A 56,630-nucleotide genomic window follows, 5' to 3' on the forward strand; every position below is an offset into this window, starting at 1 on the left:
CGCGCGCCAACTGACCCTTCGGCAAGACCAATGATGGTCCACTCTACGTCACCTGGCGCAATCCAAGCGGTAACGAATTCGCGCCTTTCAACTCCCTCGTTATCGAATGAAAATTCAAGCTCAAGCCGCCCGCTGATCATCGTCGGAGCAAGCTCAATCCGGGCAACGCCATCAGAACCTTCGATGACCCAGCGCGCGTCCAGATTGCTCGATCTGGTCAATTGCTGAAGCTGCTGCGTATCGACCAGCGCCGCGCTTTGATACGGCTGATTGATGATCAATCGCCCTGACACACCTTCGCGCACGGGCCTGCCTTGTCGATCGGTGATGCGCACCGCGACGACGGGCTTGGTCTGCCCATCGGCAATCAGGGAAGATTGTGCCTCGTCCAGCTCCACTTTGGCTGGCTGCGAGGTGAAAAACACCTCTCTTTCAATGGTCTGATTGAGCCCGCCAAAGCTATTGTAAACTTGCGCGCTCAGCTTTGTGCGTTCATCCAGCAAGGGGATACCGCGCCACAGGCTGACTGCGTAATTGCCATCGCTTGCTTCAAGCGTTCCGTCGAAAGCGACCGGGCTTACTTCCTCACCTTCCGCGAACAGGCGCACTGTCTGCCCCTTGCGATGGCGGATGGCCACTTTAACAACCGGAGCGCGCGGGTTTTCATCGAGCGCGGGAGCCAGCCATCCATCCGGCCCATCGCCGAGCGCTAGCCAGTCGGCGGGCTCGGTAATGGGCGGGGCCGAAACTTCGATTTGGTCAAGCGGTTTCTCTGGAAGGGGTTCAGCCACCTCCAGCACATTGCCATATCCAATTCTTGGAAAGCGATCTGTGGCTTCGGCAGTGTGAGCACCGGACGCACTTTCTACGAAGAAATCTGCTCGCACAAGGCTTCCCCCCTGCCCTTCGATCACCTTCCGGTCTGCCTTGCCCAGCGTTCGCACGGAGCGTTCGCAATCTGCAAAGTGGGTTCCTTGCGGTAACGTGCTGCTTATGGGCCTGACGATATGCGAGCCGGGGACGACGCCTTCGAAGTGATAGCGCCCGTCTGCATCGGTGATCGCGTAAGAGCCATCTTCCAGCATCACGCGTACGCCGGCAACGCCCTCGCGCTCACCATCTGCCGAGCACGGCCCTTGCGTGATCCGGCCAATGATCGTCATGCGTCCGGCGAGATTGTCGCGCTCAATCCTGAGTGTGGCAGAGGCGGTGCCGAGAAGTCCGCTCGCGTCAGAAGCATCCACCGTGTTGACCGCCTGCCCGGCGCGGGCATCAGGCCTTACGCTCATGGCATAGACGATGCGGCGGCTTTCGTCCGGGGCAAGATCACCGAGCGCGAGTTGGAAGCCAGAGCCGTCTGAAGCGTAAGTAACCGCGTCCGGGTCCGGCTCTTCACGGTCTATTCGCAAACTTCCCCTGCGATAACGCAGTGCAGAATGGGCGCTGTCTTCGAGTTTCAATCCGCGCACTGTCCGCGAGGGATCAGTATTGCGCAGATCAATCGCGTAAAAGACATTATCGCCCGCAAGAGCGCTCTGTTTGACTGATGATTTGCTGATTTGAATTGCAATCGGGGCTGCATCGACCGGAATATCGATCTCAACCGGAGTTTGGTTGACGAGGCTCAGGATACCACCAAAAGAACTGTCCGATATTTCAAACGCTTGCCCATCGCCTCTTCTCAACGACGCAAGCTCAGCCGGCGTTGCGGTGGAAGGCGCCGAGTAAGGCGTCGGAGGCTCGACCACCAAACGATAATCACCCAGCGGTGCGAGAGGGAACCAGTATTCGCCCGGCTGCATCGGATAGCTTTTGCCCGCAGCATCCGTGATTGTCTGACCACTGATAACGCTAGAGGGCCAACGCGTCTCGCCGTCCTCTGCAAAGATGTCGGCAGGGGCACCAGTAGAGCCATCAACCATGGTGATACGCGCACCCGACACTGGCTCGCCCGTCCGGCTGTCAAAAACGATCCCGAACGGATCCGCAAGAACTGTCACAGAGGCAAGGCCAAGCGGCGCCGAGGCATCGCCCAGCGCAATGCGTATCTGATCACCGGGTGCCGCCTCGATCCTGCAGTCATTAGGCACGGGCACGCCCGGATACCTGTTAATTGCAATATCCCCTCGGAAAATGCCCGTATCTGCTCCCGTCTCTTGAACGCGGATTTGCTCGCTGTCACCCGAAGTGCCCGCCAGAGCGACCGCTATTTCATCAATCGCAAAAGCTTGCTGATTGAGGCTCGCATCTTCGAATTGAACAATCAGCGTCTGTCCAAGCCGCACGCTTTGACTTTCAATGGCCTGTGTCGAGATAGTCAGATCGCCATTGCCACTGACAGACTCGCCTTGCGAATTGAGGCAGCGGGCAGGTTGAAAACTGATTGTCTCGCCTGCACCTGGCGCAGCCACCCAAGTCGCGATCGCAACCGCTGGACGCAGCACAGCGGTTTGGACAGTGTTGGATGAAAGCGAACCTGTTCGCCCATTTTGCTCCCAACTGGCGGTAGCGACGTTTTCAATCGTTTGAGAGTTCGCGCTTACGCCCCAAAAGAAAGTCGCAAAAATGAGCGCGCACAAGGCGCTCACTTTGGCTATTATGGGGCGGGCTTCATCCACTTTTCCAGCTTTTCGGGAAGGTCTTTGCAGGGCATGGCTGCAAGGTCAGTTGATGGTAACGCGGAAGTAGACCGTCCGGGTTGTTGAGGCGGGAATGTCGCTCAATGGCGCGGTAACGGTGCCGGTCGCAAAACTGCCGCCGGACGATCCATCGGCGTTGCAGCTGCTATTGCCGCTGTCATAAGTGCCGTTCACAAAGATGCCGAAACCAGCGTCATAGGTGACATCGGCTGGCAGTGTATCGGTCACCACAACCGATTGAGCGGTCGCCGCATCGGCTGCGTTCTCAACCGCGATACAATATTGCACCGTCGCGCCGGGGATGGCCTTGGGATTGGTCGTGGAATTGACCGGATCGCTGATCACGACACTGGATTTAAGAACAGTGAGCGAGGCTGCACTCACTTCATAGCTGTCGAGCGCGGAAAAATCGCCTTGGGCAGCGCTGTCGGTTTCGCCCGCTCCATCGGCGAGGACCGTATCCACGCCAGCAGTATCGCCGCCAGATGACGCGGTGATTTCTGCGCCAAGGGTGCCGATCCCGCCCGCCTCATGCGCGTCCGCTGTCAGAATGACGTCAGCCGTCTGTCCATCGGTTTGCGCCACATTGACATCGCCAACCACGAAAACCGTGACCGTCTCATCCTCGGCTATTTCGTCGAGAAAAGTGATTTGCGTATCGCTGCCATCGAAAACGCCTGGCGTTGCCCCATCATCGAGGAAGATACGCACATTGCTAAGGTCAAAGTCGTCGGTTGCCGATTGAGCCACGCCAAGATCAAAATCGACCGCCGCGTTGGAGACATTGGTCACGGTGAATGTCACCACTGCATCGCTTTCGCCCGGAGTTACGCTCGTTGCAGTTGTATCGAGCCGCGCGACTGTCACGTTGATTTTCCGGTCGACGGTGAAGCTTCCCGTCCCGATTTCCTGCGTCTGGCTGATACCGTTGATCTGATAATCGACCGTGGCGGTGTTGGTGATGGTGGTGCCAGCGCTGGTGCCATCGGCAAGCGCAGGCGAGGCTCCGGCAGCCAGAATGGCAATCGTCGCAGTGGTGGCAATTGCTCTTGCTAAATGGGTCACGGGCGCTTCTCGTTCTAAAGACGGATTGGTTCAAAGGACGGCATGGGCACTGAAATCTTCAGCGCACGGATGCGATGTATTCGAGGCGACCCGCCTCGTTCGGCGCGATATTCGCGATAACCCAGCGCAAGTGAGTGACATCGGAAGGTGTCGCCGGGCGGGCCGAGCCCGCGCCATCTGGCACCGACAGCTCACGAAGGACGCCCAGTTTGAGCCCCCATCGACAGAAACGATCAGTTCGGGATCGGCATCAGGGGTGAGCTGCACCGAGGCAGGGAGAGGGTTGGTGACGACAAAGTTGGTCACCGCGCTTGCGCTGACGTTCCGGTATTCGGTCGCAAACAAAATGCGGTCGCCGGGCACCACGACGTCGGGTTGGGTAAGCTTGGTAACTGCCTGACCCTTATCGTCGATCTCGCGCTTCATAAGATAGGCCGCGCCTTCAAGCGTCACGGGCTGCTGCGCGGATACGGCGACCCCGGAGGCCGCAAAAAAGATGGCAATCACAAAGGTGATGATCTTGATGGGAGTACGCATAATGGTGGGCCTCACTCGTCTATTCGCACGTCGAATTGGATGGTGTTGGAAGTCCCCGCAGCGACAGTTCCCAAAGCAACAGACACGCCCGAAGCGGTGACTTCACCTGCATCATCACCCGACGCATCGGACAATGCCGCCGCATTGAGTGTGAGGGTTGCGGGCAAATATGTTGTTCCGGGCGGGATTGGATCGGTAACGGTCAGATTGTCGACACTGCCGCTGCCGCTCACCGAAACCTCAATCGAATAGGAAATTGTCGCTCCGGGGACCGCGCTTGATCCTCCGAAGGGGTCAAGGACAGTTGCCGTTTTGACAAGCGAGACTGACTGAGAGGCGAAGATGACTTCGCCTTCGCTGATAGCCTGCGCGCCATTGACACCGACAATCGCGTCGGTTCCGTCAGTGCCAGCGCCGCTGATCGTTGTGCCCGCCGCGCCCGACCCTGTAGCCGCGCTGGCCTGCAATTCGACCTTGCTTCGCTCTCCATCGGCGGTTCCGTTTGGAACGGTGGCCAGAACAAAGACCGTCAAAGCGCCATCGGCAGCAATTTCTGGCGTTACTTCTGGTGTGCTCAGCAGCAGGTCGACGCCGTCATCATAAATGCCATTGCCATTGGTATCGATGGCAATCCCGTCGATCTGGAGGTCAAAGTCATTACCCGCAACCGCGGGCTCAGCGTTCAATGTGAAGGCTTCCGGGCCGTTGCCAGTGTTGGTCACGCTAAAACTGAGAGCGACGCTGGTGGTTGCAGTGGTGATGGGTCCGCTATCAAGGGATGCAAGCGCGACATCGAGGATTTCATCCACGCGCACGGTGACGGTGTTTGACTGGGTTATCTGACTGCCCTGAGGCGTCTCGAATGTCGCCTCGGCACGGTTTTCGATAAGTGTCCCTGCATCAACGCCCGCTGCCAGGAGAGGCGCGCACGGCAAGACAATCAGCGCCGCTGCTGCGAGGCTGATACCGTTTTTGATGAAGGCTGACTGCCGAGACATGGCGCTTATATGCGCCGGGCGAATCTAGTTAAAGGAAACCCGGCAATACGCTTCATCGCGCATGAGGCGGTTAGAAAAAAGAAACCAAGGCTATTGGACAACGCGGAATAGTGAGCAGACGGCTAAGGTTATTTCTTTCGTAATTGCTGATGCTTATCGGGCAATTGACCGTTCGGGTTCGCCATCGCTTCGATGGCCCGACAAGGGAAAACTCTACGCATAATCTCGCAAAGAGCGAGCAGCCTTGTCTTAGCCGCGTGCTGGTAAAGCAGCGCCATGATGGCTGAGATCGGCGGGCTTCGCGTTAACCCTGGCTTGCGCCTTGTGCGGGCGTTTGCGGCGCTCGCCTTCTGTTTGATCGCAATCGTCTCATGGACACAGCGTGCCCATGCGCAAACCATCACCGTCGATCCTGCCACCGCATTCGAAGCGGCTGGGTCGTCCTTCACTGCGAACCACACCGTTAGCAGCGGCTCCAATCGGTATATTCTCGTCTCTGTCGCGATTGAACGCAATGATGCAACGGTCGCCTCAGTCACCTACGCCGGGCAGGCGCTGAACTTTCTGGGCCGCCTGACTGATGGCGGTGGAGGAGCGACGCTCGACCTGTGGGGGCGCACCGCCCCCGCCAGCGGCACCAACCAGTTGGTCGTCTCCCTTTCCAACAGCGCAGCCGTCGTGGTCGGGGCAAAATCCTTTGCCAATGTGGATCAAACCAACCCGCTCTCGGGAACCATCTTCAGCGGCAACGGCACCGTTGCATCGGGCAGCATCACGACCTCGACAAACCAGCTTATGGTGGCGACCCTCGCGGTCAATGACGAAGCCGATGCCGTCACGGCGGGTGCGGGACAGACGAGCCTTTACAATGTGATCAACGCTGCCGACGTCATCGGGGCGGCAAGCACAAAGCCTGCGTCGGCGAGCAGCACCAGCATGAGCTACTCGTTTGTCAGAACAGGAAGATGGGTACTGGCTGTCATCGCATTACAGCCGGCGAACCCGTTTCTTGTGACAAACACAAATGACAGCGGCGGCGGTTCGCTGCGCGAGGCGATAAACGCGGCCAATGCAAGTCCGGCTGCCGACACCATTTCCTTTGAAATCCCCGGTGCAGGCCCGCATACCATCACTCTTTCCTCGCTATTGCCAGCAATGAGCGGCGCGAACGACGCCATCGACGGGACAACGCAAACCGGCTCATCATGCGGCGACCTTTGGGCTGGCACGCCGCCAACGTTACAAATTCATCTGACTGGCGCGCTCTCAACGGCGCTACAGATTGCAGCGGCCAATCAAACGGTGAGAGGCCTTTCCATCACCGGCTTTGACAGCAAGATTTACGTCGCGCCCACCGGCAGCGATGCCATCATCCGGTGCAACTATTTCGGCCTTTTGCCCAGCGGCACGCGCGGGACAGGCGATTCTCCAGGGGTGGTGGTGCAAGGGCCCGGCACAGTTGTCGGAGGCCTTGCAGCGGGCGAAGGCAATGTCATTTCCGGCAATACCATCGGCGTTTTTACTCTCGATGGCGCAACCGATACCGCCGTCCGGGGCAATTTCATCGGCACCGATCCGACCGGGACGAGCGCCATTGCGAACGTTCAGGGCATCAACCACTTCACCGGCTCAGGCAGTTGGCGCGACATCACCTACAACCTCATCTCCGGCAACAGCGCGCGGGGGATCGGGCTTGAAACGGACGACACCATCACCGCCTCGACTGACACCATCCGCATCCAACGCAACGTAATCGGGTTCAATCGGACATTATCGGCGCTCCTGCCCAACAGCGATGACGGCATCTTCTTTGATTCAGGCAGTATCTCCAATGTTCTAATCGGCGGCGACGCTGCAAGCGAAGGAAATGACATAAGCGGAGGCAATGACGCAATCGACTTGAGGGCGGTCAGCAACATCAACATTCGCGGGAATACGATTGCGCGCGCCGGGTCGCGTGGGGTCTGGCTCGAAGGGGCGAGCAATATCGCCATCGGCTCTGCCACGGCGGGGGAAGGCAATGCGATTGGTGGCAATGGCGCTGAAGGCATCTTCATTGGCGGCGCTGCAACGGGCGTGACGATACTTGGCAACGAAATACTGCCACTTACTATCGCGGGCTCAACCACCGGAAATGCCGGGAATGGCATCGGGATCAATGGCGCCACCAACATCACCATCGGCGATGGCACATCCTTGGGTCGCAATGTGATCGCAGGAAACGGTGGCCTTGCCATCGGGCTTGCCTCCACCAACACAGGCATAACCATCAATGGCAATTACATCGGCGTGGATGCGAGCGGCAATCTGGCCCTTGCAAATGGTCAAAACCGCGACGCATTGTCACGAGATGCGATTGAGTTCGGACAAGGCAGCACCAATAATACAGTAGTGATCGCGAATAATGTGATTGGCGGCTACACGGCGGCGCTGATCGAATTCTACAACAGCACCACGACCGATGTGACCGTTCAGGGCAATTCATTGGGCGTGGGTGCCGACGGGTCGACGCCTATCGTCTCTGGCAATAGCGAGGCGCTGATCAGTTCGGGCGGTGGCACGATTTCGTCCAGTCTCCTGATCGGCGGCAATGGCGCGGGACTTGGCAATACGCTGGCCTTTTCGTCCCAATCGGCCATCCGGCTCGATGCGACAGGTTCGGGCATTCAGGTGATCGGCAACACCATTCGCGACAATATCCGCAATGGCATCGAAGTGCTCGGCACCACCAATGCTGCGATCCTAGCCAATAGCATCTACGACAACGGTCTTTTGGGCATTGATCTTGGCAATGACGGTGTAACGGAAAATGATGCAGGCGACGCTGATGCCGGGGCAAACGCGCTGCTGAATTTCCCGGTCATCAATGCGATTGCTGCAAACGGTACGAGCGAAATCATATACGATTTCAACCTTGATGCCCCGGCAAACACAGACGGCTATCGGGTGGAGTTCTTCCGCAATTCATCCCCTGATACATCGGGCAATGGTGAGGGCGAGGAATTCATCGGCTCGCTCGACATCAGTCACGCAGGCGGCGACCTCAATTTCAACGGAGTGATGAGTGCAAACACCACGATAAGCGCGAACGATCAGATCAGCGCGACGGCATCGCGCAATACGGGAAGCGGTTTTGATATCACGTCCGAATTTGCAGACACCATTGCGGCTCTCACCAGAGGAGCGCTAACAGTGACGATCTCATCCCAGGTGTACGATCCTGGGCTCGCTGGCCTCTATTCCGTCCCTCAGAACGACCGTCTGACTACTGCAACGGTAACCAATGAAGTCGGCACAAGCACCACCAATGACAGCATTTTTCTGATCATCGACGTGCCTGCCGACACCGAATTCTATAATGGGGATGTCGACGGAACTGGCCCGGAAACCAACGCGGTAGCCTTCGATGGCAGCAATGCGCCGGGGCTTACTTTCACCTATGCGACAGATGTCCGCTTTTCGGATGCAGGAACGCGGCCGGATTTCGCAAGCTGCACCTACACGCCTGCGGCGGGTTACGATCCCAACGTGCGCTTCATCTGCATCAACCCGAAAGGCACAATGCCCCAAGGCGACCCGCCGCCGTCATTCGTGGCGCAGTTCCGGCAAAGGATCAAATAGAGCGGTTCTGGGGGAAGCCTTAAGAAAGGTGGCGGAGACGGTGGGATTCGAACCCACGATACGGGGTTACCGTATACACACTTTCCAGGCGTGCGCCTTCGACCACTCGGCCACGTCTCCGTTGGGAGGCTCCCCTAAACGGGACGGGCTTGAGGTGCAAGCGCTGTGATGTCATGAAACCTGCCATGAAACACATTTGCCTTGCAGCCGCCGCTTCGATTGCCCTTGCCACGCCGAGTTTGGCTGAGGATGAGGCGCCGGTGGAGGAGCAGGCAGCACCCTCTCCCAATGAAATTGTGAACGCTGCGCCGAGCAAGGATTGGGTGCAGATTGCGGCGGAAGATCTGCTAGTGATGACGCTTGCGCCAACCCACGATGGGAAGCGCCGTGAGGTCGTGATCCAATTGATGCCAGCGCCATTCAGCCAAGGGTGGGTGGAGAACATCCGCACCCTCGCCCGCGCCAAGTGGTACGACGGGATTTCCGTCAACCGTGTGCAGGACAATTACGTTGTCCAATGGGGCGATCCGGGGCACGACAACCCCGAGGGCGAAGGGATTGAGACTAAGCCTTTGCCCGAAGGACTGAATGTGATGGTGGAGGATGACTACACCTCTCGAACCAAAGGCGAGGACTATTTCTCAAAGTTGAGGTTGTCCGACGCGTATGCTGGCTGGGCGGCCTTTCTTGATGGATGGCCTGTTGGTACATTTTACGAGACTGTTCATTCGTTGGATTTCGAAGCTTGGCCCGTCCACTGCTACGGCATGGTGGGCGTTGGCCGTAACTACTCCCCCGACACCGGCTCTGGTGCAGAGCTCTACACCGTCATCGGCCATGCGCCTCGCCACCTCGATCGCAATATCGCACTCGCTGGCCGCATTATCAGTGGGATGGAGCATCTCTCCTCCCTTCCCCGTGGTTCAGGCGTTTTGGGCTTCTACACCGAGGAAGAGGCGAACCTTCGCACCCCGATCCTCTCGATCCGGGTTGCCTCTGACCTTCCGGAAAGCCAGCGCCCCCAATTCGAATATCTTTCGACCGAAAGCGAGACCTTCGCCGCTTACGCCGAGGCGCGCGCCAATCGCCGCGATCCGTTTTTCATCGTGCCAGCAGGCGGCGCGGATATCTGCAATATCCCTGTGCCTATCCGCGAGGTGGCGGGTGCTGAATAACGCCTGTGAGCTCCCGCGCAGGCGGGAGCCTCCTGCACTGAAGCGCCAAGCCGATGGAGGTCCCCGCCTTCGCGGGGACACACGCTGATGGAAACGGTCACCGCCACCCTCCCCTTGCGTCGTTGGCAAGGGGAGAAGGCAACTTACCACCTCGTAAGGTTCACAGGCGACGAGGCAGAAACGCTTGCCGCCCATGCTCTGATGCAAAGGCTGGAAATGGGTCGAGGGCGCGGCTTTGGCTCGGTCAAAGTCATGGCGCGCATCGGTGAAACGACATGGAAAACCAGCGTTTTCCCTCAAGACAAACAATCAACATGGATCCTGCTCGTCAGCAAAAAGGTGATGAAGGCCGAAAACCTCGCCCCCGGCGACGAGATCAGCGTCAGCGCGACCCCGCTTTAACGAAGCGCGCTAAATCTGCGCATCTGCCCAAAGCTTACCACTCGACAAATCGACATTGTCGCCCGCCTCAAGCTCACGCGCGGAACGGCGCACATCGGCGATAAACCGGCTTGCTTTTTCGCGCAGGTCATCGGCGTGCTTGCCAAGCGCGTTGGCGCTTTCGACCACATCGCCCGCAGCCGTTCCCGTCTCTTCGCTCGCCTCGCGCAAAGCGACAAGAAGCTCGCTAACCTGGCGCGAACCTTCGGCGACGGTATCGATATTGCGGGCAAGCTCTTCGCCGGACACTGATTGCTGATCGACAGCCGTAGCGATGGCGACGGCCACTTTTTCAAGCTCGCCGATCTGGTCATAGATTGAGCCCAAGTCCCCTGCGCTTGCGCGGGTCGATTCCTGCATCGCGCTGATCTTTTCGGCGACCGAACTGGTCGCAGCGCTGGTCTGCGTGGCCAATTCCTTGACCTCGCTTGCAACAACCGCAAAGCCGCGCCCCGCCTCGCCCCCGCGCGCCGCTTCGATCGAGGCGTTGAGGGCAAGCAGATTGGTGCGCTGGGCAATTGTGTGAATAAGCTCGGCAATCTCGCCGACTTCTTCAGCTGCGCTCGACAGATCGTCCATGCGTGTATTGGCGCTGGCAACAAGATTGGTCGCATCACGCGCAAGCGTTGCAGAGGCGGCGGCTTGCTGACTGATCTCATTGATCGAGAGCGCAAACTCGTCTGTCGCCGCCGCCGCTGCGGTGACATTGCGTGAGGTGTTAGACATGGCGCTGCTGGCGCTATCGGCCTGATCGCTCGACCCTTCGGCGACACCCACCATTTGCGCAGAGGTGTCCTTAAGCTGTTCAGATGCGGCAGACACCGAGGTAATAAGCTCGCCGACCGAAAACTCGAAACCTTTGGCAAGGTCTTCGAGCAGATGAATTTTTTCCAGCTTCAACTTGTGCATTTCGCGCGCGGATTCCTGCTGGCGGGCAAGCTGCTCTTCGATCTCTTCCGCACGGCGCTGGGTCAATTCGCTCAGCTCCAGCGATGAATGACGGAATACTTCCAGCGAGCGCGCCATTTCGCCAATTTCATCGGTGCGCGATGCGCCGGGGATCGTCGTATGGACCTCCCCCTTCGCAATCCGTTGCATCGCCTGCGTTATACAGGCGATGCCTCTCACGATATTGCGGTTGACGGTTCGCGAGAACATCACGCCGACTACGACAGCGATAAGGGCCATGATCGCCATAAACATGACACTCATATCCAGCCCGTTGAACAGGTCGCGCGCCGCCGGTGCAAGTGTGCCTCTCAATTCGCGGGCGAAGTCTGCGATATTGCCGCGCACATCGGCAAGATCACTTTCAAATGCCGCAATTTCGCTTGGGCCGGGGTTGGCCGCGATGCGGTTCCAGTCGCGCTGAAGTCCCTCGACCTGAGACACGAATTCGGCAACGCGCGCATGGGTTTCAGGCGGCATCTGATCAGTGATCCACCCTTGGGTATAAAGGATATTCTCCTGCGCCAGATCAAGGCCCGGCTGCACAGCTTCGAGCGCGCTTGTATCATTGCGGTCGCGAAAATTGCGGATGGCTATATGCGCGTCATCAAGTTCCATGACCGTGTGGGTGGTGCGCACTTCGAGTCCGGCGACATCGGCGACATAGCGACCAGCAGAAGAGAAATAGGCAGCGGTTGCGACCACGGTGAAGGCAACAAACAAAAGGATCAGCGCCGAGCTGTAGATCGATGCGTCAAGCTTTTTCGCCAGAGAAAACCGGTCGAGCCAATGCGCCGATTGCTCCTCGCCCGAAATTGGCGCTGTTTGGGGCGCGACGCTGGGTGCATTCTCATCCGCCGCGACAATGTTGAAATCCTGTGCCGTCACCTTAGCCCTGCTCCAATTGTGCGCCTTTTCAAAAGGCAATCAGCGTTTGTGGCGCTGCTTCAATGGTGGAGATAGCCGGGCGGTGTTAATGTGTGGTAAACGCGAAATTAACCAGCGTAACCGGGCATTTCAGGCGGTTTGGGTGCGGTGTACTCCCACTCTCACTGCCGCAAATTGTCCACTCAAGGGAAACAATCGCGACGCGCGCCATCAGATGCGATCAGCCTGCGCCACTGCGTCACTTGCGCGTAGAGCTGAGAGGATGCGGTTAAGGTGAGCCACATCATTGACCTCTGCATCAATCTCATAGGTTGCAAATGGATGGTCCAGATGGGTCTGGATCAGCTGGTTCACATTGACCTTGTTCTGTGCAAATACGCCCGCCATCTCAGCCAGCGTTCCAGGTCGGTCATAGATCGTGATCGCGAAACGGCCAATCGCCCCGTGCGAACGCTTGTCCCAATTAAGGTCGAGCCAATCGCTATCCACGCCGGAAGCAAGCTCAAGACAATCGATGGTGTGGACGATCACTCGCTCACCCTTGCGCCTTAGGCCAACAATCCGGTCGCCGGGCACCGGGTGACAGCATTCAGCAAGTTCAAACCCAACTCCCGGTGTCAGCCCGCGGATAGAGATTTGGCGTTCATGGCGCGCCCAATCCTCGGCATCGTCAAACTCCGAGGTGCATCCCGGAACCAATGCCTCCATCACCTCGCGGTTGCTGATCTTGCCAGCGCCGATTGCGAACATCAGATCATCGGGCTCGTCCATATTGAGGCGTTTGACAGCCTCCTTGACCGCCTTTTTGCCAATTTTGGCCGGGACTTTTGCTGAAATCTCGTCAAAAAGTTTGGAGCCAATCTCGGCGACCTCGTCGCGTTCCTTGAGGCGCACAGCGCGCCGGATCGCCGCGCGCGCTTTACCAGTGACAACAAAGCCAAGCCACGACATTTGTGGCTCAGCCTCACCGCCCTTGATGATCTCGACTACATCGCCATTTGCAAGCTGCGTTCTGAGCGGCATATGCCGCCCGTTGATCTTGGCCCCCACCGTAGCAAGCCCCAGATCGCTGTGCACCGCAAAGGCAAAATCGACTGCAGTTGCACCTTTGGGAAGCTGAAACAGCGCGCCTTTGGGAGTAAAGGCAAAGATGCGGTCCTGATAGATCGCAAGCCTTGTGTGCTCCAGCAACTCTTCGGCATCATGGCTTGCATCAACAATTTCGATAAGGTCGCGCAACCAGCCGACCTGGCCATCAGCCTTATCGTGTTGCTTGTAAGCCCAATGCGCGGCAAGCCCGAATTCATTGCGATGATGCATTTCGCGAGTGCGTATCTGCACCTCGACCCGCATCGAATTTTCATACATCAAGCTGGTATGAAGCGAGCGATAGCCATTGGTTTTGGGCGTTGAGATATAGTCTTTGAACTTGCCCGGTAGAAACTGCCACGTAGTGTGCAGCACGCCCATCGCGGCATAGCAATCCGCATTCGTTTCGGTGATAACCCGAAAGGCCATGATATCAGTGACCTGTTCAAAGCTGACGTGACGCTCGGACATCTTGGTCCAGATGGAATAAGGATGCTTTTCGCGCCCTGTCACCTCAACTGATAGGCCCGCTTCTGCCAGCACCTGCTTGATTTTGAGCGCAATCGCATCGACCTCGCCGCTATCGGCACCGCGCAATTTCTCTAGCCGCTCGGTGATCGTCTTGTAGGCTTCGGGTTCCAATTGCGCGAAGGCGAGCGCCTGCATCTCGCGCATATATTCATACATTCCCACACGCTCGGCCAGAGGCGCGTAAATATCCATCGTCTCGCGTGCAATTCGCTGGCGCTTTTCGGGTTTCTTGATGAAATGAAGCGTGCGCATATTGTGCAAGCGGTCGGCCAGCTTGACCAGCAGCACGCGAATATCTTCCGACATGGCGAGCAGGAATTTGCGCAGGTTTTCCGCTGCCCGCTCATTTTCCGGCATGGCTTCGATTTTGGAGAGCTTGGTCACCCCATCAACCAGCCGCGCAACCTCTGGTCCGAAATTGGCCTCGATGTCGTCAATCGTAGCGAGCGTGTCTTCGACCGTATCGTGCAAAAGCGCGGTGATGATCGTTTCCTGATCGAGTTGAAGGTCAGTCATTAACCCTGCAACTTCAACCGGATGCGAGAAATAGGGATCGCCGCTCGCGCGCTTTTGGCTGCCGTGCTTTTGCACTGTGTAAACATAGGCGCGGTTTAGCGCTGCCTCATCGGCATCAGGGTCATATTCAAGGACCCGTTCCACAAGTTCATATTGGCGCAGCATTGACACAAATATGAGGGGCACAGCGCCCTTGGGCAAGCGTTTTGCTATGCCAAAATTGTCCGCAAGCATATGGACCCGCCCAGCCTTGTTTGTTAACGTTCTCAAATGGTCGAGAAGGGAACAGCTTTGATGGCGACAAAATGCTTTGGGATTCTGGGGACGCTGGCATTGCTGGCAGGGTGCATGGCTGGTGCAATAACCGGCTCAGTTGCTGCTGCTCAAAATGACAGCGCCACGGGTCAGTCGCGGGCCATTGTCTTTTCCGACGAATTCAACGAAGCATCTCTCGACCGCGATAAATGGAACGTTGTCGGCATGGATTTCTGGGTCAATGATGAACAGCAAGCCTACGTCGACAGCCCTGATACGATCCAGTTCGCGGCAAATATAGAAGGCGCTGACGGTGGCGCGCTGGTCCTTCGTCCGGTCTATCGCCCCGGTATCGACACAAGGGCAGACCGGAATGCGGATTTCATTTCCGGTCGGATCAATTCCAAAGGCAAGGCCGATTTCACCTATGGCCGCATCGAGGCTCGCATCAAAATGCCCGATGCCGAAGGCGTATGGCCTGCGTTCTGGATGCTGGGCAATGGGACGTGGCCGCAAACCGGCGAGATCGACATTATGGAATATGTCGGCGAGCCGGACTGGACTGGCGTCGCGCTCCATGGTCCGGGCTATTCGGGCGAAACGCCGATAGTGAACAAGTTCTTCTTTGACGAAGGCACCGATGCAACCGATTGGCACGTCTATTCGATCGAATGGACCAGGGACGCAATCTTGTTCATGGTCGATGATCGCCTGACCTATCGCGTCACCCGTCCGATGGTTGAACGCTATGGAAAATGGCGCTTTGACACCCCAAAGCATCTGATCCTCAATTTTGCGCTGGGCGGTGCATATCCTTTCAAGACCAGTATGATAGACGAGCCTTACTACGGCCTTCCCCAATCGAGCGTTGATCAGATCAAGGCAGGTAAGGTCGCCATGTATGTCGATTGGGTGCGCGTGTACGAGCCGATCGACGCTGATTAGCCCGGCAAAAGAAATGGCCGGAGCAGCAAGGGTAAACCGCTCCGGCCAAAGTGTAAGCTCTAGCAGGGATAAGCGCTGAGCCATTGTCGCTCTGATGGGATTCGCATCCAACGCATGAGACGAATCGTGAGAAAAGAGCTGCAATCTTGATATTGCGACTGAATTGCATTTGCAAGCCGTAATATTTGACAATCTTCAGCTTTACCGGCCCACCTGCGAGGCTCGCTTAACTCCAGGTGGCCCTTGGCGGCAGGCTCATCAAAATCGCGTCGATATTGCCGCCCGTCTTGAGGCCAAAGATTGTGCCCCGGTCATAAACGAGATTGAACTCAGCATAACGCCCGCGATATTCTAGCTGTTGGGCAACATCCGCATCACTAAATTCGCTATTCATCCGCTTGCGCACAAGCTTGGGATAAATGTCGAGAAACGCCTTGCCGACATCCTGTGTGAAAGCAAAATTGCGATCAAAGCTCGCATCATCCTCGCATTCGAGGTGATCATAGAAAATCCCGCCAACGCCGCGATGCACCTCGCGGTGGGGGATGTAAAAATAATCGTCCGCCCATTTCTTGTACCGCTCATAATAGGTCGGATTATGCGCGGCGCAGGCTGCACGCATCGAGGCGTGAAATTCCTCGGTATCCTCTTCGTAAGGGATCGGCGGATTAAGGTCTGCCCCACCCCCGAACCAGGCAGTCTGCGTGGTCAGGAAGCGCGTGTTCATATGCACCGCTGGCACATGGGGGTTGTGCATATGCGCCACCAGGCTGATGCCGGTCGCGGTAAAGCCGGGGTGCTCCTTGCTTGCCCCATTCACCTGATCGGCAAATGCTTCCGAAAAGCTTCCGCGCACGGTAGAGACGTTGACACCGACCTTTTCGAACACCTTGCCTTTCATCAGGCCCTGAACACCGCCGCCGGGGTCTTCATTGCCCTCTTCCTCTCGGGTCCATGGGGTGTATTGAAAGCTCGCATCCGAGCCGGCCTCACGCTCAATGCTTTCAAACGCGGCGCAAATCTGGTCCCGCAGGCTTTCAAACCAAGCCTTTGCTTTTCCGGTATGACCCGCCCAGTCGCTCATAGTGATCCCTCGTCCTTTTTCATCTTCACCCCTGCCCTATGACACGCAAAGTGTCCACCTGTTTTGACACTTGCCAAACAGCGTCTTGCTGGCCAAAAGACAGCATGGTTCCCGTTTCGTTCTCAGATGATTCTGCACCCCTTGCCTTTGCGGGTGAGGAGATGGTGCTGACCAGGTCAAACGCACTTTATTGGCCGCGTGAGCGTACACTTCTGGTCGCAGACCTGCACCTTGAGAAGGGCAGCTGGTACGCGCAGACCGGGCAAATGCTCCCGCCTTACGACAGCCGCGCAACGCTGGAGCGGTTGGCCGATACGATCAAGGCGACGGGCGCGCGGCGGGTCATCACGCTGGGCGACAATTTCCACGATGATGCGGGCACCAATCGGTTAGAGCCCTATGCGAGCGGTATGCTCGAGGGGCTCATCCGTGCCCACGATTGGGTGTGGGTGACGGGCAATCACGATGAAGAAATGCCAAGGAAATTTGGCGCGCAAAGCTTTAGCGAGCTTGAAGTTTCCGGCGTGATCCTGCGCCACGAAGCACGCCCCGGCGAAACCCGGCCAGAGCTCTCGGGCCACTACCACCCCAAGATGCGGCTACGGGTGAGAAACCGCCATATCGCAAGGCCCTGCGCCGTGGTGAGCCGCTCAGCGACCAGCGCAGACCGCATGATCGCGCCCGCTTTCGGCGCCTACACCGGCGGCATGGATGCAGGCGCTCCCGCAATCCTGAAAGCGCTGAGCCCAGCGCGCGAAATCGACGCCGTGCTGCCCGCAAAGGGCAAATTGGTCACATTCCCGCTTTATCGCGAGGCGGCTTGAGCGACTTCCTCCCTCTGCACTGGGTGATCGAAACGCTGACAGTTTGGCACTATGTCGCATGGGCAAGCTTCTTTGGCCTTTCCCTTTGGCGCGGACCGAAGAACAAGGAACCTATGCCGCTTCTTCTCCGTGTCTGGGGCGGGATCGTGATGCTACCAATGTTCTATGCAATGACATCGCTAGTGGTTGGTCAATTGTTCGGAGATCATTATTCTTGGTCGCAAGTCTGGCCTTCTGGATTGATGCTCGGGGCACTTGTCTCATCCAATTTCGCATTGTGGATTGCTCGGGCAATCTGGCAGGCAAAGAACAAACGCTTGCAGCTTCTTGCCCTTGGCAGCTTTGTCGTTCCGCTCGCAGCGGGCTTTTTTGGATTGTTCTTCTCGGTTGCGTGGTGGCTCTTGCCGCGCGTTGTCGGCTTGGGGCTGATCGACTTCCCAAAACTCTCGTGGGGCGTCCAAGTCTAGGCGCTTTCGCACCCCCAAAGGGCAAATTGGTCACATTTTCGCTTTATCGCGAGGCGGCTTGACGCTTGCGCCTAGAAACTTAAGGGCTTTGCGCCTATATCGAAGACTCGAAACAAGGCTACAACAGGAGAACCCACATAGCCCGTCCACCTCGGCGTCAGATGGCCCCGCCAACGAAAAGCGGCCCTCGTTATGATCAGTTTATTCAAGTGCCCAAGGTGCGCGTCATCGATGATGAAGGCGAAAACCTGGGTGTGATGTTCACGCGCGAAGCGATGGAGCAGGCCAATGACAAGGGCCTGAACCTTGTTGAAGTGTCCCCCAATGCGGACCCGCCCGTGTGCAAATTCCTCGATGTCGGCAAATATCGCTATGAGGCCCAGAAAAAGGCCAATGCGGCACGTAAGACTCAGAAAACGCAAGACATCAAAGAAGTCAAAATGCGTCCCAACATCGACACGCATGACTATGACGTGAAGATGAAGAACGTGAACAAGTTCATCAACCACGGCGACAAGGTGAAGGTCACCCTGCGCTTCCGCGGTCGCGAAATGGCGCACCAGCATCTGGGCATGGATTTATTGAAGCGCGTGCAGGAAGACGTTGAAGAAATCGCCAAGGTCGAAGCATTCCCGCGCCTCGAAGGCCGGCAAATGCTGATGGTGCTTGCGCCGAAATGAGCGGCGCGAGAGCCAATCCTCGCAAGTTCAAACCGCCTTTTTTGAAAGGCGCGAAGAAGTCGGTTTCCTATTGGAAAGACAGGTTTGGCAAATGGGCGGCGGATCAAAAACGTCGCCCCAATGCTCCAAAGCCTGAGCAGAAAGACGGGCCAGGAAACGGCCATGACCCGGACACCGGCGGGCTCGCCGCAGAGCTCCCACGCAAACCCAAAGACCCAAACCTTTCGGGCGGAGCAGCGGCGCGGCTTGAATTTGGAAGCGACTGAAGCAGTCGATCAGGGCGCGGGGTGGATCATGGTCCAGAATTTGGGCCCACCACCCGGCACCTCCCATTCCTCCAAAATCTCAAAACCCAATCGCGTGTATATCGCGACGTTATCCGGCGTTGCTGTCTCCAACAGCACGCCTTGCCCTTTTGAAGCAGCACGTTTGATGCCCGCGCGCACAATCGCCCCGCCCCATCCCTTGCCCTGCGCCTTCGGGGCGACGCCTACATATCTAAGGTAGGAGTAAGGTTGAGGGCTCGGATGGCGCTTGTACATTTCTTCGGCCACCTTGAGCCCGCGCGGCAGATCGATGCGAAAGCCTGCGAGCAGCCGCAAATTGTCGTAAGTCGTCGCAAAGAATCCATCGCTCACTTTGCCGGGCGGATACCAGAGACTTACAGCGCCCTCATCCGGTGAGGCCAAAATCTCCCCATGCCGGCGCGATTGCTCGGCCATGACCTTGAAAAAGCCGGGAAGCATTGCCTCACGCCGTTTTGCATCAGGCACAATCCACGAGAGCGCCGGGTCATTCTGAAACGCTGCACCAAGTGTGCGAGCGAGCGGCTCGAGCTTTGCAGTGTCCGGAACGGTTTCAATCGGGCGATCATCACGCATAGGAGATGAAAACTAGCCGCTTTGCAGCCTCGTGCCAATCGTTCCACAACCAATGCTGATGCACAGCTTTGCGCTTGGCGGACAAGCTGGCACTCTAGGCATAAACGCGTAAGGGAGGAGCGCGAGCGCCATGAGTGCCCAAAAAATCGGCTTGTATCTTGGCCCGCTAGCCTTTGCCATCACCGCCTTCGCTCCCGCGCCGTCTGGAATGAGCGGCGACGCGTGGCTCGTCGCGGGGCTGGTTGCGTGGATGGCCGCCTGGTGGATGACCGAGGCTGTGCCGCTTTCGGTAACAGCGCTTTTGCCTTTCGTGAGCCTGCCCCTATTCGGTGTCATGACAGCACGCGAGACGGCAAGCGCGTACTACGCGCCGATCCTCTTCCTTCTGCTTGGCGGGGCGTTCATTGCGCTAGCGATTGAGCGCACAGGGCTGCACCGGCGGCTCAGCCTTGCGATCCTCAAAGCGATTGGCAGCGAAGGCGGTCAGGTGCGCCTGCTCCTCGCCTTTATGATCAGCGCGGCGATCCTGTCGGGACTGATCTCCAACACCTCCACCACGCTCATCATGATGCCGATGGCCCTGGCGGTGCTTGCTGGCGGAGCGTCTATGCAAGCCCCGGATGGTCCCACCGAAACCAGTGGCATTTACGGCGCGCTTCCTATGGGGATTGCGTTTGCCGCAACCATTGGCGGGCTTGGCACGATTGTTGGCTCTCCCACCAATGGCATTGCGGTGCAATTGCTTGATGACATGATCGGGCTACGCATCAGCTTTGCCGACTGGATGGTGCTGGGAATGCCTGTGGTTTTGATCGGCGTGCCGCTTGCGTGCTTTATCATTGCGAGGGTTCAAAGGGTTGATGCCCACCCCTTCGATGTCGCCGCAGCGCGCAACGCGATTGACGACCACGCCCCCTGGTCGCCTGCTGAAAAGCGTCTTGTCCCAATTATCGCGATCACTTTTCTTTTGTGGATGAGCCAGCGTTGGGTCGCGCCCTTCCTGCCGCCGAACAGTTGGACCGATGGAACAATTGCAGTCCTTGCAGCCCTTACCTTGTTCATCTTGCCTGACGGGACGCAAGAGGGTGGCAAGAGACGGCCTCTGCTCAGCTGGAGCGAAGCAAACCGCGCACCCTGGGGTGTGATCTTAATGTTTGGCGGAGGGCTGGCACTTGCCGCCGGGATGCAGGCCTCAGGGCTTGCCGATTGGCTGGGCCAATCGCTTTTGCCGCTTGAGGCGATGCCTTTGTTCATCATTGCCTTGGCAGTGGTTGCGATGGTTGTCCTCGTCACCGAATTTGCCAGCAATGTCGCCACCGCAAGCGCGATCATCCCGGTCATTGCCAGCCTTGCCGCCGGGCTTGGCCTGGGAAGTGATGGCGCCGAAGCGGCGATCCTCATCGCCATGCCAGCAGCGCTCGCGGCGAGCTGGGGCTTTATCCTGCCAGCGGGAACAGGGCCCAATGCGATTGCCTGGAGCACGGGCCGCCTCAAGATTGAGAAGCTTGTTCAAGCAGGGCTTGTGCTTGATTTGCTTGGCGTTTTCCTGATCGTTGCGATTGTTTGGGTGATGGCGGCGCTGATCTGAGCAGGGAACACCCCTTAGCCCCCATTCCCAATTCACAAAAGCTGTAGCCCGCAAAATCCCTAGCGGGGTATACCTTAGGCCCTGCCCTGATGCAGAAATTCTATAGCCCGCGCGCGCCCTTAGGGTTTTTGCGCAGTGCTGTGGTTTAGTCGTGGAAATCTGGTTGCAACGGAAACCATCGCGCAATAACCTCGAAATGTCTTTGGGGAGAGGCGCTTCTGCGGAGGTTAGAGGCGGGTGCTCCAAAACACGCGAAATTGTGAAGTCCCTGCCTTCCTAGGGACGTGTACTTAGGAGGGAGACACGCGTCGTGAATGATGCAGTCAACGCAACAGGCAAGCCAACACCGCGCCGAAAGCCAAAACCGGAAAAAACCCACATTGGCGGCCGCGCATTGAAACCATCAACAATGATGATGGGGCATGGATTTGATCCGGAATTGTCGGAAGGCTCGTTGAAGGCACCGATTTTCCTTACCTCGACCTTTGCCTTCCCCAGCGCCGCCGATGGCAAGCGCCACTTTGAAGGGATTACCGGCCAACGCGAAGGCGGGGCAGAGGGCCTCGTTTATTCGCGTTTCAATGGCCCTAATCAGGAAATCCTCGAAGACCGCCTCGCGATCTGGGATGGAGCAGAAGACGCGCTCACCTTCTCAAGCGGAATGACCGCGATCTGTATCCTGATGATGGCCTATGTCTCCCAAGGCGATGTGATCGTCCATTCCGGGCCATTGTACGCGGCATCGGAAGGGTTTGTTGCCAAGGTGCTTTCCAAATTCGGCGTCACCTATGTCGATTTCCCGGCGGGCGCATCTCCTGAAGAAATCGAAGAGGTCATCTCACGCGCGAAATGCCAGGCGGGCGAAAATGGCGGTAAGGTCGCAATGATCTATCTCGAAAGCCCGGGCAATCCGACCAACGCCCTTGTCGATATTGAAGCGGTGAAAGCGGCGCGGGACAAGGTGCTCAAAAAACCCTGCCCCATTGCTATCGACAACACATTCTTGGGGCCGCTGTGGCAGCGCCCGCTTGACCATGGGGCGGACATTGTCGCTTACTCGCTGACGAAATATGTCGGCGGACATTCTGATCTTGTCGCAGGCAGCATTGCGGGCGCGAAAAAGTGGATGGATCCGGTGCGTGCTCTGAGGAACACGATGGGCGGTATCGTCGATCCCAACACCGCCTGGATGCTCTTGCGCTCCCTTGAAACGGTTGAACTCAGGATGCAGCGCGCTGGTGAGAACGCGGCCAAGGTGTGCGCGTTCCTAAAAGGCCATCCGAAGGTCACGGGCCTCGGCTATCTCGGCATGATTGAGGACACGCGCCAACAGGACATCTATGACCGCCATTGCCTTGGCGCAGGGTCCACCTTCAGCGTATTTCTGAAAGGCGGCGAAGAGGAATGCTTCCGCTTCCTTGACAATTTGCAGATTGCCAAACTCGCCGTCAGCCTTGGCGGGACAGAGACGCTCGCGAGCCATCCGGCTTCGATGACGCACCTCTCAGTACCCCATGCCCGCCGCCAACAACTCGGCATTTCCGACAGCCTTGTCCGGATCAGCATCGGGATCGAGGACGCAGATGATCTGATTGCCGACTTTGAGCAGGCGCTTGAGCACGTGTGAATTGACGACTACCCCTTTCGCTCAGCCAGTTGAGGCGAGAGGGGACAGTCGATGAGTGATACACGCAATCCCGTGGTTCTGGTGCTGGGCGCAGGTGCCGGAATTGGCGGCAATACGGCAAAGCGTTTTGCCAAGGGTGGTTATCACGCGGTTCTGGCAAGGCGCTCTGATAAAGAGGGGCTCGACCGGCTTGTCGCTGAGATCGAGGCCGAAGGCGGGAGCGCAACCGGCGTGCTGCTCAATGCAGTTGAAGATGGCACAATCGAAGAGCTGGTCGAGGCGACTGAGCGAGACATCGGACCGATTGAGGTGTGTCTTTTCAATCTGGGCGCGCAAATCGGCAATCGACCCTTCTTCGATACGCCGCACAAGGCGTTTGAGCTCGGCTGGCGAATGACCTCTTTTGCGCTCTTTCGCCTCGCCCAAGCGATGCTCCCAGCTATGGTGGAGCGTGGTCGCGGCGTGGTGCTTGTGACTTCTGCGACAGCGGCTGTGCGCGGGAATGCCGGACAACATTCGCACGCTGCCGCTATCGGCGGGAGACGAATGCTGTGCCAGTCGCTCAACGCTGAATTTGCGCCTCAGGGCATCCATATCAGCCACATCCTCGTGGATGGTCCGGTCGATGCGCCTGACACTCTGGGGCGGCTATTGGGTGACAGATATGAGGCTTTCAAAGCGTCCAAGGGAGAGGACGGGGTGCTTGATCCCGCAGCTTTGGCGGATACTTATTGGCACCTAGCGCACCAACCGCGCAGCTGTTGGAGCTTTGAAGTTGATGTGCGGCCTTGGACCGATACGCCGTGGTGGAACGATAACCCACCCACTGAGATCAATACGTCTTCAGCCAAGCCCAGAGGCGATCAGGGTTAGCCTATTGATCCGTCCAAGGCTCACACTGCCAACCCATTAAGGCGCCTTGTAAAATCGCATAAATATCCATTCTGGTGCGGCATTGCGTTAACGCTCAATTGACCAAGATTTATTAGAGTGCCTCGATAACCGGCTCCAATGCGGCGGTGTGCGAGAGGCAAACCAATGACACAAGGGGCATCGCTATAGGAACGCTTGCCATGCACATTGATCTTTTGACCGCTTCAATCAGCCCCGGCCTCTATGCGCCGCTGGCATTGATGGTGGGTGGTTTCTTGCTTGCATTGGTTTGCCTTGTCTTATGGCTTGTCTTGCGCCGGAAGCGGGCAAAACCCGCCAAGCCGCGAGCAACTACCGACGAAGTCGCAACTGCGGATGAAGCGGTCAGCGCTGATCTTCCCGCTGAAGCCGCAATTGCTGCAGCACCAATGGTGGCACCAGCCCCCGCTTCTGCCCCCACTCCTGCCCCCGCTCCTGCCGCCACTGGGCGCAGGCGACGCTCGCTTGTGGGCGGCGCTGAACGCGACGAGGGAACGCCTTCGGGCGAACCACCAGCGGCAAACGGCCACGAATTCGACGACGAGGCTGAGCCTCACATTGCCGATACCAATCTTGACGCAGACGAGCATGACGACGAACTCGCGGACGGTAACGCTCATGTCGAGTATGATGAAAACTTGGACGATCCGGCGATTGATGAAGAGCCGCATGACGAGATCGAATGGATCGAAAACGACGAAGCGCAATCCGATTTTGCCTCAGGAGAGGATGAAGCCAATGTGCCTGCGGCATTTGCGTTGACAAACACGCCCGGTGCAGGGGACGAGGCCCATGAAACAACCGTCTGTGCCGAAGTCAAAGCCGCCCGACAAACGCCGATCGTGTTTCGTCAGTTCCTGCCTCAGACACCGGGCACCGATGGTCTTTCATTCTACGGTGGCCAGCCCATTGGCCCTGAGAACTTTCAATGGCCGCGCGAACGTGGGGCCCAAGGCGGGGCGCCGTTGCAATTCCTGATGCAATGGGATTGCGCTGAACTGGCCGGACAAGACCCCACGGGCCTCTTGCCACAAGATGGCGTGCTATATTGTTTTGTAAACTGCGACCGGGATGATGAGGAGGACTTCCTCCAATCCCACGCCTTTGTTCACCATCGCGGCTCATCCCAGGCATGGGGCCCTGTCGAAATCCCTGAGGACGCCGGGCCAGCGCTTGGCCGAACGGCTGCCTTCAAGCTTAGCGGATGCACCGACTGCGTGCCTGATGCAGAAGATTATGTCCCGCGCGTCATGCCGCGCTTTCCGTTCGCTCCCATTGCTTTCACATTGCCGGACCCGCTCGACAATGATCCAAGGTATTGGTCAGACGCGCAGGCGGGCGAGGCCTTGCTCAACCTCCAGAAGAGCAGCGGTACAGCCCCGGCACCCACGAGCGAGCTTGACGTTCCCCGGAATGAAAAGGGCCGCCCTTTCCCCGTGTTCCCCCACGATTTTGGCGCAATTCGTGTGATCGCCAGTCACATGATAGAGGCGCTCAAATCCCCCGACCCGGTCCTTGCAGAAGCGCTTTATTCCGACCTTTCACCCGAAGAGCGCGATGCGCAATTTGGCCAATGGTTCGAGGAGGCGAAAGAACTCTATCTGCTTGGCACCCAGCGCCCCGAAGGTCACAGGCTTGAATCGAATATCTCTGATGACATCTGGAATTGGTTCGATGCGCGGCGCGGCGTGCTTGGCGGTGATCTTAACGCAATTGTCGTGGAGGCCGTTGACCTTAGCCTTTCAGTGAGCAGCGAAGCCTTGTCCCTCGTTCCAGCCGAATGGATCGACAAGGCGATGGATGCCCATGCGCTTGCCCGCGAATACGAAAGCGATGGGATTTTGCATATCCACGCTGCCACTCCTGCGCGAATGTTTGGCCCGCCAAGCTATGCTGACAGCGTGAGCGACACGCTGGTTGATGAGCACATCCTCTTGCTCGAATTGCCCAGCGGCTCAGGCCCGCAACACGATTTTGGCGGCAAGACGCTGCAATATTGGATTACGCCCGATGATCTTGCGGACGGGAAATTCGACCGCGTGAAATCAGTGGTGATCGACGCCTAGGCGCCGCTCACCCTTTCCATTCACGCCGCTCTTCTGCGACGCGCAAAACATCATAGGCAACCTGGAGTTTCTGAAACTCCTGTGCCGCCTCGTCATCCCCCGGTTTGACATCGGGGTGAACCAGCTTTGCCTTGGCGCGGTAGGCTTTCTTGATGGCCGCAAAATCGGCATCCGCCTCAAGCTCAAGCAGGTCGAGCGCGCGCATTTCATCGGCGCTTCTTGATCCATCGCCAGAGCCCGTCCAGCCATAATGCGAGGCCTCGGCATAGCCTTCGGATTGCTGGCGCTCTTCCTTTGCGCGCGCGGCTTTTTCAGCCTTGTCGAGCCCTTCGAAATAATCCCATTTCGAATTGTATTCGGCAGCGTGTTTTTGGCAGAAATACCACTTATCCGGGCTATTGGGCGCTTTGGGTGCGGGACAATCGCCCGGCTCATTGCAACCGTGCCGATCGCAAATGCGCACATTCACCGCCTCGCGCGATTCTTCATAGCCGCGCCAGCGTGGGAACCCCCAATCATTGGATCGCCGCGCTTTAGGCACGAGCGCGCTCTTGCAGGCAAATCATGTTGTTCGTCGGAAAGGTCACGCAGGTCATCTAGGCCCTCTGGCCGCGAAAGTGAAGATGTGGGAACAAGTTGCGATGTGAAATGTTGCAATGCAATAATTCGTTCATCATTGCAGCGCTAAAGCGCCGCAGCAACAGACAGGAAATTTTGTCCGGCCATGAGCCAGCAATTGCAAATCTCCAGCCTCGCAAGCGCACTGGCCCTCGTGTGCCTGTGCCTGATCGCGCGCGTGGGTGTCGAGATCAATGGCCCGGCTATGAGCGAAAACGGCGCTGTGCTGCAAGTGTTCAGCGCGAAAGCCACGCAAAGCTAGGCTAACACAAAAACGCGCCCGTATCCCTTTCAGGACGCGAGCGCGCTCTTAGCAAATTTCACAAAAATCAGTTGATGATGATGCTCGCGGCGCGGCGGTTCTGCGCCCATGCGGTTGGATCTGAACCAAGCGCCACAGGGCGCTCTTTGCCGTAGCTCACCGTGCGAATACGCGCAGGGTCAACGCCAAGGCTGACGAGGTAATTCTTCGCCGCATTGGCACGACGCTCACCCAGAGCGAGGTTGTATTCGCGCGTGCCGCGTTCGTCGCAATGCCCTTCGATGGTGAAATTCACTTGCGAGAATTGCGCGAAATATTGCGCCTGTGCCTGAAGCGCGGCTGCGTCAGTGCTGTCGATGTTGAAGCGGTCGGTGTCGAAATAAATCACAGACGAGCTGCCCACGGCGCGCTCAAAATGGGCCTGCGATCCGACCATTGGGCCAGTTGGGGCTGTAGAGGTCGGCGCAGGCGTTGGTGCAGGCGTTGCAGCAGGCGCGGGAGGAAGCTCTTCGGGTGCCTTTTTCGAGCACGCCCCCAGTGCCAGTGCAGACGTCATCAGAACAATTGAAGCTGTTTTGCGAGCTGAGAAAGTCATTAATTTACTCTCCGATTAAAAGCCGGGTGATCTGCCTTCCGGCGAAGCGGGTGAACAATTGCCCCGATTCTCGACCATGAATGGGCTGAGGCAGATTAACACATTTTGACTAAGGGCGAATGGGGCCCCACGCAGGGTCCGATGCATCAACGGGCGTAGGCAGGCGACGTTCGTTGCGACCGGTCAAGTCAACCTGCCAGAGTGATGAACGGCCAGACCCGCGCTCGGTGCGGAAGAACTGAATAATCCGGCCGTTAGGGGCCCATGTGGGCGCTTCATCCTGCCAACCATTGGTCAGCACTTTCATGTTGCCGCCGCCCGGTGTCATCACGGCCACATTGAAGTCGCCAGCGATGCGAGTGAAAGCGATCTGGTCACCGCGCGGGCTCCATTCAGGCGTCGCGCAGCGCCCGCCGAAGAAGCTGATGCGGCGTTGGTCGCTGCCATCGGCATCCATGACATAGCATTGCTGCGTGCCGGAACGGTCGCTTTCAAACACGATTTTTCTGCCATCGGGCGAGAATGATCCGCCAATGTCGATCCCCGGCGTATCGGTCAGCCGGCGTGACTGGCCGCCGTTCACGGACACCTGATAAATGTCGGTGTTGCCAGCCACGGCCATGGAATAGAGGATGGTTTTGCCATCAGGCGACCAACGCGGGGCAAGCGTCGGATTGCGGTTCTCTGTCACCAGCGTCTGTTTGCCTGTGCCAATGTCATAGACATAGATGCGCGGGTTCCCATCGACATAGGACAGATACATGATCTTCGAATAGTCAGGCGAATAACGCGGAGTAAGCGCAGTGGCGCTGCCCAACGTCAGGAAGCGGTGATTTGCGCCGTCTGAATCCATCACGGCAAGACGCTTTACCCGGTTATCCTTGGGGCCAGTTTCCGCGATATAGGCGATGCGGCTGTCGAAGAAGGGATCTTCGCCTGTCAGCCGTGCGTAAATCAAGTCGGAGCATTTGTGCGCCGCGCGCCGCCAATCAGCGGGGCGCACCACCCATCCTTCGCGGATCAGTTCATCTTTCAGCACTACGTCATAGAGGTAACATCCCACGACAAGCTTATCGTCAGAGCGTGCACGGACATAGCCATGCACCAGCATCTCTGCGCCGCGCCCGGTCCAGCTGCTCCATTCAGGCGCAGTGATCTGCGGGAAGTCCGGTGCAGGAAGGCGATCAGGCCCGGTCGGCTCGAAAAGGCCATTGTTGCGAAGGTTCGCTGTGATCACCCGCGCAATTTCGCGGCCCAAAGCGCCAGTTCCATCGGCATTCGCAGGGGTCGCCGTCTCGCGGTCAGTCGCAAAGGCGGGGATGGCGATGCCCAAGTCTTCCCAATCGCTTTCATCGGTGGTCGAACCCGTCAAGCCACCGCCGTCGCTTTCAGACGCTTCTTCAAAGGCGGTTTCAACATCACCGCCATCCGACAAAGGCTCACCAAGGTCTTGGTTTTGCGCAACAACCGGCGCAGCGCCAAGAGCCAGCGCCAAGCTAAAAACAAGCGATAATTTCATGCTCACAGCCTTCTATCAAACCTCCACTCGGAGATATTTTTCCAAGCGTTGTAATATTCATCGGGCAAATCGAAAGGGGCAGCGCGTTGAACCGCGCGTATAGCCCGTTCAGCGTGCAACGGGGCCTGTGGCCGATTGCTATCGGTGATGCCTGATTGGCTCACCACGCGCGGGGTTCCGTTCAACGATCCGTCTTCGTTCAGGCGAAAGGCAAGCACCGTCACCAATTGCTCTGCATCAAGTCCCGATGGCGCATCCCAGTAGGGGCGCAATTGGCGGTTGATCGCCTGTTGCAAGGATGCGCGCGCGCTTCGCCCGATCTGGCTTGCGGGGATACGCGTGTCATCTGTGGTCGTAGAATTGCCCGCACCGCCAAGGAAGTTATCGCCAATACGGCTCCCACCGGGCCGCTCACGCGGGGGCGTAGGCGTCGAAGTGCGGGTGGGCTGAGGACTGGGCTGAGCGCGCGGCGGTGTGCGCGTTGCGGGGCGAGGCTCAGTGCGCGTCGTGGAACGCGTCTCCGGCCTTGGCGTGGGCGGAGGTGTAACCTCAGCCGGCGTGTTCTGCGGCACCTCTTCGATTATCGGCGCGGGCTCCTCGGACAAGGTCGGAGCGATGGCCGCGCGGCTTTCGGCGACAGGGTCGGGTGCGGTTGATTCCAGACTAACTTCAGTAGCCAAGCTCACTGTCATGCGCTGAGGAATTGGCTTTTGCGTCGCGGTAAAAAGGAATTGCACGGCAAGCGCTGCCACAAGCAAAGCGTGAAGCACGATAGCGACCAAAAGGCCGATGCCGTCTTCCTTTTGAAAACTCCCGCTGTGAGGCTGGCTCATCTCCATCACCATCAAGACCTATGGCGCGCTCGATGAACCGTCTGTGACCAGCGAGATCGAGGTAAAGCCTGCGCGGCCAAGCTCGCCCATCACCGCCATTACCCGGCCATAGTCAAGGCCCCGGTCACCGCGCAGGATTATGGTGGGAAGCTCCCCATCCCCGCCCCGGTCAATCGCGGCCAAAGCCTCTGGTAACGCCCCCACGGGCACTGCGTTGTCTTCGATAAAGACAACACCATCGGAATTGATGCTGATCGTGACCTGTGTGGGGGTTTCTTCAACCGGATTGGCGCGGCTTTCAGGAAGCTCAATCGGAACGCCCACGGCTGGTAGCGTTACCGTGACCATAAAGATGATGAGCAGCACCAGCATCACGTCAACCAATGGCGTGACGTTGATTTCCGCCATTGCTGCGCGGCGGGTGCGCTTGCCCCGACGAGACCCGGAGGAGGCCGTTCCCATCCCCATTACACTTTATCCAACTCGCGGCTCAGCCCTGCGTGCACCTTGTCGGCAAAGCGCCCAAGCTTGGCCTCATACTGGTTCACCGAGTTTGAAAAGCGGTTGTAGAATATCACCGCCGGGATTGCTGCGAACAGGCCGATGGCGGTCGCAAACAAGGCCTCTGCAATGCCCGGAGCCACCACTGCGAGGCTTGCAGATTGCTGTGCGCCGATCTGAAAGAAACTGTTCATGATACCCCAGACGGTACCGAACAGACCCACAAAGGGCGCAACCGAGCCTGTGGTGGCCAGAAACGTGAGCTTACCCGCCAGATCATCCGCTTCCTCAGCAACCTGGCTTTCCATCGCCGCGCCGATACGCTCGCGCGCAGCGGGTTTGTCGAGCGCGCCGTTCTTGGTCGAGCGCCTCCATTCATCAAGCCCGGCCCCTGCGACCCGCGCTGAGGGGATCGCTGAACGCTTGGCCTTTGAAAGCATCGCCTCGCGGTCATTCGTGCTCCAGAAATCGCGTTCATATTCGCGGCTCGAAGAGTTCAGCTTTCCCAGTCGCATCACAAAGGCGATAATGATGGTCCAGCTCCAGATGCTAGCGAGGATCAGGCCAACCATCACGGCTTGAACGATAATGTCAGCCTGAAGAAACAGCTCCAGCGGGTCGAGCCTTGTGGGGCCCACCGCCTGCGTTGAAACTGCGGCTAGAGTAGTCAAAGTCACTTCGATGTGTCCCTCACGTGTTCATCAATGTCTTGAATGCTTCGCGCCACGGCGCAGGCTGTCGTTTCGGGCGACCGTCCAGTGAGATAAAGCCAACGCGCAAACTTGCCTCGCACAATACTTCATTGTCGCGCTTGGCGATCTGATGCATCCGGCACGATGCCGCGCCAAGTTCGGTGCAGGTTGTTTCGATCACCACATCATCGTCAAGGCGCGCAGGGCGCAGGTACTTAAGGTTCACCTCCGACAGAGCATAGGCACCCTCCCCGCTTTCAATCGCGGCGCGTTGGTCAATATCGAGCAGCCGCAAAAGGTCCGAACGCGCGCGTTCAAACCAACGCAAGTAATTGGCGTGATAGGTTATTCCTGAAAGATCGGTGTCCTCATAGTAAACCCGCACGGCATAAAAATGGGTCGCGCCGTCAAGGACGCCGCCCTGAAAATTCAGTGTGCTCGGATTGGGTTTAACCATAACCCTCGTGGATTAGCCTTTGTGCCGAATGCATTCCAGCACCAACTGCGCGCGGTCACATGAACGTCGACAGAATGAATCGCCCTTGCGACGGGTCGAGTGTCGATTTTATGCGATCATGCGGCCAAGGGGCTGACCGCCAAAGATATGGACGTGCAAATGCGGCACTTCCTGTCCGCCATGCGCGCCGATATTGGCCATCAGGCGATAACCCGGTTCGACTAGCCCCTTCGCCCGCGCGACCGTACCAACTGCGCGCACAAATCCGCCGATTTCCGCATCCGACGCCTTGGCGCTAAAATCGTCCCAGCTCACATATTCGCCCTTGGGAATGACCAGAGTGTGCACCTCGGCCTGAGGATTAATGTCCTCAAAGGCGTAGGCCCATTCGTCTTCGTAAACCTTATTCGACGGGATTTCTCCGCGCAGAATTTTGGCGAAGATATTGTCGGTATCGTAGGGAAGCGTGGGGTCGATCGGCATATTACTCGCTCCTGCTGGCTTTTTCGTCGAGGCCTGAAAGCCCTTCGCGCTTGTCGAGCTCGGCGAGCACGTCGTCAAAGCTCACCCCTTGCGCTTGCAGCAGAACGAGGAGGTGAAAGATGAGATCGGCGCTTTCGCTGACCAGTTCTTCACTCACGCCAGTCATGGCCGCGATCACCACTTCGGTTGCCTCTTCGCCGACCTTCTGCGCGATTTTTGCGGTGCCCTTGCCTTGCAGCTTGGCAACGTAGGATTCCTCTGGCGAGGCGGTCATGCGCTCGGCGATGGTGCCTTCGAGGCGGGTTAGGGTGTCACTCATGTCCAATTCTCGTCATTGCGAGGAGCCGAAGGCGACGCGGCAATCCATGGAGGGGCCGTTTCGCCGAGGCGAGGCCTCAGATCATGGATTGCTTCGCTACGCTCGCAATGACGAAGTTTCAATATTCGAAGCGGTTAAATCCCGCGCGCCGGAAGCCCCGCATCGCGAAGCGCCTTGTGCGCCTCTGCGATGGAGTGCGTGCCGAAATGGAAGATTGATGCGGCGAGCACCGCGCTCGCCCCGCCTTCGCGCACTCCGTCAACAAGGTGGTCGAGATTACCCACGCCGCCACTTGCGATAACGGGAATGGAAACCGCATCGGCAATGGTACGGGTCAGTTCGAGGTCATAGCCCGCCTGCGTGCCGTCGCCATCCATGCTGGTCACGAGCAATTCGCCTGCGCCAAGCTCGGTGACCTTTTTGGCGTATTCGACAGCGTCAATTCCGGTGGGCTTGCGCCCGCCATGGGTGAAGATTTCCCAGCGCGCCTCGCTTTGCGGCTCTTCGCCTATCACTGGCACCTCTGGCGTAACGCGCCGCGCATCGACACTGGCGACTACACATTGGCTGCCGAATTTGGCGGCGATTTCGCTGACAAGCTCAGGCCGAGCGACGGCTGCGGAATTGATCGCGACCTTATCCGCACCGGCCAGCAAGAGCGCGCGCGCATCCTCAACGCTGCGCACACCTCCACCGACGGTCAGTGGCATAAAGCACACCTCCGCCGTGCGTTTGACGATATCGAGCAGCGTGCCCCGCCCTTCGTGGCTGGCCGAGATATCGAGAAAGCAAAGCTCATCCGCCCCCGCCGCATCATAAGCGCGCGCTTGCTCCACAGGATCGCCAGCGTCCTTGAGATCGACGAAGTTGACACCCTTCACCACGCGCCCATCGGCCACGTCCAGACACGGAATTACTCGGACCCGAACAGTCATTTCAATCCTCGACGCATATCTTTTCGCCTTCAGAAAATTCGTGACAAACTGAGATGACAGGCTCCGCCAATAAGAACCATATCGCGAGCAAAACGCCAATCCACAAGGGCGCCGTAACGAATGCAAGCGCAATCCAGAAGCGCCAGCCGGTCGCAGGTTTGCCCTTGGGATTCACACCCTTAACTCCGCGCTCCCATCTGGATCGCCGCCGCGAGGTCGAGCTTGCCCTCGTAAAGCGCGCGGCCGGTGATCACCCCCTCAATACCAAGGTGCGATTGAATTGAGAGGATGTGGATGTCAGAGATGCCTTTGACCCCGCCGCTGGCGATGACGGGAATGTCGACGCGCTGCGCGAGTTCTACGGTGGCGTCGATGTTGACGCCTTTAAGGAGGCCATCGCGGCCAATGTCGGTAAAGAGCAAAGAGGCAACGCCTGCATCCTCAAACCGGCGCGCGAGGTCCACGACGGGCACGTCGGAGACTTCCGCCCAGCCTTCGGTGGCAACCATGCCGTCTTTGGCATCGACCGCGACAACAATGCCGCCTTCCCATTCGCGGGCCATTTCCTTGACGAATTCGGGATCTTTCAATGCCGCAGAACCCATCACCACGCGCGCAACGCCAAGGTTGAACCAACCCTCAACCGCTTTCGCATCGCGGATGCCGCCGCCCAATTGCACATAGCCGGGGAAGCGCTCGATGATGGCTTTGACCGCCTCGACATTGCGTCCCTCGCCCGCGAATGAACCGTCAAGGTCAACCACGTGCAGATGCTCCGCACCCGCGTCGGCAAAGATCATCGCCTGAGCCGCAGGATCGTCGCCATAAATGGTCGCGCGGTCCATATCGCCCTCGGCAAGACGCACGACTTCGCCGCCTTTAAGGTCGATTGCGGGAAAGATGATCATGGCTTCCACTCCAAAAAGCGAGCGAGCGTTGCAAGGCCATAAGCCTGACTTTTCTCAGGGTGATATTGAACGCCGCAAATATTGCCTCTGGTGACCGCTGCGACAAGCCCTTCCCCGTGATCGGTCAAGGCCGCAACGTGATACGGATCGTCCGCGATAAAGTGGTAGGAGTGGAGGAAATACGCCTCCCCCGCCTCAACCACCGCGTGGTTTTTCGCATGGGGCATGAGCGCGACATCGTTCCAGCCCATATGCGGCACCTTGATGCTTGGATCGTGCGGCGTGATCAGCTTCACTTCCCCCGGTATCCAGCCAAGCCCGTCGTGGGTGCCATGCTCCAGCCCCCGGTCAGCAAGCAATTGCATCCCGACGCAAATACCAAGAAATGGCGCGCCGCCATTGCGGACCCGCTCTTCAAGAGCTTCGACCATGCCCGGCACCGCGCGAAGGCCATCCGCACACGCCTTGAACGCGCCGACACCGGGAAGGACAATACGATCAGCCTTGCGGACTTCATTAGCATCAGCGGTCACACAAACGTCTGCCCCCACAGCCTTCAGCGCATTGTGCACCGAGTGGAGATTGCCTGCGCCGTAATCAACCAAGGCGACTTTATTGGTCATTGCGAAGCACCACGGTTGCAAAGCAACCGCAAGGGCGGAGTCGAAGCCGAAGGCGCAGACGGCCATAGGCCACCTGCAAGGCCGCCCGCAGCGGGTCCGCAGCGCAAGCGGAGGACGTCTAGCGAGGACGCGCGCCCGGATGGGCGTGCGGAAACCAAACAAACGCTAACCACCAAGCTGCCCCTTGGTACTCGGGATGGCGCTGCCTTTCCTCGGATCGCGTTCCACTGCAATTCTCATCGCGCGGGCAAAGCCTTTGTAGAGACTTTCGCAAATGTGGTGATTGTTCGTCCCGTAAAGCACTTCCAAGTGCAGCGTCAGTCCTGCTGATTGCGCAACGCTTTCAAACCAGTGCTGGATCAGCTCGGTGTCCCATTCGCCCAGCTTCTCTTGAGTAAACTTGGCTTTCCAAACGCAATAAGGCCGCCCTGAAATGTCGAGCGCAACCCGGCTTAGCGTCTCATCCATCGGTGAATACGCACTGCCATAACGGCCAATCCCGGCCTTATCGCCCAGCGCCTCAGTAAGCGCCTGACCCAGCGCAATTGCGCTGTCTTCGGTCGTGTGATGCTGATCGACGTGCAAATCGCCCTCAACTTTCATCGTCACATCGATGAGGCTGTGCTTGGAAAACTGCTCGACCATATGATCGAGAAAACCAATTCCGGTGGACACATCATAAGTGCCCGTCCCATCGAGGTTAACCTCAATCAAAATCGAGGTTTCTGCGGTTTTTCGCTCAATTCGGCCCTTACGAGGTTCGATTTGAGGCGAGGTAGATGCTGCATTGCTCATGGGATGGAAGCCTATAGACGCCGCCGCCTCTCTTGCAAGCACCCGCGCGAGGTCAAATTGCCCCGCCTGCACCCTTTGCGCTCACAAATCTCGCACGAAAGCCTTGACCAAAGTCGCGCGTCTCGGCACCACTCGTCAATGTGATGACCGAAGACACACCCGATAGCCTCATTCCCTACGATGAAATCGTGCAAGAAGCGCTGCGCGCCGTGGTTGGCCGCGTGCTCGGCGAGATTGAGCGTGGTGGCGGTGAACTGCCCGGCAATCACCATTTCTACATCACGTTCAAGACCGGCGCTGCCGATGTCTCGATCCCGGATCACCTGCACGAACGGTTCCCGGATGAGATGACGATCGTGCTGCAAAACAAGTTTTCCGACCTAGAAGTGCGCGAAGACGGGTTCAGCGTGCGCCTGTCGTTCAACCAGATCCCGGCAACGCTCAGCATTCCTTTTGCCGCGATCACCGCCTTTGTTGATCCCGCGGTGGATTTCGGCCTGCAATTCCAGGCCTCCGTGCCAGAGCATGAGCATGAAGAGCACGATGAGGCCGAAAACGACGCGGACAAGTTCAGCGACGCGGCGAGTACAGTCGAAAGCGGCGAGGATGGCTCCAATGTCGTGACGGTGGATTTTGGCCGCAAGAAATAGGCGTATGGAACCTTTACGCTGCTTTGCGAATATATAGGCCATGGCAAGCAAGCACTCCAAACCCGTAAAGCGCGCGCTAAAACCGCTCGCGACCTCGGCAACCAATATCGCTTTGGTTGAAATCGTGCTTCGCGCGCTCAGCTATCGTTTCAGAGACAAGGTCGAAAGCGAGATGGTCGAGGCTGCGAATGAAAAGCGCAGCAATGAAGAAGAAAAGCTCGTCGATGGGCATTCCTTGATCACCTCAATTGGTCTTTATGGCGCCGCCAAGCTGGCGGCAAAATCGCCCGCTGGCCTTGGGATTGTCGCCGGCGGACTGGTGCTTAAAACGCTATATGATCGCGGGAAATCCGTGCGCGCCCGGCGCGCGGCTCGGCAGATTGAAGGCCCCACGAAGGTCGAGGGTAAGTAACGTTAACCTCACTCAGGCACTTGATTTCAACGCCGCTTCGTGTGCAACGCCTGATCATGAGCGCACAAGACATGACCACCGACACCACTGACAAACTCGCCCGGCGTGGCCTTTTGTTCATTCTCTCCTCGCCATCGGGCGCGGGAAAGACGACTTTGTCGCGCAAACTGCTTGCCCAGGATGAGGACATTCAATTGTCCGTCTCCGCCACCACGCGAAAACCGCGTCCTGGAGAGGTCGATGGCAAGGACTATTACTTCGTCTCCGATGCCGAATTTGATCGCATGATCGAAGAAGACGACTTTTACGAATGGGCCCCGGTTTTCGACAACCGCTATGGCACGCCCAAAGGTGCGATCCGCAAGGGCTTGAAAGAGGGGCAGGATTACCTGTTCGACATCGACTGGCAGGGCACGCAGCAGTTGAAGCAAAAGGATGATCAGGACGTCGTCACCGTCTTTGTCCTGCCCCCCAGCCTCGAAGAATTGCGTCGGCGCTTGGAATCCCGCGCTCAGGACAGCGCCGAGGTTATCGACGGCCGCATGGAACGCGCCCGCGATGAAATCAGCCACTGGGCCGAGTATGACTATGTCGTGGTCAATGACGACATGGAAGCCTGCTTCGACCAAGTCTGCGAGATCCTGCACGCCGAACGGATGCGCAGAAAGCGTCAGACCGGGCTTATTCCGTTTGTGCGCGAATTGATGGGGTAGGATTGGCGGTCCGGTGATAAAGTGGAGCCTTCGCCTCGCTGTTATTAGCTTTGCGTTTTTCGTATGCGCGGTTTTAGGGTTCAGCCATCTTGCAATCCGAGCCACGCTTTCGCAGGTTGGGCAGCTTGCTGGCGCAGAACAGCGCTTCACTCTCACCGCAGAGGACGGCACCGAAATCGCGGCAAGCTTTGTTTCGGCTGAGCAGGAAGACGCGCCAGTCATTCTTCTCCTCCACGGCAATGGTGCCTCTCGTGGACAATTTGGTGGGCACCTGAATTGGCTACCAGCAAACGGGTTTCATGCCCTCGCAATAGATTTTCGCGGGCACGGGCTATCGGCTGAGCAATCCAAGAGCTTCGGCTATAACGAGGCGCAAGATGCGCACGCCGCAATGCGATGGGCGCGTACTGAATTTCCAAATTCTAAAGTCGGTGTGCTTGGGATTTCACTTGGAGGTGCAGCGGCTCTGGTAGGCAAACAAGGTCCACTAGAAGCCGATGCGATGATCCTCCAAGCGGTCTATCCTGATTTTGATAGAGCGGTTCGCAACCGTGTGCGATTGTTTGGCGGTGATCTTGCTGCAAGCGCCCTAACTCCGTTCCTGACCTATCAGGCGTATCCCCGATACGGGGTAAGCCATGAGTTAATCTCACCGGTACTGCGCGCGCGCGAATTCGAACGGCCGATACTGGTTATTGCTAGCAGGAACGATGAATACATCCCTGTGAGCGAAAGTGAGGAACTCGCGGAAGCATTCCCCGGACGCCATTGGCTCTGGCTAGTCGATGGTTTTAGTCATGGCCAGATCAGCAGCCTTGATGATGAGGTTTATCGCGCGCGCGTCATCACGTTCTTCCGCGAGGAACTGTAATGGACGAACGGATTGTCTTTTAAAACTCGGCACTCTTTTTCTTGGAAAACCATCTATTTGGTTCAACGCTGACTAACGGTGTTGCCCCGACGCCCAGCGGAATTTGCATACTCATTGGCACCGGGTCATATGGCGCATGATCAACGTCATGCCTAACGCTCCAACCCTTCCCTACAGCAAAAAAAGCCCGGAAATCCGGGCTTTTTCTTTGTCTTGATGTCGAATTTGACTGACAGCGCTGTCAGGCCATCAGCTCAGATCACTGGCCCGATGGGTCGACAAAATTGCCCGCACCCACATTGGCGTTCACCACGCCGCCGTCGATGGCGATGGTGGTGCCTACCACATAATCGCCTGCACGGCTGAGCAGGTAGATCGCGCCGCCTGCCATATCCATTGTGTCGCCAACCCGCTTTGACGGGATGCCGCGTTCGACCATGTCCTGATTGTCACGCGCCGCTTTGTTCATCTCGCTTGGGAAAGCGCCCGGGCCAATGCCGTTGACGATGATATTGTCGTTCACAAGCTCAGCGGCCATCCGGCGCGTCAGGTGGATAAGGCCAGCCTTCGACGCTTGATAAGGATAGGTCGGCCATGGGTTCGATTTCATCCCGTCGATCGAAGCGATCATCAGAACTTTCGCAGGGCGCTCTGGCGTACCAGCAGCTTTCAAAAGACCGTGCAGTTTTTGGGTGAGGAAGAACGGCGTTTTGACGTTCAGATCCATCGTGCGGTGCCAGCCCGCCTCACTGAATGTTTCGAAAGGTTCGCCCCATGCAGCGCCCGCATTGTTCACCAGAATGTCGAGCTTGTCTTCACGCGCCGCGATTTCATCCGCCAGCGCCTGAATACCGTCCATCTGGCTGAGGTCAGCGACAAGACCGATGACTTTATCGCCCAGCTCGGCGGTGGTCGCATCGACCTGTTCTTTCTTGCGTGCGCAGATGTAAACCTTCGCCGCGCCCGCTGCGAGGAGCCCTTCGACGATCATCTTGCCGATCCCGCGCGAACCGCCGGTTACGAGAGCAACGCGCCCTTCGAGGCTGAATAGTGAATTGATATCCATGTGAAATTCTCTCTCTTAGTATCCGCTAAGCTGCGCCACGCGATTGGCGTGGAAATAGGCATCGCCAAGGAATTCGGCGAGCGCGCGGTCGCGTTTCATGTAAAGGCCGATGTCATATTCGTCGGTCATGCCGATCCCGCCGTGCATCTGGACACCTTCCTTAACCGCAAGACCAGCCGCCTTGGCGACTTTGGCCTTGGCCACCGAAGTCATCAGGTCAGCCGATGGCGCGCCTTCATCAAGCAATTGCTGCGCCTTGATCGTCGCTGCGCGGGCAACTTCGACCTCGGAATAAAGATGCGCGGCGCGGTGCTGGAGCGCTTGGAACTCACCGATCAATTTGCCGAACTGCTTGCGCTGTTTGAGGTAATCGACGGTCATGTCCATCGCGCCTTGCGCAACGCCTACGCCTTCGGCAGCAGCGCCAACACGGCCTGCGGCAAGCATGGCGTTCAGGACTTCGCGCCCGCCATCGACCTCGCCAATGACGGCATCGCCATCAAGCTCAACGCCGTCAAATTTGATGTGGCTCGCCATGGAGCTATCGACGAGGCGAACCGGATTCTGGCTCATCCCATCTGCGTCCTGGGGGACAGCGAAGAGGGTGATCCCATCCTCATCCTCATCCGAGCCGCTGGTGCGCGCGGCGACCACGATCATATCCGAGCTTGCGCCTTGAATCACAAAGCTTTTCGAGCCTGAAAGCTTGAAACCATTGCCTGACTTCTCGGCGCGGGTTCCTATGCGGCTTGGCCGGTGCTTGGCGGTTTCATCGATAGCAACGGCAAAAACGCTCTCGCCTTCGATAAGGCCTGGCAGATAGCGCCCCTTGAGGTCGGACGATGCGTGGCCAAGAGCGGTCGCCGCCAGAACGCTGGAGGTCAAAAAAGGCGATGGGGTCAGGTTGCGGCCGATTTCTTCCAGCACGATACCGGCTTCGACATGGCCCATGCCAAGTCCGCCATCATCTTCGGAAACCAGCATTCCGGTAAAGCCCATTTCGGCCATTTGCTTCCAAAGACCGTGGCCAAAACCATCCTTGCAATTGCGGTCGCGCCAATGACGCAACTGCTTAGAAATATTGCCCTCTTCGGCCATGAAGCCGCGGGCGCTATCGGCGAGCATCGCCTGATCTTCTGTGTGATACAGAGGCATTGTCTATTCTCCCAAACCCCAAACCTCTGACCTGAAGGCCGAGAGAAACGGGGCGTCCATTTGTTTAAGCTTGTGAGGGTTAGCCGCGCCTATTATCCACCGGGCAGCTCAAGAATGCGCTTGGAAATGACGTTGAGCATCACTTCAGATGTGCCGCCTTCGATTGAGTTCGCTTTGGTGCGCAGCCAATCGCGCGGTGCCTTGCCGCCGCGTGTTTCTTCGCTTTCCCATTCGAGACTGCGCGAGCCGCCTGCGCTCATCATAAGCTCATGGCGGCGCTTGTTAATTTCGGTGCCGACATATTTCATCATATTGGGCTGTGCCGGGTGGCCTTTACCCGCTTTCATCTCGTCCATGAATTTTTCAGCCATGGCGGTAAAGGCGAGCGCATCCACATCGAACAGCGCCATTTCGCTGCGCAGAACGGGGTCGATTTCATCGCCGTTCTTCGCCGCGTGGCGGGTCATTGCCGTACCGATGGCGGTCAGGCGATCACCACCGCCCATGCCCGAAATCATCTCACGTTCGTGACCAAGCAGGTATTTCGCCACGTCCCAACCGCGATTGATTTCGCCAACGTAGCCGGGGCAGTCCTCGCCATAGCTCTTGGGCACTTTGACATTGTCCATGAAGGTTTCGCAAAACGGGCTGTTCCCGCTGATCAGCAGGATCGGCTTTGTCGAAACACCCTCACCCGCCATGTCGAACAGCATGAAGGTGATGCCCTTGTATTTGTCATCCTTGTTGGTGCGCACAAGGCAGAAAATCCAATCGGCCTTGTCCGCGTAGGATGTCCAGATTTTCTGACCGTTGACGATCCAGTGATCGCCCTTGTCCTCGCCATAGGTCTGCATCGACACAAGGTCGGAGCCGCTACCGGGCTCGGAATAGCCCTGACACCAACGGATTTCACCGCGCGCGATTTCATTGAGGAAACGCTTTTTCTGGCCCTCGGTGCCGAATTTCAGAAGAGCCGGGCCAAGCATCCAGATGCCGAAGCTCGAAAGGGGTGGACGCGCGCCGATTGCCGCCATTTCCTGACGCAGAATTTTGGCCTCAGCCGGGGAAAGACCCGCGCCGCCATATTCCTTAGGCCAGGATGGGACGGTGTAGCCCTTGTCGCGGGCGGCCTCGAACCATGCTTTTTGCGCATCGTTTTTGAACGTGGCGTTGCGGCCACCCCAATAAACATCGTCGTCCTCTCGAACGGGTTGGCGCATTTCTTCCGGGCAATTTGCCTCAAGCCATTCGCGGGTTTCCGCGCGAAACTTCTCCAGATCGGACATTCCGACTCCTCTCTAAATTTATCTCAACTTGACGCTTACGTTATCGTCATTTGGCCCTCCCCTGCAACCTTCGAACGACGTGAAATTTACAAACCTCGCGTGCCGTAACGTCACCGCAAAAGCTCCGCGCACTGGCGTTGACGGACCCGTGCTTCGCGTTAGGTTGCAAATCGAGATTGAGGGAGAGTGGGATCATGCGATTCTCAGGGAAGACCGTGGTCGTGACCGGCGCTGCGTCCGGGATTGGCGCACAAACGGCGAGGCTGTTCGCCCGCGAAGGCGCAATCGTTTTCGCCAGCGACATCGACGAAGAAGGTGGCAAAGCCTTAGCTGCCGAAGGGCACGGCGATGTGCGTTTTGTCCATTGCGATGTGACCGACACGGCTTCGATCAAGGCGCTAATGGATCATGCTGCCGCTGAAACAGGCGGGATTGATGTCGTCTTCAACAATGCGGCTGCTGGCGGAGCGCGCCCGTCGATTGACGAGATTGAGCCGGAGGAATGGGACTGGACGATGGACTTGGTCCTTCGCTCTGTCGCGTTCGGTATCCGTTATGCCGTGCCCCACATGAAGGGGCGCGTGGGCGCTGCAATCGTCAATGTGTCAAGCGTGGCGGCCGTTGGTCCGGGCTATTCACCGACCGCTTATGCCGTTGCAAAGGCAGGTGTGTTGCACCTCACAAAATGCGCGGCCGCCGATCTTGCTCAGCACAACATCCGCGTGAACGCGGTCCAGCCGGGCTTCATCAACACCAACATTTTCACCTCCTCCATCGCTGTGCCAGACGAGATGAAGGAAATGGCCAAGGCCGTCATCGCTCAGCAATCCGCCAACGCACAGCCGGTCAAGCGCGGCGGCCAACCCAGCGATATTGCCGAGGCCGTGGCATATCTTGCCAGCGATGCGGCAGGCTTTGTGACCGGAACCTCACTGATCGTGGATGGCGGCATTACGATCGGTCCGCGCCATTCGTGGGATCCTGAACAAGAAACGCTGTTCGCGGGGCTTCAAAAGATGGAAGAGGAAGCCAGAGCTGCGGCAGAAGCGACTTCAGGAGCGGCGAACCGCTGATGGGACTTGTCCAAGGCAAATTGCCCATGCGCCTCAAGCTCATCCATGGCTTTGGCGCGGTAGCCTTCGGGGTAAAGGATGGCGGTTTCCTGTTTTTCCTGCTGTTTTACTACAGCCAGGTTTTAGGCATGGACGCAGGGCTTGTCGGGCTTATCCTGCTTGCTGCATTGCTCATTGATGCACTGGTCGATCCGATTATCGGCTATTTGTCAGACCGCACCTACACCCGCTGGGGAAGGCGTTTGCCGTGGCTTTATGCAGCCCCCATCCCGTTGGCGTTGATGTGGGTTTTGTTGTGGTCCCCTCCGGGCGATGTCGCTCCGTCACCGCTTGGGCTTCTGGGCATTATGGTGGGTGTGCGGCTGCTTTTATCGGCGTGTGAAGTTCCATCAGTCAGCCTCGTGCCAGAGCTTACCTCCGACTATCAGGAGCGTACAACGCTGTTCCGGTATCGTTATCTATCGGGATGGCTTGGCGGGGTGTTGATGATGGTGCTGGCCTACACCGTCTTTATGCCGGGCGAGAACGGCCTGCTGACCCAGGATGGCTACCCCGCCTATGGGATCTTTGGCGCAGGATTGATGGCTTTTGCCGTTCTGTTTTCAGCTATCGGACAGCACAAAATCGTCGCGAATTTACCGGAAACCAAGCCCACGCCATTCAACCTTCGCGATGCTTTCTCGGAAATTTTCGAGGCATTTTCAGAAAAAGCTTTCCTCATCTTTGCCGCTGGCGGTCTTGCTGCATACATCAGTCAGGGGATGACATTTTCGATCTCGAATTTCCTCAATATCTACGTTTGGCAACTCGACCGGGTAAGTTTCGATTGGGCGCCATCGTGGCTCAATGGCCTTACCGCCTATCCGCTGGTGCTTGGCGTGTCGGTGTTCGGGATGTTCATGATCGTGGGGCCCATGCATCACGCGCTGGGCAAACCCAAAAGTGCAGCGGTGAGTTCAATCATCGCCATCGTGCTGGGGCTTGCGCCTTATGGGCTTTTTCTGGCGGGCCTTTGGCCTCCGGTGCCCTCACTTGCATCAACCGCGCTCTTTTTCGGCTTTACCGTATTTGCCAATATGTTCGGGGTTGTGTTGATGATCTCGGCCACTTCCATGCTCGCTGAAATCGTCGAAGCATTCGAAGAGCGCACCGGAAGGCGCGCCGAAGGGTCGTTTTATTCGGGCAATTGGCTGGTCCAAAAATGCGCAACCGGTTTTGGCGCGGCACTGACGGGGCAGATCATCGCCTTCTCTCAGCTTGAGCAGGGCGCGGACCCGGCTTTGGTCGATCAGGGCGTGATTGGCGCTATCATCATCACATTTGCGATTGCAGCAACGCTTCTCGGCCTCATCGCTGCTTGGTGGCTTGGCCGCTTCCCCATCACACGAGAGGAGCACGAGGCACGCATCGCTGCGCGAGACGCGCTTCGCGTTGCGCACAAAGCATAGACGAAAGCCACAAGACACCTTGGCGCGGGAGCAAAGCCGTGCCACCATATATGCAAATCAAATCGAGTTAGACGAGAGGGATTCCCAAGATGGATTTTGAACCAACAGAACGTCAGGCCTATTGGCGCGACCGTGTGCGCGGCTTTATCGAAAAGCATATTCGCCCCAACATGGACGTGTACAAAGCGCAGGATGCCGAAGGCGACCGCTGGAAAGTCATCCAGATCATCGAAGACAAAAAGAAGATCGCCAAGGAAGAGGGCATCTGGAACCTCTTCATGCCGCCGCGCAATGACGGCCATCACCACGTCGAAGAGACGTTTGAGTTCGAAGGCCCGGGCCTCACTAACCTCGAATATGCTCTGTGCGCTGAAGAGATGGGCCGCATCGGATGGGCATCGGAAGTCTTCAACTGCTCCGCGCCTGATACCGGCAATATGGAAGTGTTCCACCGCTACGGCACGCTGGAACAAAAGGAAAAGTGGCTGCGCCCGATCATGAACGGCGAAATCCGCTCAGCCTTCCTCATGACCGAGCCTTACACCGCGTCATCAGATGCAACCAACATCGAAACCAGCATCGTGCGCGATGGCGATGAATATGTCATCAATGGTCGCAAATGGTGGTCGTCTGGTCTTGGCGATCCGCGCTGCAAGGTCGCGATTGTCATGGGTAAAACCGACTTTGAAGCCAAGCGTCACGCGCAGCAATCCATGGTTCTCATGGACTTGGATACGCCGGGCGTAAATGTGATCCGTCACCTTCCCGTCTTCGGTTATGACGATGCGCCGCACGGCCACATGGAAGTCGAGATGAAGGACGTGCGCGTGCCCGTCAGCAATATGTTGCTTGGCGAAGGGCGCGGCTTTGAAATCGCACAAGGGCGCCTTGGCCCGGGCCGCATCCACCACTGTATGCGCACCATTGGCGTTGCCGAAGAAGCGCTGGCGAAAATGTGCCGCCGACTTCAGGAACGCGAAGCCTTTGGCAAGCCGATTTACAAGCATTCCGTATGGGAAGAGCGCGTCGCACGCGCGCGGATCGACATCGATATGACACGTCTTTTGTGCCTCAAGGCTGCTGATATGATGGACAAGGTTGGCAACAAATCGGCCAAGCAAGAAATCGCCATGATCAAGGTGCAAGCACCCAACATGGCCCTCAGGATCATCGACGATGCGATCCAGGCGCATGGCGGCGGCGGTGTTTCCGATGACTACGGCCTTGCCAATGCTTACGCTCATCAGCGCACTCTGCGCCTCGCAGACGGTCCGGATGAGGTTCACGCCCGCTCTATCGCGCGCATGGAATTTGGCAAACACGCGCCACAAGCAGGTCCAACCGCCAACGCCCTTCGCGACGGGGCACCTGCTGCCAATGATACGAGCAGCTTCAGCTCTGGCGACATGGGCGTTGCCCGCTGACACTTTTGTGAGTCCCCGCGCGCGCGGGGACTCATTACCCATCGCTGCTGTGATCTGGATGAAGGAGGCTCCCGTCCAAGGCGGGGGCGCGCGATATGGAAATTGATTTCGATAAGGAAATGGTCGGCACCACCGAGGTGTCTGACAAGGACAAGCTCGATCTGGAGGCGTTGACCGCTTGGTTTAAAGCCAATGTCGAAGGTTTCGAAGGCCCGATCAGCTACACCAAATTCAAAGGTGGGCAATCCAACCCGACCTATAAAATCGAAACGCCAGCGACGAATTATGTCCTGCGGCGCCAGCCCTTCGGCAAACTTCTGCCAAGCGCACACGCAGTTGATCGCGAATATGCAGCTATGACGGGGCTTCATCCAACCGGATTTCCTGTGCCCAAAACCTATGGGCTTTGCGAAGACCCCGAAGTTCTCGGATCGAAATTCTTCGTGATGAGCATGGCTGATGGTCGCTCGCTTTGGAACGGTGCCCTTCCCGGAATTGAGCCGGATGAGCGCCGCGCACTTTACAATGCACTGATCGACACAATGGCCGATCTTCACCTCAACAAGCCTGATGAAATCGGGCTCGGCGACTATGGCAAGCCAACCGACTATTGCGCCCGGCAAATCGCCCGCTGGTCAAAGCAATATAAGCTGTCTGAAACCGAGCATATGCCCAAGATGGAGCGGCTGATCGAATGGCTTCCGCAAACCATTCCGCCTCAGCACGAAAGCTCCGTCGTTCACGGCGATTATCGCCTCGACAATGTGATCTTTCACAAGACAGAGGCCCGCGTCATTGCCGTGCTCGACTGGGAATTGTCGACGCTGGGCGATCCGATTGCGGACTTCAGCTATCTGATGCTCAACTGGCACAACCCCGCCGATGGCCGCGCAGGGCTGCTGGGCCTCGACCTCGAAGAGCTTGGCATTCCCACTGCGGACGAGGCGGTCGAACGCTATGTCGCGCGCACCGGCTATCCGGTCCCGCCCATGGATTGGTACTTCGCTTACAACCTCTTCCGGCTTGCAGGCATTATGCAAGGCATCAAGAAACGCGTGATCGATGGGACAGCATCCTCTGCTCACGCGCAGGCGATGAGCGAGCGGGTGACACCACTCGTGGACCGTGCGTACGAATTCGCTCTCAAAGCCGGGATGTCTGAATAAGCGCCGGCTTGAGGCTTCAGAAATAAGAGCTTAGCGAGACAAGCGCCCCGACATCGCTTGGCGCGCCGCTGAAATGTCCGGGCTGGCTGCGATAGAATACGCTGGTTGAAACTGTGCCAAGCGGTGAAACCCCTTGCCAGCCGAGCTCACCGATAAGCTCACGGCCCGATGGTGTCAGCGATAGCGCCTGACGCCCTGAAATCGCGCTTTCCGTCGCGTAGTCATAGTCGACAGGTAGATCGAGCTGCAGCGCACCACCGCTTACTCGCAAAGGCTGGCTTAGTCGGAAACCAAGGCTGTCGCTCTTACCAAATACGCCGTAGCGGGTGAGATCAAATGACCAACCGTTTGTGCGGATTTGCGAACCAGCAGCGATCAATTCTCCGCCAGCTGCCTGAGTGAAGCCAGCGCGGTATGATCCGCCAATCTGCCATTTCTCTCCTAGTCCGCGCGAAACCCGCCCATCAAGAAACACGCTGCGTGCGCCGTTTAATCCAAGTGCCGGGTTGAAATGCGCGCCAAGCAGAGTGTCCTTTTCAAGCAGGATCGCCATCCCAGCGGTCACGTCAAAGCCCGCCCACTTGCGGTCAGCCGATAGTGCGACTTGCGTGGTGGGACGGCGCTGCGGTTCACCGCTAAAAGCGTCGCTTACGTTGCGAAATCCAGAAAGCCATGCCCGGCCTCTCTCCGCCGATAGGGTCAGTCCCCAATCGCCGATCTGTTGGCGGCTTGCGACTGCGATTTCGCTGCTGCCGAGAAAGCCTGTGTCATTGCCAGCCTGCGGCGCGATCTGAAATGCGCTGCGCTGCGACCCTTGCAACTGCGCAACAAGACCAGAAGCGCTTTGCGCGATTGCAAAGCCCATCTGAAGATCGGGAGAAATACGCGCCGCGACCCGCCCTGCGAGCACCCGCGCCCCATACGCCTCTTCACTTGTGAGCTGCAAATTGTCCGCCCAGCCAAGTCCGGCAGCCCGCGCGCCCTCGCCCACTGTTACGGCAACTGAAAGCTGATCATTGCCCGCCGCTCTTGTGTGCCCGCCAGTTTGCACCGCGCCGCGCAAACGTTGCACCGGCGGCGCTACGCGCGAGTTTTGGCCAAGAGACGTTGTGAAAGCACGATCATAGCGGTCCGTCACAATCGTATTGATCGAAGTGGTGGTGAGCGCATCACCCATCGCCGCAGAGCCGACCGCGAATGCATCCGCAAGCGCAATCACATTGCCAGTTCCTGCGATGCTCACCGCACCTTGAGGCTCAAACGCTTCGGCAATGTCGAGAATGCCTGCGCCGTACACATTGTCTATCCCTAAGGCCCCTGCATCGCGAGCGGTGTCCAGCAGGATTTCGGCAATCTCGGCGCCGGTGAGATTTGGGAAGGCCTGCGCCAACAAGGCCACCGCACCTGCCACCTGAGGCGCTGCAAAGCTTGTCCCTGAAAACAGCGTTACAAATTCCTGCCCGTCGATACTCTCGACGAAAAGCTCACCGTCGTCATAGACGCAGCAAATCCGCTGGCCGCGCGCGGAAATGTAATTGGCCGCAAACTGCCCTGCGCGATTGCTGAAATCGGACATTTCACCATTATCATCGACCGAGCCAACGATGATTACATTGCCGCCACCTGCTGCAATGATGGAGCGCGAAAACTCGTCCACTTCATCAGGCGAAAGGCCATCGTTCCCGGCGGCAGCAACAATCACCACCCCGGCATTTGCCGCACGGGTGATCGCATTTTGCAGCTCTAGACTCGCCGCGCTTCCCCCAAGGCTAAGGTTGATCACGGCTGCGCCTGCGGCGACCGCAATATCAATACCGCGCGCAATGTCATTGTCCGCGAACACGCAACCAAGCGAGGCATCCTGCGGCGTATCCGTCCCGCATGAACCGGGCCGATCAGCTCTTAGTGCAAGCACTTGCGCATCAAAGGCGATACCAAGCACGCCCGTATTGTCCCGTGCGCCGGCGGCGACCGCTGCAACGTTGGTGCCGTGGTCATCTTCCGGATCAATGGGGCGCCCTGCCCCGGTTACGTCTTGCGAATCCGCGTGGACGCGCCCTGCAAATTCCGGGCTGTCACTATCAAGGCCGGTATCGACGATTGCGATAACTTCGCCTGTCCCGGTGCTGCCGCTTAGCCAAGCGGTTTGGGCACCGTGAAACTCAGGCCCGTCAGAGCGCCGGAATTCAGCCGTTTCGTAGGATACCGAAGACGGCGCGGGAGGAGGCGGTGGTGGCGGCGGCGGTGGTGCAGGTGGTGGGGTGGGAAGACCAGCGACGCCAGGACCATTTGCAGCCCCTCCCCCACCGCAAGCGCTAAGCGCGGCACAGGCCGCAGCAGCAGCGACAACCTTCCAGCGAAGGGGTGCGCCTGTCGTTTTCACAATCGGCCTTTGGCGCGCGGATGAACGGTGCGCGTTAACTAACATCGAACCAAGAGATGCGCCTGCGAGCAGCCGAGATCCTTGTAACATATGGGTTTTCCTTTGCCTCAGCCCCCTAGGCCGTGAGGGACATAAGCCAACAATCGTTTTACGATCAACGACGTTAACCATGGGATTAATCCGTATAGGAGCCAGCTCTCCGGCTCGCGTGGCTCTTGCCGCTTAGCTTTCTAAAAGCTAGCAAGCGCGCCGAACCACGATTCAAACGCCCCGCTATAATTGCAGGTGCGCGCCTTCTTGCCGGAGCATTTATGACCAACAGTCTCATCACTGACATCGAACAAGCGTGGGAAGAGCGCGATACAATCACCCCGACCAGCGATGTAAAGCCGCTTGTTGAAGAGGCTCTTTTGATGCTCGACAGCGGCAAAGCCCGTGTGGCCGAACCGGCTGGCGATGGCAGCTGGCAGGTCAACCAATGGCTTAAAAAAGCCGTGCTCCTTTCCTTCCGCCTCAACGACAACCACGTGATGCAAGGCGGTTCTGCTGGTGAACCCGCTTATGACAAGGTTCCCCTCAAATTCGCTGATTGGGGGGAAAACCGCTTTGCCGAGGCAGGGTTTCGCGCTGTGCCGGGGGCGATTGTGCGTCGGGGCAGCTTTATCGGCAAAGGCGCGGTGTTGATGCCAAGCTTTGTCAATATCGGCGCCTATGTTGGCGAAGGGACAATGGTCGACACCTGGGCCACCGTTGGCAGTTGCGCGCAGATCGGCAAGAATGTTCACCTGTCTGGCGGCGCGGGCATTGGCGGCGTGCTGGAACCGTTACAAGCTGAACCTGTGATCATCGGCGATGGCGCATTTATCGGCGCGCGCGCAGAGGTCGCAGAAGGGGTGCGTGTGGGCGAAGGGGCTGTCCTTTCCATGGGTGTGTATCTTGGCGCATCGACCAAGATTGTGGACCGGGCGACGGGCGAAGTGCACATCGGCGAAGTGCCGCCTTACGCGGTTGTCGTGCCCGGCTCGCTGCCCGGAAAGCCGCTCCCTGACGGCTCTGCGGGACCATCGCTCTACTGCGCGGTGATCGTCAAAACCGTCGATGCAAAGACGCGCTCAAAGACCGGAATTAATGAGTTATTGCGCGATTGAATTGGAACTATCTCCCCAATCTCTCGTTAAAACTCACAAAGGGACAGACGGAAGGGTCGACACATGACTGACAATAAATCAATGAAACCAAACGACGATGCAGTACACATTGAAGACGATGATGCGCGCGCGGCTTCAAGCCCGGGCATTTTGCGCTACATCCTCGGGATCAGCCTGCTCCTGGCGATTGTCGCGATGACGCTTGTGTGGGTCGTGCCTGCGATTTCGAGCTAATCGCAAAAGGCGAGCTAATCGCTAAAGGGTATCGGCGTCCGATGGGAGCAAGCTTTCAATCGGACGCTCACTGGCCACACTGGCAGCATGGCGTTCGGCCTTGCGCAAAGCCCGCAAGATGTTTCGACTTGCAATAAGCTCCAGCTCGACCTGACTATACCCGCGCCTCACCAGCTCTGCGAAAAGTTCGGGATAGCCGCTTACATCCTCAAAACCCACGGGCCCTGAGGGGATGCCATCAAAATCCCCTCCGATGCCGATGTATTCAACACCGATAAGCTCGCGAATATGGTCGATATGATCGGCCATGTGCGCAACGGTTGTCACCGGTTCTGGATTGGCCTCATCCCACTCAGCCATCGCGGCCTCGACCACATCAGGCTGCCCGGGATAGAGTGAATTCTGGCGCGCTTCGACCGCCTCGCGCTCGGCAAACCATATGCGCCGTTCATCGTTGATGTAGCCGGGAACCGCATCCACCATCACAACACCGCCATTGTCCGGCAGGCGCAAAAGAACGCTATCAGGGACGTTGCGCGAATGGCCATTGACCGCTCTTGCGCCAGAATGGCTGAAGATTACCGGCGCGCGCGCCACATCAAGCGCGTCCATCATCGCCTCTTCGCTCACATGGCTAAGATCAACCAGCATCCCCAGCCGGTTCATCTCGCGCACCACATCCTTGCCAAATTCGCTTAGCCCGCCATGCTCCGGTGTATCGGTCGCGCTGTCCGCCCAAGGCGTGTTGCGAAAATGGGTGAGCGTCATATAGCGCGCGCCCAGCGCATACATTTGCCTCAGCACCGCAAGGCTGGACCCGATTGAATGACCGCCTTCCATACCGATGATGGACGCAATCTTGCCCTCGACCATTGCACTTTCGATCGCATCGGCGTTGTCAGCATAGGCCATCTGGTCAGGATACATCGCAATCAAGCGCTTGATGACGTCGATCTGCTCCATAGTCTGCCGGACCGCTTCGGGTTCGCTCTGCAAGGCGGATACAAAAACGGTCCAGAACTGCGCACCCACACGCCCTTCTTGAAGGCGCGTAAGGTCGGTTTGCATGACCCGGCCTTGCGGGTGGCTGGCCCCGGTCCCGGTCGTATCGGTGAAATCAAATCCGTCGATCTGGTTCGCGTATCGGATGCGCAATTGGTAAGGCACATCGTTGTGGCCATCGAACACCGGCGCAATGGCAAGCGCGGCTAAGGCCTCTTGCATGGCTGGGTCCATCGGTTCCTGCACAGCTTCTTCGGCAGGTGTCTGCGCCGGGAGAGCATCGTCTTGCGCAACAACAGGACTACAAAACGCCAAGGTGCAACCAGCTAAAAGCATTGCAAATTTTGTCATTTCTTCACCTCTCTTATTGCGCTCGCAAAGGACGCTTTAGTCCGATGTGCCAAGATAAGATAACCGCCTCACAACCATCAAACAATTGGACATTCGCGCCTGTTTGGACGCAAAGTTATCGGCAAGGCTATAAAGGGGAAAACCAAATTGATCCGAGCCATTTTGCGCATTGTTCTTGCCGCGTTTTACGCCTTTGCTGGCTATATGCACATAGCGCGGCCCGAACCGTTCCTCTCGATCATGCCCGGTGGACTGCCATTTCCAGAGCAGATTGTGTTCTGGACTGGTATCGCCGAAATTCTCGGCGCGATTGCTATTGTCCAGCCATTCCATCTGCGTTTGCGCCAAGCGGGCGGTATTGGCCTTGCGCTTTATGCCCTGTTCGTCTGGCCTGCCAACATCAACCACTTTGCCCTCGACATGGCCCGCGAGGATGGCGGACTGGGCCTTGCCTATCACGTGCCGCGAATGATTGCGCAGCCGATTATCATTTGGCTTGCCCTTTGGGTCAGCGAAGTACCAATGCCTTGGGCTAACAAGAAGTGATCGTGCGATTTCCGGTAAAAGGGCTTTGCCAAATAAAAAAGGCAGCGCGCTGGCCTTCTCGTCCTGCGCGCTGCCCCTCTATTTGTTTTGCAACAAAGGCTTAGGTGAGGTGCTTTGACACCGCTGCCGTCATTTTGAACATCGAGATCTGGTCTTTGCCGATCACCGCGCCCAGCTTGGCATCGGGATTGATCTGACGCTTGTCCTTGGAATCCTGAAGGTCGTTAGCCTTGATGTATTCCCAAACTTTCGAAGTCACTTGAGCGCGGGTCATCGGGCCTTTGCCAACAACAGTTTCAAGTTCGCTTGAAAGCTGAACGGGTTTTTGCAGTGCGTTTGCCATGGATTGTCTCCCTTTGTGATTATGGCAGTTTATTCTAAATCGAAGTCGTCGTCGAAATCGGCATCCGCTGCTTCCACCCCCGTGAAGGGAGCGTAGAGCACCGCACAACCGGTCACAAATCCTTCTATTGCTGAGATTATTTCCTCGCGGCTAGCCCCCGGCATCGCTGTCAAAGGCAAGTCTGTGGAGAAAATCTGAAAGACATAATGGCGCGTTTCACCGATTGGTGGATCAGGCAAAAGCCATTCGGAATTGCCAACCGCATTCTTACCAGCACGCGGCGGCACCTCGCCTTCGAGAAGCTTACCCTTTTGCCCTGGCAAGCCCCACACGATCCATTGGCACGCTGGCGCATCGCCAGTGGTCGATGCCTCCTCAACGACAATCACGATTTCCTGTGATCCGGGAGGGGGCGCCGTCCACTCAAGCGGCGGCGCGACCGCGTCTTCTTCGACCGCGGTAAAACAAGGGTCGAGTTCCTCGCCGCTTTCAAACGCCGGGCTCCACATTTTAAAGCCGCCTTTGCCAAGCGTCTTTGCATCACCAAGCTTTGCAATCGCAAGGCCCGGATGACGCGCAGCCTCGGGCAGCTTTGCACTAAGCCAGTCGGGGAGGTCAGCCATGATTCTGTCTTTCCATGTCTATGTTGCTAGTAGGTACAAGGGGGCAAAACGAGGGAGAAGCGCGCGATTTGCCCCGGTTTCTGAGGAAAACTCGATAAATTTTGTAAGGTAATCCCTCCATAACCGACCTTTGGCACTTTTTTCGCCTTATAGCTCCCAATCAACGGCCCTCTCTTGCCCCCTTCGTGCGATCTGTGCATGAGTATTGGCGGCTTGGGGTTAGATGACAATTGAACGATTGCCGGAGTCGCGTTTTCCTATGAGTTTTAGTCCTTCTTTTGCGGGGCGTACTGCCCTTACTGCTACTTTGGCTCTCGCGCTCGCTGCGTGCGGAGGGGGAAGCAGCGCGCCACCCATCGCTGGTCCAGCCCCCACTCCCGCGCCAGCGCCAAGCCCCACGCCCGCGCCAACAGCCTGTGCTATCTCGGAACAGATCGCGTTTGCCGATGATGTCCTCAATGACTGGTATCTGTTCCCGAACCTGCTCGACAACACCGTCAACCAGGCCAGTTTCAGTACGGTTCAATCTTTCCTCGATGCGCGCGTCGCGCCTGCCCGCGCGGCAAATCGCGACCAAGGCTTTACCTTTGCAACTTCGATTGCCGAAGAGAACGCGCTCATCAATTCAGGCTCCAGCGCTGGCTTTGGTATCCGGTTGAGCTTTGATTTCGACAATAACCGCCTGTTCGTCCTCGAAGCGTTTGAGAACGCCCCCGGCTTTCAGGCAGGGATTGACCGGGGCACGGAAATTCTTGCGATTGGCACGAGCAGCGCGAACCTTGAAACAGTAAGCGACCTTATGGCGGCGGGCGGCGGGCAAGCCGTCATTGATGCGCTGGGCCCGCTCGATGCAGGGGTTACGCGCGTCCTTCGCTTTGCGCAAAGAGGCGGCACAGTTATTGAGGCGAGCGTTGCCAAGGCCAATTTCTCGCTGGATCCTGTGTCCGACCGATATGGCGCGCTGATCTTGCAAGATGGCGGGCGCAATGTCGGCTATCTCAATTTGCGCACCTTCATCGTTGGCGGCGCGGATGATCAGTTGCGCGATGCGTTTCAACTGTTTGCCGCCAATAATGTGACCGAGCTTATTCTCGACTTTCGCTACAATGGCGGCGGGCTGGTGAGCATTGCTGAAACGCTGGGCGACCTGATGGGCCGGAATAATGTCGGCAACCTGTTTAGCGAGACGTTGGTTCGCCCGGAACGAGAGCAAACTCTGCGAAATGACGGCTTTGAATTCATTCGCAACTTCCAAAGCGAGGTGAACGCGCTCCAACCCGAAGCACTGGTGTTGATCGGCACCGAAAGCACCGCTTCTGCAAGTGAACTGGTGACCAATGCGATGCTGCCATATGTTGCCTCTGACCGTGTGGCCTTGGTGGGGGCCAACACCTCAGGCAAGCCGGTCGGCCAGTTTGCCTTTGATCTTGCCGCCTGCGATTTGCGTGTTCGCGCGGTTACGTTCCGCACGGTCAATGCCAACGGTGAAGGCGAATATTTCGACGGACTGGCGAGCGTCATGCCAAACACGTGCCGCGCCGATGACGACTTCACAAACCCGCTTGGCGACCCGAATGAAGCCTCGATTTCCACCGCGCTCGATTTTTTAGCAGGACGCAGTTGTAACGCGATTACCAGCACGAGCGGCCAACGGTTGCAAAGCGTGAATTCGCGCCGGATGGTGATGCCGAACGAGCCAAGAGCTGCGCAGTATCAGATACCGGGAATGTTCTAGAGATTAGCTGGGCGTGGCCTCACTATAAGGCTCGCGGCTTGTGAAAGCGCAGCCTTGAAGCGCGCTATCGCCCAGCAAAAGCGTTGCTGTATAGGGGTAGTCGCGGTCGCTCATCTGATCGCTGCACGTGCCCGGTGTAATGGTCAGCACAACTGCGCGCCCTTCCAATTCGCCGGAAAAGCCAAGCCCGTTGTTGCCTGCAAATCGGCTCACAGGAAAACTTGTGCCATCGGGCCGTTCGGGGGTTGAATACCGCGCCGAGTGGCCATTGCCCGAAGCCGTGACCCCAATGTTCCAGAAGGGCTCTGTTCCAAGAACGGAAATCGCCTCATCAGCTGCGATCGCGTCAAAGGGCTGTGCGTCCCGGCTGATGTCTCCGGGGGTTTCAGTACAGGCGATAAGAGCAAAAGAGGCAGCGCCTAGCGATATAAAGCGGAATGCTGATACCATGGGGCGAGCCAATAGCATTGTCTGCGGGCGATAGGAAACCACCCGCAGACATGAGTTTCAAATTAACCCGGCATCAAAACCGTGTCGATGATGTGGATTACGCCATTCGAGGCTTCCACATCGGTCGCGGTCACAGTCGCGGTGCCGCCCGTTGCATCGGTCAGCACAACCGCACCGTCCGCGATGGTCGCAGTAAGCGTGCCGCCGCCAACGGTTGGCACTGGGTGGCCGCCCTCGCCTGCTGCCTCAATCGCGGTGGTCAGCGTTGCTGCGTCAATCGCGCCTTCGACAACGTGATAGGTGAGGATGCCGGCGAGCTTGTCCGTTTGCTCAGTGGTGAGCGTTTCGACCGTGCCCTCTGGCAGCTTGCCAAAGGCATCATTGGTTGGCGCAAATACAGTGTATGGGCCAGTGCCTGATAGCGTCGCACCAAGGTCAGCTGCATTGACGGCAGCGACAAGCGTTGAGAAAGTTTCATCGCCAGCGGCAACATCAACGATGGTTCCAGGAGCGCTCGCTTCATCGGCCATCATGGTGTCGTCTGCCATTGTGTCGTCGGTTTCCGTTTCGCCGGCGCACGCGGCAAGTGCCAGCACGCTCACTGCGGCGAAAGTATTGGTCAGGGTTTTCTTCAGCGTTTTCATAACGGGGATCTGTCCTTTGTTTTGCAGCCTGCAGGCTGCGATTTTACCGTTCGGCTGCGCGACTTGAACCGCGTTGCCAATTGGGAACTTCGCAAACTCGCATGAGTTGGAGAGGCTCAAGGGTACATACGCGCAGCCCGTGCGAATGGATCCAAATTTCTTTGCCGGACACCCGACTTATGACCTTTATCCCGACCAGAGCCGCCGGACTTGAGCGGCTTCACCAATTCGCGCCTCGCGCTGGCGAAAAATATGCGCAGGGACGCAATTACGACGATGGAACACCCGATAACGGGATGCGCGGCAATGTCTCGCAATTGTCCCCATGGCTGCACGCTGGCCTCATCAGCGAAGCCGAAGTGCTCGAAGCTGTCCTGGAAGCGCATGGCCCCAAAACAGCCGAAAGCTTCATCTCCGAGGTTTTCTGGCGCGTGTATTTCAAAGGGTATCTCGAACAACGCCCCACTATTTGGCAAAGCTTTACCGAAAACCGCGATCAAGCGTTTGCCATGCTAGAGGCCAATTCAGGCTTGGCAAAAGCTTACGCCGAGGCGACCGAGGGGCGCACCGGGATTGCCGCTTTCGACCAT

56 protein-coding genes and 1 tRNA gene (2 of these 57 only partly in view) are annotated in these 56,630 nt (G+C 57.7%); 26 read left to right on the plus strand and 31 right to left on the minus strand.

The genetic code is table 11. The annotated features are described in order from the left end of the window. The 4 genes in view from INR77_RS13225 to INR77_RS13240 are tightly spaced (at most 45 nt apart) and all read right to left on the minus strand, a layout consistent with a single transcriptional unit that may run on beyond the window. Positions 1-2,618, minus strand: partial view of a TonB-dependent receptor gene (locus INR77_RS13225; protein ID WP_255573789.1) — the 5' portion only. 2,458 nt of this gene lie to the left of the window's left edge; only the first 2,618 of its 5,076 coding nucleotides appear in the window; its start codon is at positions 2,616-2,618; its stop codon lies off the left edge, out of view. Positions 2,619-2,663: 45 nt separating this feature from the next. Further along, the gene (locus tag INR77_RS13230; RefSeq protein WP_223071490.1) at positions 2,664-3,704 is read right to left on the minus strand and encodes a hypothetical protein; all 1,041 of its coding nucleotides are present in this window, start codon (positions 3,702-3,704) and stop codon (positions 2,664-2,666) included. Between the two features lie 30 nt (positions 3,705-3,734). Then, complete coding sequence (locus INR77_RS13235) at positions 3,735-4,241, minus strand: hypothetical protein (RefSeq protein WP_223071491.1); 507 nt, start codon at positions 4,239-4,241, stop codon at positions 3,735-3,737. 11 nt (positions 4,242-4,252) lie between these two features. Next, a complete protein-coding gene (locus INR77_RS13240) occupies positions 4,253-5,239 on the minus strand; it encodes a hypothetical protein (protein WP_223071492.1) in 987 nt (328 codons plus the stop codon). Positions 5,240-5,515: 276 nt separating this feature from the next. Here INR77_RS13240 and INR77_RS13245 point away from each other — a divergent pair, with 276 nt between their 5' ends. Continuing rightward, positions 5,516-8,860: a right-handed parallel beta-helix repeat-containing protein gene (locus INR77_RS13245; RefSeq protein WP_223071493.1), complete on the plus strand. Its 3,345-nt coding sequence runs from the start codon at positions 5,516-5,518 to the stop codon at positions 8,858-8,860. A 29-nt stretch (positions 8,861-8,889) separates the two neighbouring features. Here the strand turns inward: INR77_RS13245 and INR77_RS13250 are convergent. After that, positions 8,890-8,980, minus strand: a tRNA-Ser gene (locus tag INR77_RS13250). A 65-nt stretch (positions 8,981-9,045) separates the two neighbouring features. On the opposite strand from INR77_RS13250, the gene INR77_RS13255 reads away from it, so the two are divergent. Continuing rightward, complete coding sequence (locus INR77_RS13255; RefSeq protein ID WP_223071494.1) at positions 9,046-10,035, plus strand: peptidylprolyl isomerase; 990 nt, start codon at positions 9,046-9,048, stop codon at positions 10,033-10,035. Between the two features lie 87 nt (positions 10,036-10,122). After that, the gene (locus tag INR77_RS13260; protein WP_255573790.1) at positions 10,123-10,437 is read left to right on the plus strand and encodes a DUF1905 domain-containing protein; all 315 of its coding nucleotides are present in this window, start codon (positions 10,123-10,125) and stop codon (positions 10,435-10,437) included. A 9-nt stretch (positions 10,438-10,446) separates the two neighbouring features. On the opposite strand, the gene INR77_RS13265 is transcribed toward INR77_RS13260, so the two are convergent. Both INR77_RS13265 and INR77_RS13270 read right to left on the minus strand, forming a co-directional pair. Then, positions 10,447-12,312: a methyl-accepting chemotaxis protein gene (locus INR77_RS13265; RefSeq protein ID WP_223071495.1), complete on the minus strand. Its 1,866-nt coding sequence runs from the start codon at positions 12,310-12,312 to the stop codon at positions 10,447-10,449. A 210-nt stretch (positions 12,313-12,522) separates the two neighbouring features. Further along, positions 12,523-14,613 carry a bifunctional (p)ppGpp synthetase/guanosine-3',5'-bis(diphosphate) 3'-pyrophosphohydrolase gene (locus INR77_RS13270; RefSeq protein ID WP_223073572.1) on the minus strand — a complete coding sequence of 697 codons (2,091 nt, stop codon included), beginning with the start codon at positions 14,611-14,613 and terminating at the stop codon, positions 12,523-12,525. 129 nt (positions 14,614-14,742) lie between these two features. On the opposite strand from INR77_RS13270, the gene INR77_RS13275 reads away from it, so the two are divergent. After that, a complete protein-coding gene (locus INR77_RS13275; protein WP_223071496.1) occupies positions 14,743-15,648 on the plus strand; it encodes a family 16 glycosylhydrolase in 906 nt (301 codons plus the stop codon). 226 nt (positions 15,649-15,874) lie between these two features. Here the strand turns inward: INR77_RS13275 and hemF are convergent, their stop codons facing one another. Next, on the minus strand, positions 15,875-16,732 hold the full coding sequence (gene hemF / locus INR77_RS13280) for an oxygen-dependent coproporphyrinogen oxidase (protein WP_223071497.1): 858 nt from the start codon (positions 16,730-16,732) through the stop codon (positions 15,875-15,877). Positions 16,733-16,836: 104 nt separating this feature from the next. Here hemF and pdeM point away from each other — a divergent pair, with 104 nt between their 5' ends. From pdeM to INR77_RS13300, 4 genes are all read left to right on the plus strand, one after another. After that, positions 16,837-17,556, plus strand: a complete 720-nt coding sequence (gene pdeM / locus INR77_RS13285) for a ligase-associated DNA damage response endonuclease PdeM (protein ID WP_223071498.1) — start codon at positions 16,837-16,839, stop codon at positions 17,554-17,556. Beyond that, positions 17,553-18,023, plus strand: coding sequence for a hypothetical protein (locus tag INR77_RS13290; RefSeq protein WP_223071499.1), 471 nt, complete (start codon positions 17,553-17,555; stop codon positions 18,021-18,023). Before pdeM ends, INR77_RS13290 begins: the two co-directional genes overlap by 4 nt. Before the next feature lie 161 nt (positions 18,024-18,184). Further along, on the plus strand, positions 18,185-18,703 hold the full coding sequence (infC, locus tag INR77_RS13295) for a translation initiation factor IF-3 (RefSeq protein ID WP_223071500.1): 519 nt from the start codon (positions 18,185-18,187) through the stop codon (positions 18,701-18,703). Beyond that, positions 18,700-18,969, plus strand: coding sequence for a hypothetical protein (locus INR77_RS13300; protein WP_223071501.1), 270 nt, complete (start codon positions 18,700-18,702; stop codon positions 18,967-18,969). The genes infC and INR77_RS13300 overlap by 4 nt, the downstream gene beginning before the upstream one ends. A gap of 9 nt (positions 18,970-18,978) precedes the next feature. Here INR77_RS13300 and INR77_RS13305 read toward each other — a convergent pair whose 3' ends face one another. Further along, entirely contained in the window at positions 18,979-19,584 is a 606-nt protein-coding gene (locus tag INR77_RS13305; protein ID WP_223071502.1) for a GNAT family N-acetyltransferase, read from the minus strand. 130 nt (positions 19,585-19,714) lie between these two features. On the opposite strand from INR77_RS13305, the gene INR77_RS13310 reads away from it, so the two are divergent. The 4 genes from INR77_RS13310 to INR77_RS13325 all read left to right on the plus strand — a co-directional run bounded on the left by INR77_RS13310 (position 19,715) and on the right by INR77_RS13325 (position 25,777). Continuing rightward, the gene (locus INR77_RS13310; protein ID WP_223071503.1) at positions 19,715-21,172 is read left to right on the plus strand and encodes a DASS family sodium-coupled anion symporter; all 1,458 of its coding nucleotides are present in this window, start codon (positions 19,715-19,717) and stop codon (positions 21,170-21,172) included. A 310-nt stretch (positions 21,173-21,482) separates the two neighbouring features. Beyond that, positions 21,483-22,799, plus strand: coding sequence for a cystathionine gamma-synthase family protein (locus tag INR77_RS13315; protein ID WP_223071504.1), 1,317 nt, complete (start codon positions 21,483-21,485; stop codon positions 22,797-22,799). Positions 22,800-22,850: 51 nt separating this feature from the next. After that, entirely contained in the window at positions 22,851-23,672 is an 822-nt protein-coding gene (locus tag INR77_RS13320; protein WP_223071505.1) for an SDR family NAD(P)-dependent oxidoreductase, read from the plus strand. Between the two features lie 200 nt (positions 23,673-23,872). Continuing rightward, entirely contained in the window at positions 23,873-25,777 is a 1,905-nt protein-coding gene (locus INR77_RS13325; protein ID WP_223071506.1) for a DUF1963 domain-containing protein, read from the plus strand. A 7-nt stretch (positions 25,778-25,784) separates the two neighbouring features. Here the strand turns inward: INR77_RS13325 and INR77_RS13330 are convergent, their stop codons facing one another. Continuing rightward, on the minus strand, positions 25,785-26,318 hold the full coding sequence (locus INR77_RS13330) for a J domain-containing protein (RefSeq protein ID WP_223071507.1): 534 nt from the start codon (positions 26,316-26,318) through the stop codon (positions 25,785-25,787). A gap of 183 nt (positions 26,319-26,501) precedes the next feature. On the opposite strand from INR77_RS13330, the gene INR77_RS13335 reads away from it, so the two are divergent. Beyond that, positions 26,502-26,657: a hypothetical protein gene (locus INR77_RS13335; RefSeq protein ID WP_223071508.1), complete on the plus strand. Its 156-nt coding sequence runs from the start codon at positions 26,502-26,504 to the stop codon at positions 26,655-26,657. A 67-nt stretch (positions 26,658-26,724) separates the two neighbouring features. Here INR77_RS13335 and pal read toward each other — a convergent pair whose 3' ends face one another. From pal to hisB, 12 genes are all read right to left on the minus strand, one after another. Further along, on the minus strand, positions 26,725-27,252 hold the full coding sequence (pal, locus tag INR77_RS13340; RefSeq protein ID WP_223071509.1) for a peptidoglycan-associated lipoprotein Pal: 528 nt from the start codon (positions 27,250-27,252) through the stop codon (positions 26,725-26,727). 109 nt (positions 27,253-27,361) lie between these two features. After that, complete coding sequence (gene tolB, locus INR77_RS13345; protein WP_223071510.1) at positions 27,362-28,771, minus strand: Tol-Pal system beta propeller repeat protein TolB; 1,410 nt, start codon at positions 28,769-28,771, stop codon at positions 27,362-27,364. A gap of 2 nt (positions 28,772-28,773) precedes the next feature. Next, the gene (locus INR77_RS13350) at positions 28,774-29,604 is read right to left on the minus strand and encodes an energy transducer TonB (RefSeq protein WP_223071511.1); all 831 of its coding nucleotides are present in this window, start codon (positions 29,602-29,604) and stop codon (positions 28,774-28,776) included. Between the two features lie 18 nt (positions 29,605-29,622). Next, positions 29,623-30,072, minus strand: coding sequence for a biopolymer transporter ExbD (locus INR77_RS13355; RefSeq protein WP_223071512.1), 450 nt, complete (start codon positions 30,070-30,072; stop codon positions 29,623-29,625). Next, the gene (gene tolQ / locus INR77_RS13360; protein WP_223071513.1) at positions 30,072-30,782 is read right to left on the minus strand and encodes a protein TolQ; all 711 of its coding nucleotides are present in this window, start codon (positions 30,780-30,782) and stop codon (positions 30,072-30,074) included. The genes INR77_RS13355 and tolQ overlap by 1 nt, the downstream gene beginning before the upstream one ends. 13 nt (positions 30,783-30,795) lie before the next feature. Then, positions 30,796-31,254, minus strand: coding sequence for a YbgC/FadM family acyl-CoA thioesterase (locus tag INR77_RS13365; protein WP_223071514.1), 459 nt, complete (start codon positions 31,252-31,254; stop codon positions 30,796-30,798). Positions 31,255-31,362: 108 nt separating this feature from the next. Next, entirely contained in the window at positions 31,363-31,737 is a 375-nt protein-coding gene (locus tag INR77_RS13370) for a histidine triad nucleotide-binding protein (protein WP_223071515.1), read from the minus strand. Between the two features lies 1 nt (position 31,738). Then, entirely contained in the window at positions 31,739-32,056 is a 318-nt protein-coding gene (locus INR77_RS13375) for a phosphoribosyl-ATP diphosphatase (protein ID WP_223071516.1), read from the minus strand. Positions 32,057-32,190: 134 nt separating this feature from the next. Continuing rightward, the gene (gene hisF / locus INR77_RS13380; RefSeq protein ID WP_223071517.1) at positions 32,191-32,991 is read right to left on the minus strand and encodes an imidazole glycerol phosphate synthase subunit HisF; all 801 of its coding nucleotides are present in this window, start codon (positions 32,989-32,991) and stop codon (positions 32,191-32,193) included. A gap of 179 nt (positions 32,992-33,170) precedes the next feature. Beyond that, positions 33,171-33,899, minus strand: coding sequence for a 1-(5-phosphoribosyl)-5-[(5-phosphoribosylamino)methylideneamino]imidazole-4-carboxamide isomerase (gene hisA / locus INR77_RS13385; protein ID WP_223071518.1), 729 nt, complete (start codon positions 33,897-33,899; stop codon positions 33,171-33,173). Continuing rightward, positions 33,896-34,522, minus strand: a complete 627-nt coding sequence (hisH, locus tag INR77_RS13390) for an imidazole glycerol phosphate synthase subunit HisH (protein WP_223071519.1) — start codon at positions 34,520-34,522, stop codon at positions 33,896-33,898. Before hisH ends, hisA begins: the two co-directional genes overlap by 4 nt. 165 nt (positions 34,523-34,687) lie before the next feature. Continuing rightward, positions 34,688-35,317 carry an imidazoleglycerol-phosphate dehydratase HisB gene (hisB, locus tag INR77_RS13395; protein ID WP_223071520.1) on the minus strand — a complete coding sequence of 210 codons (630 nt, stop codon included), beginning with the start codon at positions 35,315-35,317 and terminating at the stop codon, positions 34,688-34,690. A 143-nt stretch (positions 35,318-35,460) separates the two neighbouring features. On the opposite strand from hisB, the gene INR77_RS13400 reads away from it, so the two are divergent. Genes INR77_RS13400 through INR77_RS13415 form a run of 4 tightly spaced genes read left to right on the plus strand, consistent with a single transcriptional unit; the run spans position 35,461 to position 37,963 of the window. Beyond that, a complete protein-coding gene (locus INR77_RS13400) occupies positions 35,461-35,967 on the plus strand; it encodes an SspB family protein (protein WP_223071521.1) in 507 nt (168 codons plus the stop codon). Positions 35,968-36,007: 40 nt separating this feature from the next. Beyond that, complete coding sequence (locus INR77_RS13405; protein ID WP_223071522.1) at positions 36,008-36,379, plus strand: hypothetical protein; 372 nt, start codon at positions 36,008-36,010, stop codon at positions 36,377-36,379. 56 nt (positions 36,380-36,435) lie between these two features. Beyond that, entirely contained in the window at positions 36,436-37,092 is a 657-nt protein-coding gene (gene gmk, locus INR77_RS13410; protein ID WP_255573792.1) for a guanylate kinase, read from the plus strand. A 13-nt stretch (positions 37,093-37,105) separates the two neighbouring features. Next, positions 37,106-37,963 carry an alpha/beta hydrolase gene (locus INR77_RS13415; RefSeq protein ID WP_223071523.1) on the plus strand — a complete coding sequence of 286 codons (858 nt, stop codon included), beginning with the start codon at positions 37,106-37,108 and terminating at the stop codon, positions 37,961-37,963. A 259-nt stretch (positions 37,964-38,222) separates the two neighbouring features. Here the strand turns inward: INR77_RS13415 and INR77_RS13420 are convergent, their stop codons facing one another. From INR77_RS13420 to INR77_RS13430, 3 genes are all read right to left on the minus strand, one after another. Further along, positions 38,223-39,029, minus strand: a complete 807-nt coding sequence (locus tag INR77_RS13420; protein WP_223071524.1) for an SDR family NAD(P)-dependent oxidoreductase — start codon at positions 39,027-39,029, stop codon at positions 38,223-38,225. 15 nt (positions 39,030-39,044) lie between these two features. Next, positions 39,045-40,184 carry an acyl-CoA dehydrogenase family protein gene (locus tag INR77_RS13425; RefSeq protein WP_223071525.1) on the minus strand — a complete coding sequence of 380 codons (1,140 nt, stop codon included), beginning with the start codon at positions 40,182-40,184 and terminating at the stop codon, positions 39,045-39,047. Between the two features lie 92 nt (positions 40,185-40,276). Continuing rightward, positions 40,277-41,470 carry an acyl-CoA dehydrogenase family protein gene (locus tag INR77_RS13430; RefSeq protein WP_223071526.1) on the minus strand — a complete coding sequence of 398 codons (1,194 nt, stop codon included), beginning with the start codon at positions 41,468-41,470 and terminating at the stop codon, positions 40,277-40,279. Positions 41,471-41,664: 194 nt separating this feature from the next. Between INR77_RS13430 and INR77_RS13435 the strand changes: the two genes are divergently transcribed. From INR77_RS13435 to INR77_RS13450, 4 genes are all read left to right on the plus strand, one after another. Next, the gene (locus INR77_RS13435) at positions 41,665-42,543 is read left to right on the plus strand and encodes an SDR family NAD(P)-dependent oxidoreductase (protein ID WP_223071527.1); all 879 of its coding nucleotides are present in this window, start codon (positions 41,665-41,667) and stop codon (positions 42,541-42,543) included. Then, positions 42,543-43,991 (plus strand): MFS transporter, encoded by a 1,449-nt coding sequence (locus tag INR77_RS13440; RefSeq protein WP_223071528.1) that lies wholly within the window; start codon positions 42,543-42,545, stop codon positions 43,989-43,991. Before INR77_RS13435 ends, INR77_RS13440 begins: the two co-directional genes overlap by 1 nt. Positions 43,992-44,080: 89 nt before the next feature. After that, positions 44,081-45,415: an acyl-CoA dehydrogenase family protein gene (locus INR77_RS13445; protein WP_223071529.1), complete on the plus strand. Its 1,335-nt coding sequence runs from the start codon at positions 44,081-44,083 to the stop codon at positions 45,413-45,415. A gap of 95 nt (positions 45,416-45,510) precedes the next feature. Next, positions 45,511-46,581, plus strand: a complete 1,071-nt coding sequence (locus tag INR77_RS13450) for a phosphotransferase family protein (protein WP_223071530.1) — start codon at positions 45,511-45,513, stop codon at positions 46,579-46,581. 16 nt (positions 46,582-46,597) lie between these two features. On the opposite strand, the gene INR77_RS13455 is transcribed toward INR77_RS13450, so the two are convergent. After that, on the minus strand, positions 46,598-49,054 hold the full coding sequence (locus tag INR77_RS13455; protein ID WP_255573793.1) for a S8 family peptidase: 2,457 nt from the start codon (positions 49,052-49,054) through the stop codon (positions 46,598-46,600). 221 nt (positions 49,055-49,275) lie between these two features. Between INR77_RS13455 and dapD the strand changes: the two genes are divergently transcribed. Together dapD and INR77_RS13465 are read left to right on the plus strand one after the other, a co-directional pair. Beyond that, positions 49,276-50,112: a 2,3,4,5-tetrahydropyridine-2,6-dicarboxylate N-succinyltransferase gene (gene dapD / locus INR77_RS13460; protein WP_223071531.1), complete on the plus strand. Its 837-nt coding sequence runs from the start codon at positions 49,276-49,278 to the stop codon at positions 50,110-50,112. Positions 50,113-50,175: 63 nt separating this feature from the next. Further along, on the plus strand, positions 50,176-50,346 hold the full coding sequence (locus INR77_RS13465) for a hypothetical protein (protein ID WP_223071532.1): 171 nt from the start codon (positions 50,176-50,178) through the stop codon (positions 50,344-50,346). 21 nt (positions 50,347-50,367) lie between these two features. Here INR77_RS13465 and INR77_RS13470 read toward each other — a convergent pair whose 3' ends face one another. After that, positions 50,368-51,699 carry a dipeptidase gene (locus INR77_RS13470; protein ID WP_370632226.1) on the minus strand — a complete coding sequence of 444 codons (1,332 nt, stop codon included), beginning with the start codon at positions 51,697-51,699 and terminating at the stop codon, positions 50,368-50,370. 147 nt (positions 51,700-51,846) lie between these two features. On the opposite strand from INR77_RS13470, the gene INR77_RS13475 reads away from it, so the two are divergent. Beyond that, entirely contained in the window at positions 51,847-52,245 is a 399-nt protein-coding gene (locus INR77_RS13475) for a DoxX family protein (RefSeq protein ID WP_223071533.1), read from the plus strand. A 100-nt stretch (positions 52,246-52,345) separates the two neighbouring features. On the opposite strand, the gene INR77_RS13480 is transcribed toward INR77_RS13475, so the two are convergent. Together INR77_RS13480 and INR77_RS13485 are read right to left on the minus strand one after the other, a co-directional pair. Beyond that, positions 52,346-52,588, minus strand: a complete 243-nt coding sequence (locus INR77_RS13480) for an SWIB/MDM2 domain-containing protein (protein WP_223071534.1) — start codon at positions 52,586-52,588, stop codon at positions 52,346-52,348. 29 nt (positions 52,589-52,617) lie between these two features. Continuing rightward, positions 52,618-53,211 (minus strand): YbhB/YbcL family Raf kinase inhibitor-like protein, encoded by a 594-nt coding sequence (locus INR77_RS13485; protein WP_223071535.1) that lies wholly within the window; start codon positions 53,209-53,211, stop codon positions 52,618-52,620. Between the two features lie 259 nt (positions 53,212-53,470). Between INR77_RS13485 and INR77_RS13490 the strand changes: the two genes are divergently transcribed. Next, on the plus strand, positions 53,471-54,946 hold the full coding sequence (locus INR77_RS13490; RefSeq protein ID WP_223071536.1) for a S41 family peptidase: 1,476 nt from the start codon (positions 53,471-53,473) through the stop codon (positions 54,944-54,946). A gap of 3 nt (positions 54,947-54,949) precedes the next feature. Here the strand turns inward: INR77_RS13490 and INR77_RS13495 are convergent, their stop codons facing one another. After that, positions 54,950-55,396 carry a COG3650 family protein gene (locus INR77_RS13495; RefSeq protein ID WP_223071537.1) on the minus strand — a complete coding sequence of 149 codons (447 nt, stop codon included), beginning with the start codon at positions 55,394-55,396 and terminating at the stop codon, positions 54,950-54,952. A 62-nt stretch (positions 55,397-55,458) separates the two neighbouring features. Continuing rightward, entirely contained in the window at positions 55,459-56,040 is a 582-nt protein-coding gene (locus INR77_RS13500) for a fasciclin domain-containing protein (protein WP_223071538.1), read from the minus strand. A 161-nt stretch (positions 56,041-56,201) separates the two neighbouring features. Here INR77_RS13500 and INR77_RS13505 point away from each other — a divergent pair, with 161 nt between their 5' ends. Then, on the plus strand, positions 56,202-56,630 hold the start of the coding sequence (locus tag INR77_RS13505; protein WP_255573794.1) for an FAD-binding domain-containing protein. 816 nt of this gene lie beyond the right edge of the window; the window shows 429 of its 1,245 coding nt (coding positions 1-429); it begins with the start codon at positions 56,202-56,204; its stop codon lies beyond the right edge, outside the window.

The organism is Erythrobacter sp. SCSIO 43205, assembly GCF_019904235.1.
Classification (GTDB): Bacteria; Pseudomonadota; Alphaproteobacteria; order Sphingomonadales; family Sphingomonadaceae; genus Erythrobacter.

Bases quoted from the DNA above. Each gene is read 5' to 3' on its own strand.
- INR77_RS13495 (WP_223071537.1), bottom strand. From the start codon at position 55,396: ATGGTATCAGCATTCCGCTTTATATCGCTAGGCGCTGCCTCTTTTGCT.
- INR77_RS13490 (WP_223071536.1), top strand. From the start codon at position 53,471: ATGAGTTTTAGTCCTTCTTTTGCGGGGCGTACTGCCCTTACTGCTACT.
- INR77_RS13255 (WP_223071494.1), top strand. From the start codon at position 9,046: ATGAAACACATTTGCCTTGCAGCCGCCGCTTCGATTGCCCTTGCCACG.
- hisH (WP_223071519.1), bottom strand. From the start codon at position 34,522: ATGACCAATAAAGTCGCCTTGGTTGATTACGGCGCAGGCAATCTCCAC.
- INR77_RS13405 (WP_223071522.1), top strand. From the start codon at position 36,008: ATGGCAAGCAAGCACTCCAAACCCGTAAAGCGCGCGCTAAAACCGCTC.
- INR77_RS13425 (WP_223071525.1), bottom strand. From the start codon at position 40,184: ATGCCTCTGTATCACACAGAAGATCAGGCGATGCTCGCCGATAGCGCC.
- hemF (WP_223071497.1), bottom strand. From the start codon at position 16,732: ATGAGCGACTGGGCGGGTCATACCGGAAAAGCAAAGGCTTGGTTTGAA.
- INR77_RS13450 (WP_223071530.1), top strand. From the start codon at position 45,511: ATGGAAATTGATTTCGATAAGGAAATGGTCGGCACCACCGAGGTGTCT.
- INR77_RS13325 (WP_223071506.1), top strand. From the start codon at position 23,873: ATGCACATTGATCTTTTGACCGCTTCAATCAGCCCCGGCCTCTATGCG.
- dapD (WP_223071531.1), top strand. From the start codon at position 49,276: ATGACCAACAGTCTCATCACTGACATCGAACAAGCGTGGGAAGAGCGC.
- INR77_RS13305 (WP_223071502.1), bottom strand. From the start codon at position 19,584: ATGCGTGATGATCGCCCGATTGAAACCGTTCCGGACACTGCAAAGCTC.
- INR77_RS13310 (WP_223071503.1), top strand. From the start codon at position 19,715: ATGAGTGCCCAAAAAATCGGCTTGTATCTTGGCCCGCTAGCCTTTGCC.
- INR77_RS13335 (WP_223071508.1), top strand. From the start codon at position 26,502: ATGAGCCAGCAATTGCAAATCTCCAGCCTCGCAAGCGCACTGGCCCTC.
- INR77_RS13500 (WP_223071538.1), bottom strand. From the start codon at position 56,040: ATGAAAACGCTGAAGAAAACCCTGACCAATACTTTCGCCGCAGTGAGC.
- INR77_RS13300 (WP_223071501.1), top strand. From the start codon at position 18,700: ATGAGCGGCGCGAGAGCCAATCCTCGCAAGTTCAAACCGCCTTTTTTG.
- infC (WP_223071500.1), top strand. From the start codon at position 18,185: ATGGCCCCGCCAACGAAAAGCGGCCCTCGTTATGATCAGTTTATTCAA.
- hisF (WP_223071517.1), bottom strand. From the start codon at position 32,991: ATGACTGTTCGGGTCCGAGTAATTCCGTGTCTGGACGTGGCCGATGGG.
- INR77_RS13240 (WP_223071492.1), bottom strand. From the start codon at position 5,239: ATGTCTCGGCAGTCAGCCTTCATCAAAAACGGTATCAGCCTCGCAGCA.
- INR77_RS13485 (WP_223071535.1), bottom strand. From the start codon at position 53,211: ATGGCTGACCTCCCCGACTGGCTTAGTGCAAAGCTGCCCGAGGCTGCG.
- INR77_RS13245 (WP_223071493.1), top strand. From the start codon at position 5,516: ATGATGGCTGAGATCGGCGGGCTTCGCGTTAACCCTGGCTTGCGCCTT.
- INR77_RS13235 (WP_223071491.1), bottom strand. From the start codon at position 4,241: ATGCGTACTCCCATCAAGATCATCACCTTTGTGATTGCCATCTTTTTT.
- pal (WP_223071509.1), bottom strand. From the start codon at position 27,252: ATGACTTTCTCAGCTCGCAAAACAGCTTCAATTGTTCTGATGACGTCT.
- tolB (WP_223071510.1), bottom strand. From the start codon at position 28,771: ATGAAATTATCGCTTGTTTTTAGCTTGGCGCTGGCTCTTGGCGCTGCG.
- INR77_RS13400 (WP_223071521.1), top strand. From the start codon at position 35,461: ATGACCGAAGACACACCCGATAGCCTCATTCCCTACGATGAAATCGTG.
- INR77_RS13465 (WP_223071532.1), top strand. From the start codon at position 50,176: ATGACTGACAATAAATCAATGAAACCAAACGACGATGCAGTACACATT.
- gmk (WP_255573792.1), top strand. From the start codon at position 36,436: ATGAGCGCACAAGACATGACCACCGACACCACTGACAAACTCGCCCGG.
- INR77_RS13470 (WP_370632226.1), bottom strand. From the start codon at position 51,699: ATGACAAAATTTGCAATGCTTTTAGCTGGTTGCACCTTGGCGTTTTGT.
- INR77_RS13260 (WP_255573790.1), top strand. From the start codon at position 10,123: ATGGAAACGGTCACCGCCACCCTCCCCTTGCGTCGTTGGCAAGGGGAG.
- INR77_RS13320 (WP_223071505.1), top strand. From the start codon at position 22,851: ATGAGTGATACACGCAATCCCGTGGTTCTGGTGCTGGGCGCAGGTGCC.
- INR77_RS13480 (WP_223071534.1), bottom strand. From the start codon at position 52,588: ATGGCAAACGCACTGCAAAAACCCGTTCAGCTTTCAAGCGAACTTGAA.
- INR77_RS13365 (WP_223071514.1), bottom strand. From the start codon at position 31,254: ATGGTTAAACCCAATCCGAGCACACTGAATTTTCAGGGCGGCGTCCTT.
- INR77_RS13350 (WP_223071511.1), bottom strand. From the start codon at position 29,604: ATGAGCCAGCCTCACAGCGGGAGTTTTCAAAAGGAAGACGGCATCGGC.
- pdeM (WP_223071498.1), top strand. From the start codon at position 16,837: ATGGTTCCCGTTTCGTTCTCAGATGATTCTGCACCCCTTGCCTTTGCG.
- INR77_RS13435 (WP_223071527.1), top strand. From the start codon at position 41,665: ATGCGATTCTCAGGGAAGACCGTGGTCGTGACCGGCGCTGCGTCCGGG.
- INR77_RS13440 (WP_223071528.1), top strand. From the start codon at position 42,543: ATGGGACTTGTCCAAGGCAAATTGCCCATGCGCCTCAAGCTCATCCAT.
- INR77_RS13375 (WP_223071516.1), bottom strand. From the start codon at position 32,056: ATGAGTGACACCCTAACCCGCCTCGAAGGCACCATCGCCGAGCGCATG.
- hisB (WP_223071520.1), bottom strand. From the start codon at position 35,317: ATGAGCAATGCAGCATCTACCTCGCCTCAAATCGAACCTCGTAAGGGC.
- hisA (WP_223071518.1), bottom strand. From the start codon at position 33,899: ATGATCATCTTTCCCGCAATCGACCTTAAAGGCGGCGAAGTCGTGCGT.
- INR77_RS13430 (WP_223071526.1), bottom strand. From the start codon at position 41,470: ATGTCCGATCTGGAGAAGTTTCGCGCGGAAACCCGCGAATGGCTTGAG.
- INR77_RS13420 (WP_223071524.1), bottom strand. From the start codon at position 39,029: ATGGATATCAATTCACTATTCAGCCTCGAAGGGCGCGTTGCTCTCGTA.
- INR77_RS13275 (WP_223071496.1), top strand. From the start codon at position 14,743: ATGGCGACAAAATGCTTTGGGATTCTGGGGACGCTGGCATTGCTGGCA.
- INR77_RS13270 (WP_223073572.1), bottom strand. From the start codon at position 14,613: ATGCTGCGCCAATATGAACTTGTGGAACGGGTCCTTGAATATGACCCT.
- INR77_RS13355 (WP_223071512.1), bottom strand. From the start codon at position 30,072: ATGGGGATGGGAACGGCCTCCTCCGGGTCTCGTCGGGGCAAGCGCACC.
- INR77_RS13370 (WP_223071515.1), bottom strand. From the start codon at position 31,737: ATGCCGATCGACCCCACGCTTCCCTACGATACCGACAATATCTTCGCC.
- INR77_RS13445 (WP_223071529.1), top strand. From the start codon at position 44,081: ATGGATTTTGAACCAACAGAACGTCAGGCCTATTGGCGCGACCGTGTG.
- INR77_RS13455 (WP_255573793.1), bottom strand. From the start codon at position 49,054: ATGTTACAAGGATCTCGGCTGCTCGCAGGCGCATCTCTTGGTTCGATG.